Genomic DNA, 55589 nt, shown 5'->3' with positions numbered 1-55589 from the left:
ATTCCGGCCAGGGACTGCTGCACGGATTGGAAGGCGCTGAGCGGGCGACCGAACTGGACGCGCTCACGGGTGTGCCGCACCGACAGGTCGGCGGCGGCGTCCAGCGCCCCGACGATCTGCACGCAGCGCGACCAGGCACCGCGCCGGGCCAGCTCGGCCCCCAGCGCCGGGTCGACGGGTCGCAACTGATTTGCGGGCACATCGAACTCCAGCGAATCACGGGGTTCGCCTGCCAGGTTGTGACCGGCGTGCAGCTTGTCGGACTCGACCAGGCCTACTCGCAGGCCGTCGTCCACCCGAACCGCCAGCAGCGTCGCCGCACATGCCCCGGCCCACGGCACCGAATGCGCCGTGCCGGTGATCCGGTCACCGGTTGTGTCAGCATCGGCGATGGCGACTGTCAATGGGCCATCGGGTAATTCAACACCAGCCCGCGCACCCAACCAGCCCGCCAGCGCGTCGGTTTCGGCCAGCGGCACCGCGCCAGCGTGGCGTGCCAGACCGTACAGTGCGATCGCCAGTTCGTGTGGTCCGGCTCCTGAGTCGGGGGTGCTGGTCAGCCGTGCCAGCCCGGTGTCATCGAGGTTGCGCCACAGCTCGGCATCGAGCCGGTCCGGGATGCCGCGCCTACCGAGACCGCCCTCGTAAGACCGCCGCCCCAGTTCATCGACGAGCTGGCGCAATTCGGCGTCGTCGTCCTGGCGGTTCTCGGCGGTGAACACCCCGCCTGAGAGTGCGCTCGTCTGGCTCATCGCAACCCCATTCCGCGCGCGATCACGCCGCGCAACACCTCGTTAGTACCGCCGCGCAACGTGAACATGGGCTTGTGTAGCCAGGCCGTGTCCAGCATGTTCGTCAGCTCAGGGTTCACGGGCAAGGCCTCGATCAGATCGTCGATCAGTTCGACGGATTCGGCCTCGAAGCGGGTGCCGAGATCTTTGACCAGTGCGGCCTGGTTCGCCGCATCGCCACCGTCGGTGAGCGTGCGGGCGACCGTCAATGACAGCTGACGCAACGAGATCAATTGGGCCAGCAGGTCACCGACAGCGGCGGCAGTGCGGTCGTCGGTTGCCGACCCGGCTCCCAGAGCGCGGATCGTGGCCAACAGCAACGGGCCGGTGGACAGGATGCGCTCGGGCCCGCTGCGTTCGAACGACAACTCCGAAGTGACCTGATGCCAACCATTTCCGATCTCGCCGAGCACGTCGGCATCGGTGACGAAGACCTCGTCGAGGATGACCTCGTTGAAGTGGTGTGCGCCCGACATCAGGATGATCGGTTCGATCCGAACGCCCGGGGTGGCGCACTGCACCAAGAACTGGCTGAAGCCGGCGTGGCGGTGTTTGGGGTCCGGGGGACTGGTGCGTGCCAGCACCACGACCTGGTGCGCATGGTGGGCGCCGCTGGTCCACACCTTGGTGCCGGACAGTAGCCAGCCTCCGTCGGTACGGGTCGCCTTGGTGGTCACCGCGGCCAGGTCCGACCCGGCACCGTGCTCGCTCATGCCGATCGACGAATACAGTCGGCCTGCAACGATCTTCGGGAGCAGCCGTACGCGCTGTTCCTCGGTGCCGTAGGTCAACAGGCTCGGTGCGACCTGTCGGTCAGCGCTCCAGTGCGCTGCGACCGGTGCGCCCGACGCGATAAGTTCCTCCGTCACGACATATCGGTGGAGGTGGCCGAGCTCGTGGCCGCCGTAACGGCGCGGGATGGTCAGGCCGACGAACCCCGCGGCACCCAATCGTGCCGAGAATCCCTCGTCCCAGCCGGCCAGCCAGGCGTCGACGGCGGGCTGCCAGCCGAATTCTGCGCGGTCGGCCCGAAGGAAGTCGCGTACGGCGAGACGCAACTTGGCCAGTTCGGCATCGTCGGCCGCGCTCACCGGGCGGCTGCCAGATAGAAGTTGGGGGTCAGGTCCTGCTCATGTGCCGCCAGTCGGTAGTCCGACAGGTCGTCTCGGCCCTCTTCGCGCAAGATGTCCTCGTCGGTGTAGAAGTGACCGCTGCAGGTTGCGGCAGGGCGGGAGACCAATGCGTGCACCGCATCGGCCATGATCTGCGGGCTCCGGGCCTGGGCGCGTACCGACTCCTCGCCCATCGCGACCATCATGCCGGTGCTGGCGACGGTGGTGGCCGGCCACACGGAGTTCACCGCGATCGGCACCTGTGCGAACTCGTCAGCCCAGCCGAGGGTGAGCAGGCTTTCGGCGTACTTGCCGACGGTGTGCCCGACGTGAGCGCCCACCCATCGGGGTTCCAGGTTCAGCGGGGGCGAGATATTGACCACGTGCGCGTTTGCGGAGCGACGGAGGTGCGGCAGGGCGGCCTGGACCACCGCGAACGGACCTTCGACGTTGATTTCGAGCAGCTTGCGCAGACTCTTGGGAGGCAACTTCTCGGTCGGTCGCAAGTCGAGCGCTCCGGCGTTGTTGATCACGACATCGATGCCGCCGAATGCTTCGGCGACCGTGGCAATGGCCGCTTCTACCGCGGCGGCGTCACGTACGTCGCAGCCCACTGCCAGCGCCCGTCCTCCTGCACTTTCCACAGCGGCCGCGGTTTCGGGCAGGGTCCCGGCGATTTTCGGATTGGGTGTCTGCGTCTTGGCAAGCAGCGCCACTGCCGCGCCGTCCTGCGCCGCGCGCACCGCGATCGCGGCGCCGATGCCGCGACTGGCGCCGGTCACCACGACCACACGGTCCTTCAGAGTCTCAGGAGAGGTGATGCTCACAATCCAGTTGTCCTTCCGCCGTCATTGGTCGTAGCGTCGAATGCTATAACTATATAGCTCATTAGTCGGCCGCTGTAGCGCGCCACTGACCCAAGCGAGGTTCCAATGACACAGGTCGCCGCGATCGGCACCTACCTGCCGCCATGGACGGTGCGTGAGCGCCGGGTGAACGGGCCTGACGAGGATGCGCTGACCATGGCAGTCGCCGCAGGTCGGGCCGCTGACCCCGATGCGACCGCGCGCCGCGTGGTGCTGGTGTCACGCGACTTCCCACTGTTGGAGGGCGGTAACAGCGCCGTGCTTCTGGCCGGGCTGTCCCTGCCTGCTGGTGTGGCGGTCAGCGAAGTGCTCGGTGGCGCGCCGGCAGTGCTCGATGAGCTCGTCGAGGCGACTGAGGGCACCCTCGTCATCGCTGCGGACCACTCGACGACGGCAGCCTCGGCGGCCGCGGCCCTCATCGGTGCCGACGGCGTCGGATTGACGCCGGTCGCACGGCAGACCCGCAGCCTGCCAGTCACCATCCGGAGTGCCGACGGCAGCCGGCGCGAGTATGGCGACCCCCGGTTGCAGCGTGAGATCGGGGTCAAGTCGACGGTCGCGCGGTTGGGCCTGGACGCCTCGCAGACGGTGGCGGCAGTCGTCGGAGCGAAGGGCAAGGAACTCGGCGGTGACCTCGATGCGAAGGGTGCGATCGAACATCCGATCTCGTCGGCATCCGGAGTGATCCGGGCACTCGCCGAATGCGTGGAAAACGGTCAGACGAGCGGCCTGTTGGTGGCTGTTGAACAGTCCAGCGTGACGGCCGCCGAAATCGGCGGGTCCGCCAAGTCCACCACGATCACCCGCAATGAGGCCCCGTCGCGGGAGCTGCCCAAATTCCGCACCGCTGACGGCAACGGCATCCCGATCTCCCTGCCCGCCTACGCCCGCGCGTTCGAAGCCAAGCTGCGCTGGGAGGCCGCGGTGTTCGACGAGCGGCCCGGTATCGACACCGCGCCCCAGTTCCCGCCACGTGCCCGCGTCGACGATGCCGGCGGGCTGGTCACCGCCTGCCGCCTGGAACCGTTGCCCCGCACCGGGACCATCTATACCCAGACCACCATCCGGATTCCGGTGCCCGACCTACCGGGGCCGTATTCGATCGCCGTCGTGCAACTGGACGGCAGCTCGGTGCGGGTGCTGATGAAGGTCACTGGCGTCCCCGCCGGCGAAGCCACGATCGGGCAGTCGGGCTCGGTGGTCCTGCGCAAGATCGCCGACCGGGCCGGCGTACCTGACTACGGCTATGCATTCTGGCCGACGACCGCGGAAGGAACACAGGCATGAGGAACGTCGCAATCGTCGGGGCGGGGATGACCCCCTTCGCCGAGCATTTCGACCTCGGCATCAAAGACCTGATCCCCATGGCGTACGCCGAGGCGGCCGCCCACGTCGACAAAGGCATCAAGAAATCGGACATCCAGGCCGCGTGGTTCGGTGAGCTGTCCACCACCGACGGCTTCCCGTCGGGTGTTCTGGCGGACACCCTGGACCTCACCGATATCCCGGTCACCCGCGTCGAAAACGCCTGCGCCACGGGCAATGACGCAATCCGCAACGGTGCCATGGCCATCGCGTCCGGGCTCTACGACGTGGTTCTGGTCGTCGGCGCGGACAAAGTCCGCGAGACCGCGTCCAACACCACCTTTTGGGATTGGGCGGCGATGACCCGTGACAACGCCTGGGATTATCCGCTGGGACTCGTCGCGCCTGCCAACTTCGCGCTGCACGTCGTGCGCTATCTGCATGAGTCTCCGGCGACCAAGGAGCACATGGCGATGGTGGCGGTGAAGAACCACTTCCACGCGCTGAAGAATCCAAAAGCCCAACTGCGTTACGAGATCACCGTCGAGCAGGCGTTGGCCGCGCCGATGGTGGTCGAGCCGTTTGGGCTCTATGACTGCACGCCGCAGAGCGACGGTTCGGCCGCGGTGATCCTCGCTGCGGAGGAGGTCGTCGACCGGTACACGGATCGGCCGGTCTGGGTGCGCGGCGTCGGGTTGGGCATGGACCGGGTGATGCACCAGCACAAGGGTGATATGACGACGTTCCCGCCGACGGTGCGGGCAGCCAAATCTGCGATGAAGATGGCCGGTCTGACACCCAGCGACATCGACGTCGCCGAGGTCCATGACTGCTTCACCGGCGTCGAGCTGATCAGCTACGAAGACCTCGGGTTCGCCGAGCGGTTCGAAGCCTACAAACTGGTCGAGGGCCGCGAACACTATGTCGGCGGTTCTATCCCGATTAATCCGAGCGGTGGATTGAAGGCCAAGGGGCATCCGCCGGGCGCCACCGGTGTCGCGCAGTGCTACGAATTGTTCAACCAGCTGCGCGGCGAGGCCGAGAATCAGGTTGACGGCGCGCGAGTCGCGTTGGCCCACAACATCGGTGGCCCGACCGCGGTCTCCGCGGTCACCATCCTTTCCAACGAGAAAAGCTGACAGGACATCACATGACGACTTCCGAGATCGCGACGCTTGCCGGTTACGAGCAGTTTGCTCCGTGGTTACTTGTGGAGAAGCGCGGCAACGTCCACGTCGTGAGCATCAACCGGCCCGAGGCGCTCAACGCTGTCACCGAAGAGGTGCACCACGCGTTCGCCACGATCTGGAAGGTGCTCGATGCCGACGACGACGTGAAGGCGGTCGTCACCACCGGTGTGGGCAAGGCCTTCTCGGCAGGCGGGGACATGGTGATGTTCGGCCGGCTTATCGAGGATCAGGTGGCGCGCACGTTCCAGATCCACGAAGCCCGCACGGTGTTCCTCGAGGTGATCAACTTCCCCAAGCCACTGGTGTCAGCGGTCAAGGGGCCCGCCGTCGGTCTCGGGTGCTCGATCGCGCTGCTCAGTGACCTGCTGGTGATGGGGGAGAACAGCTATCTGGCGGATCCGCACGTCGCGATCGGGCTGACCGCGGGCGACGGCGGCACTGCCATGCTGCCGCTGCTGATCGGCATGATGAAGGCCAAAGAGTATGTGCTGCTGGGTGATCGGATCACCCCGGCCGTCGCCGAGAAGCTCAATCTCGTGACGAAGGTGGTCGGTGACGACGCGGTCCTGGATGAGGCGCTGGCCCTCGGTGAGCGCCTCGCCGCACTTCCGCCACAGGCCTTGCGCTCGTCGAAGGTGGCCCTGAACATGCACCTGGCGCGCGCTGCGCAGGGTGTCCTGGAGTACGCGCTGGCCGAGGAACTGACCTCGTTCTCGACGCCCGAGTTCAAGGAGCGGGTGGCGGCCTTCCGGGCCCGCTCCAAGAAGTGATCTCAGCGGCTCAGCGAGGGATCTTGCTTCCGGCGGCCAGGAGTGCTTCCAGTGCGGTGCGCTCATCGGCGCTCCAGGGCCGTGTACGGGAGCGGTCCTCGCGTAGAACGACCTGAACGGTCCGCACCGTCGCACACTTGTGCGTCGCGGTGGCGATGATGTTGATGGTTGTGAACGACGACGTGCCGATCGCCTCGACCGCGGACGAGACTTCCACCTCATCGGTCTGCACAACCGGGTGGTGGTAGTCGATTTCGTTGTGCACCACTACTATCGGGCCCCACGACGTCGGTAACGCGGTGTGCAGAAAGCGGGCCCTCGCTTCCTCGGCATACACGAGGAAGACGCTGTTGTTCACATGTCCGACCGGATCGAGGTCAGTCCAACGGGGTTCGATGCGAAGCGCGGCGCTCACGAAGCTCCTCAGTCAGATCGGTGGTTTCCCGTGATCGGCTCAGCGGTAGGCGGTGATACGCGCAATGACCGCGACCTTGCCGTCGTCACCGATGGCATGCGCGTCACCGACCGCCGTGCTGCGGCCGATCCGCAGGGCCTTGCCTTCGTAGCGGGAATCGGTACCGGCGAAGAACGGACGCAGAAAGTTCACCCGCAGGGAGGCGGTCTGGAGCAGGTCGTCAGAATTGCCGCGGTTGACCGCCGCTGACGACGTCGTTTCCAGTCCAGCCGCAGCGACCCCGCCGTGCACGATGTGGATGTCGTTGTTCAGATTCTCGTCGGCATTCTGCGACAAAACGTAGGCGCCGGAATCTGGGCGGATGCGCGCCGCCATCAGATCGGCGAATGTGGTCTCGGCAGTTCGTCGCAGCGTCTCCGGGCGGCGTTGGGACACAACGTCATCGGCGTTGATGAAAAACGACCGCACCGTGCCGCTGCCGATCATGGCTCCGCGGTAGGTCAGCGTGCAGGTCCCCAGCGATGCGACGCCCCGCGGCCCCACTGCATGTGCGGTCGCCGTCACCGGCCCATCGAGATCGTCGAGGCCGTCCATGCTGAGCTCCATCGACAACTCACTGGACACCGTCCACTGCCCCGGGCCTCGGCGGTAGTGGTTCACGATTCCGGCCGCCGCATCGACGAGGACCGCCAACGGACCAACTGTCGGCGCACCTGTGAACGGATTACGGAAGCGCTCCATCGGCATCGACATGACCGCCGTCGCCGCGGCGGGATCCCGTAGCAGGTATTCGATGCCAAAACGAACCTGAATGGAATCGGGCGTCTCGAGGTCGTGCCGGTCCGAATCTCGGTCTACGTAGGTCATTCGAGAAGGTCGACGACAGTGGACATTTCGGCCCCGGAGAGGACGAACTCCTCAGCCTTCAGCAGATGCTTCTTCCAGAGTTCGCCGGCCTTCTCGGCGTCTCCGGCCCTGATCATGTCGAGCACCATCCGGTGGGTCTTGGCGGACCGGCGGACCGCTTGCTCGGCACGGTCACCCCTGGTGGGCTGCAACGAGCGGTTGGCCTTCTCGATGATGTGGTGCAGCATGTCGCTGACGATCTGGATGGTAGCATTGCCCGACAACCGAGAGACCGCGGCGTGGAAGTCGGTGAGCTGGTCGACGGCCTCGCTGCCCGGTTCCAACAGTGCTTCGCGTTCGACGATCTGCTCGAGTTCGGCGATCACCCTGGGGTCGCGGTCCTTGGCCAATTGCTCGACCATCGGGACCTCGAGGGCAACCCGCGCATCATACACGTCCTTGACGGTGACGCCCTCGTACTCGAGGATCAGGCCAGCGTAGCGCGCGAGTGTTTCGCGCTGGGGCCGGGTGACCCGGGCACCGCCGCGCACCCCTCGCTGGACCTGGATGAGGGACTCGGATTCGAGCACCCGGAACGCTTCGCGCAGCGTAGGCCGCGATACCCCGAAACGCTCCATCAGTTCGGATTCCGGTGGAAGCATTGTTCCTTCGGTGATCTCGCCGCGGATGAACATGCGGCGCAACACCGTGGCCACCCGATCGGCCATCTTCGGCTCCCGAAGATTGATGACCTCCATTACAACCTCCACCGTTTAGTGCAACGCCCAAACCCATCAACTATTTCGCAGGTTAACTGAATCCCGGAGTCGGTTCGGACATATGCGGCCGGTCAGTGACCAAAATCATCGGTAAATCTCTAATACCCCATAGCGCGTCCCATGAGGTCTTTCATGATCTCGGTGGTGCCGGCGTAGAGGCGCTGGACCCGCGAGTCCCGCCACAGCCGGGCCACTTCGTATTCATTGATGTAGCCATAGCCGCCGTACATCTGCAGGCAGCGGTCGATGATTTCCCACTGGACCTCTGAGGTCCACCATTTCAGGCCGGCGGCGTCCTGGTCGCTCAATGTTCCGTCATTGACAGAGAGCACACACTGATCCAGATAAGTCTGTGCGGCGTCCAGTTTCGTTTGCATCTCGGCGAGGAAGTGTCGGTTGACCTGGAACTTGCCGATCGGTTGGCCGAATGCGGTTCGTTCCAGGGCGTAGGCCTTGGTGAGGTCCAGCGCGCGACGGGCCGCAGGCAGTGCGTAACAGGCGACGCCGACCCGTTCGCTGGGCAAGTTGGAGACCAAGTGGTAAAAGCCACGGTTGAGTTCACCGACGAGGTTCTCCTTGGGCACCTTGACGTCTTCGAAGAACAACTCGGCGGTGTCGGCAGAGTACTGTCCGATCTTGTCGAGCTTGCGTCCGCGGGTGAACCCTTCCATCCCGTCCTCGATCATCAGCAGGCTGATGCCTTTGTGCCGTGCGGACGGGTCGGTCTTGACGGCGGTGAGCACCAGCTTGGACAGCAGCCCGTTGCTGATGAATGTCTTCTGGCCGTTGACCACCCAGTGGTCGCCCTCGTCGCGGGCGGTGGTCTTGATGCCGGCCAAATCCGAGCCCGCGGCTGGTTCGGACATCGCGATGGAGCCGATGTATTCGCCGGAGACGAACTTGGGGAGCCAGCGCGCCTTCTGTTCCTCGGTGGTGAGGTTGCTCAGGTAGGGCATCAGGATGTCGTTCTGCACGCCAAGGCCGATGCCGACCGAACCGGTGGCGAACATCTCCTCGGAGATGATCTGGTTGAAGCGGAAGTCCTTGACGCCGAGGCCACCATACTTCTCGTCGAACTCCCAGCCGATCAGCCCGTGCTCGCCTGCGGCCAGCCAGGCTTCCCGGCTGACCTTGCCATCTCGTTCCCACTTCTCCACGTTCGGCACGCATTCGCGTTCGAAGAACTCCCGCGCGGTGGCCCGGAAGTCGTCGTGGATCTCTTCGAAGATGTTGCGGCGCATATATTTCCTTTACTCTGTCCAATTGACGACCGCGGGCAGTGCTCGGCCCGGGACGTAGGTGTCGAAGAGCCGCTCACCCAGGAGTGACTCAAGGTGATCGTGCGAACCACCCAGCGCATCGAGCTGGAAACCGCGCGCGACATAGCGGTGCAATTCGTGCTCGGCGGTCAGGCCGATGGCGCCGCACACCTGCAGCGCGACGTCGCTGACCGCGCGGTGCGCCCGTCCGGCCGCTGCCTTGCTGGTCAAGGCCGACAGGTGGCCGCCGTAACGCCAAGACTCGCCGAGCAGAGCCCGCGCGCCGGCCAGCACAGCCGACGCATCGGCCAGCGCGTGCCGGGGCGATTGGAATGATCCGATTGGTCCGCCGAATTGCACGCGCACGCTGACGTGTTCGACGGCGAGACGCAAGGCCTGCTCGGCAAGCGCCACCAGCTCGGTGGCCAGCGCCCGCTGCGCGGCCGCGATGGCCTGGTTCCACTCGGTCGTCGCATCCACCAGCGGGATATCCAAGGGACCGCTCACCCAGGTCCAGAGGGTCGATGCGTCGAAGGTGTCGAGCCGCTCGCCGTGCAGGCGGGAGGCCTCGACGACACCGATCGACACGGTTCCCATCGGTCCGGGCACCGGCACCACCAACCGGCCCTCGAGCGGGCCCAGGACGATGCCCAAGACCTGGTGTTCGTCGGAACCGGGGAGATATCCGGGCGTCAGGCCGGGAAGGAGCACATGATCGGCGGGTTCTTTGAGCAGCCCGGCCAACTCGGCCAGCATGACCCTGTCGAGGCAGTTAGTCAGTGCCAGTGTCCGTCCCTGGGCGCGGAACAACAGCTCACACGCCTCCACGGGGTACTCGGCTTCGATGTCCGACCAGCCCAGTTCGGCCAGCCGCGGACCGATCGCCACATGCTCGGGTGTGCCCTCGCCGGCCAGTTCGTCGAACAGCCGGAACACGGCTTCTTCGACCATCGGCCAAGTTTCGTCGGTCATCGCCTCTCCTTGGGGAGTCCGAGCAGGTGGTCGGCGATGATACCGCGCTGTACCTCGGCGGTGCCGCCCATCACCGTGGCGGCACGCGAATACCACCATTCGGCCCGCGCAGTGTCGAGTTCTTCGCTGGTGTGAATTGGGTCCGAATCGGACGTCGGCACCCGGGCGGGCCCGATGAGCATCTGCTCGCGGGTGAGGTCCAGGATGAGGTCGTTGACCTCCTTCTCGGCCCGGCCGAACAACAGCTTGTCGATGCTGCTGTCCGCGCCGACCGCGTCCCCGGCGGCGAGCCGGCGCACGGTGGTGGCGGTACGGGCTTGCGCTGCCGCCACCTCGACATACACCCGGGCGAAGCGCTGGCGCTGCGCGGCGGTGGAACCCGCGGCGACCATGCGCTCCCGCAGCCGGCTCAGTTCGATCAGGACCTTATTGAGGACGGCGTAGCCGTACATGCCGCGCTCGTACTGCATGAGGTGCATAGCCACGGCCCAGCCGCCGTCGACGTCGCCCACCACCCGCTCAGCGCCCACTCGGGCGTCGTCGAAGAACACCTCGGCGAGTTCACGACGGCCACTGGCCAGCGCGATCGGGCGGATGGTCACACCGGGTGCGTCGGCGTCGATCATGATCATGGTCAGCCCGCGATGTCGACTCTCCGGTGCGCCGGTGCGCACCAGGGCCAACAGGCGCGCCGCCGTCGGCCCCTGACTGGTCCAGATCTTCTGGCCGTTGATGACGAACCCGCCGGCGCCGTCGTCGACCGCCCGAGTGCGCAGGGTGGCGAGGTCGCTGCCCGACTCCGGCTCGGAGAAGCACTGCCCCCACCATTCGGCGCCGCTCAGGTAGCCGGGCAGGTATTGCGCCGCCAGCTGCGGGGCGAACTTCAGCAGTGCGGGGCCCAGCGTCTCCAGCGTCCACTGCTGGGCCGGTATCGGCAGCATCGCGTGGCCGAGTTCCTCGTAGTACACGGCCCGGTGGATCTCGTCGCCGCCCAGGCCGCCCGCGGATTCCGGCCAGCCGTACCGGTTCCAGCCGTCGGCGTACAGGCGTGCCATCACCGCGGCGTCGTGGGCCAGCCCGTCCTCGGCGGTGGTGAACGCGGCCAAGCGCCATTGCTCGGCCAACTTTAGGTCGCGCAGGTACTGCCGGAATTCCTGGCGAAATACCGCGACTTGGGCGACATACTCATCGTGACGGCCGGTCACGGTGCTGTCGGCAGGGGCGGACAACCGGCTCCCCCTTCATTCGGGTCGGGGATCCAGCCGAGTGCCGAATCCGCTAAACAGTTATCTATAAACGGTTACAATAGCTCACGCCGACACTTCGACGAGAGGGACCGCCCATGACGGCTTCACCCATTGCTGCCGCCACCGTCAACTTCAACCCCGAAACTCGACTGTTCATCGACGGTCGGCTGCGCGACGCGACGAGCGGTCGGACCGCCGATAACCTCAGCCCCACCACCGAAGAGGTACTGGGCGTCGCTGCGGACGCCGACGCCGAGGACATGGACGCCGCGATCGCCGCGGCCCGGCACGCCTTCGACAGCACCGACTGGTCGACCAACCGGGAGTTCCGCCAGCACTGCCTGATGCAGTTGCACGAGGCGCTGCAGCAAGAAAAGGAAGACATCCGCGCCGAGCTGATCGCCGAGGTCGGCGCGACGGTAGGGATGACGTATATCGCGCAGATGGAGTGGCCGCTGGTCGACGCCATTCGCTACCCCGCGGAACTGATCTCGACCTTCCAGTGGGAGCGCATGCTCGATCAGGACGCCAAGATGGGTGTACCGTACAACCGGGTCGTGGTCAAGGAGGCCATGGGCGTGGTCGGCGCCATCACGCCGTGGAACTTTCCGTTCGAGATAATTAGCAACAAGGTCGGCCAGATTTTGGCCACCGGTAACACCATGGTGCTCAAGGGTGCCATCGAGACCCCGTGGAGCGCGCTGCGGTGGGGCCGGATCATCGCCGAAAAGACCGATATCCCGGCCGGTGTCGTCAACGTTGTTCCGACATCGGACAACGGCATAGCCCAGCGGCTGGTCACCGATCCGCGGGTCGACATGATCTCGTTTACCGGCTCGACGCCGGTCGGCCAGCTGATCCAGCGGCTGTCCGGGGACACGATGAAGCGCAACATGCTCGAGCTCGGCGGCAAATCGGTCTACCTCGTCCTTGACGACGCGGACATGAGCATGGCGCTGCCAGGCTGTATCGGCGCGCTGATGCACAGCGGGCAGGGCTGTGCGCTGGCAACCCGAATGTTGGTGCCGCGCAGTCATTATGACCAGGCCGTCGAGGTTGCGACCGCGACATTCGGCGCCCTTGCAGTGGGCGATCCGGCCGACCCGAACACCTTTTGCGGCCCCCTGGTATCGGCCAAGCAGCGCGACCGGGTGCTGAACTACATCGATATCGCGAAGCGAGAAGGCGGCCGGATCACCGTGGGCGGCGGCGTGCCAGAGGGCCTCGATCGCGGCTATTTCGTCGCGCCGACGGTTGTCGCGGACGTCGAGCCGGACCACACGATCTTCCAGGAAGAAGTCTTCGGTCCGGTGCTGTCGATCACCGCGTACGACGGCGGTGACGACGAAGCCGTCGAGCTGGCGAACAACTCGAAATATGGCCTGGCCGGGGCGATCATGGGCTCCAATGAGCGTGCGATGGCAGTGGCGCGTCGCATCCGCACCGGCTCGCTGATGATCAACAGCGGCATGTACTACGGCGCCGATGCGCCGTTCGGTGGCTATAAGATGAGCGGCATCGGTAGGCAGAACGGCATCGAGGGCTTCGAGCAGCATCTGCAGACCAAAACCATCGGCTATCCGATCAGCTGAACGTCGTCACACAGTGGGTCTGAACGTCCGCGAAAAGGCACACCTCCTCATCGGCGGTACGGCAGGCGCGGGTCTGGCCGGTTATCCGATCCCACTGACCAACCAACCCCTGATGTGAAGCGAGAGAGACAATGACAGACATTCTCAACGGCATCCGCGTCGTCGAACTGGCGGCGTGGACATTCGTGCCCGCGGCCGGTGCCGTCCTCGCGGATTGGGGCGCCGAGGTCATCAAGGTCGAACACCCTGAGACGGGCGATCCGCAGCGTGGCCTGATCAGCTCAGGAGTCGTCACGGGTGCTGGGGGAGTGAACCACTTCGTCGAACAGCCCAACCGCGGCAAGCGCAGCATCGGGCTGGACACCTCGACAGCCGAGGGTCTGGAACTGCTGATGAAGCTCATCGAGACGGCCGACGTGTTCGTCACGAATCTGCTGCCGGATTCGCGGCAGCGCATGGGCATCGACGTCGAGCAGGTACGGGCGCGTAACCCGAAGATCATCTACGCCCGGGGCCATGGTTACGGGACCAAGGGCGACCTGGCTTCGCAGGGCGGGTTCGATCTCGCGGCGTACTGGGCACGCGGCGGCATCGGCGACGCGTACTCCGATGGCACCGGATCCTACCCGCCGATCCAGCGGCCGGCGTTCGGGGACTCTTACGGTGGCCTGGCGATCGCGGGTGGTATCGCCGCGGCACTGGTGAAGCGCGAGCGCACCGGCGAACCGTCGGTGGTCGACGTATCGCTGCTCAATGCCGCCATCTGGCAACTGGGCCCGGATATCGTCGGCGCGGGCGTCACCGGCCAGGACATTCCGAAGTTTAACCTCGACGAGATGCCCAATCCGGTCGCCAGCATCTACAAGACCCGCGACAACCGGTTCATCGCCTTCGTGCTGCTGCAGGCCGACCGGTTTTGGTCGGACTTCTGCACTCGGCTCGGCAGGCCCGATTTGATCGCCGACGAGCGGTTCGCCAACGCGGTGGTGCGCTTCGGCAACCGCAAGGAGTGCATCGCCGAGTTGCGCCGCAGCTTCGAGTCCCAGGATTTGGCCCACTGGGAGAAGACATTTGCCGGCTTCGAGGGTGTCTGGGATGTCATGCACACCGCAGGAGAGGTGCACAGTGACCCACAGGCCATCGCCAATGGCTACCTACCCCGGGTCACCGACGCCAACAACAATGAATTCGCGCTGGCGGCCAGCCCGGTGCAGTTCGACGAGGTGCCGTTGAACCTGACCTGCGCGCCAGGACATGGCGAGCACACGGACGCGTTGCTCGCCGAGCTCGGTTTCAGCGATGACGAGATTATCGACTTCAAGATCAACTCGGTGGTGCTCTAGTGACTTCCGACGTTCTGGCCCGGCGGTTCCTGCACGTCAACCTCAACTGCGTCTCGCTGGACGCCACCGAGCGGATCTATGGCGACCTGCTCGGCCTGAAGCCGCGGATGCGCACCGATCCCAAGGTCGCCACCGATGGGACGATCCTTGGCCTGCAGGGCGAAACCTTCTGTGCCACTTCGTTTCTCTATGACGCCCGCGGCGGGCGCGGTGGCTGTGCGCTGGAGGCCATCGAGTACTACTCGCCGGCGTTGAATGTTGATCCCAGCACCGATCCGGTGCGCCCCGGGATTCGCGCAGCGCAACTCGGAGTGGCCAATCTTGACGATGCGGCGTCGGCCCTTCGCGGAGCGGGCCTGACGGTGGGCGATCCGGTGGACACGTTGCTCGGTGGTGGGAAGTCGGTGCTCGCCCAGGATTCCGACGGCGTGGTCATCGAATTGACCGAGCTGCCCGCCGGCGCGGACACGTCGAAGGGCGCCATGTTCAACGGGATTCGGATCGCGGCGATCGACGCGGCCGCAACCGGTGAGTTCCTGACCGCCATCGGCTTCACCGAGGTGGCCGCACCAACTACGGTGCCGGCTGCGGAGGCTCAACTGGCTCCCGCTGGTTCGGGCGAAACCGATTGCGTGGTGGCCCGGTACGCGTTGGCCGAGGATGGGCATCAGTTCACCCTGACCGTGGTGCAGCATCCCGACACTGCCCCCACGCCGGTGCCGTGGGGTGGCAATCGTCAGGGTCTCTACCGCTGCGCGTTACGGGTGGAGAGTGTGCGCGATGCTCTGGCTGCGGTGCCCGATTCCGTTGAGCGCATGGGTGATCCGGTGTGGTGCCCGCTGCCGGGAACCAAGATCGATGGGTTGTACATCGCATTCCTGCGCTCACCGGACGGCGTGGTGTTCGAGTTCGTCGAGCGACCGCTGGCTCACTTCAGCCGCTAGCCCGCCCGCTGCAGACCGATGAACGTAGCGGACCGGCCGGCATTCGTCTTCATCCACGGCGGGAGTTCGACAGCCGATGTTGGCAGCCGACGATCGCGGAGATGCACCGCCAGTCGCCGCACGTGCGGTATCTGGCGGTGAACCTTCCTGGTAGACAGGGCATACCAGCAGATGTGCGGAGATTGACGATCGCCGAGTGCGTCGACTCCGTTGTCGGACAGATCGAACAAGCCGGCTTCGACGAGGTGGTCCTCGTGGGGCATTCGCTCGCAGGTGTTGTCATTCCTGATGTGGCGGCTCGCCTCGGTGCCCGACGTGTCCGCCGGATCATTCTGCTGGCCTGCAACGTGCCGCTCGACGGTAAGAGTGTCGTCAGCACGTTGAAACCGCCGATTCGCTTGTTCGCGCGGATGAATGTCGATCGGCTACCGGTGTGGATGGCTCGATGGATGTTCTGTAACGGGATGACCGAGGAGCAACGAAATGATTCGTTGCGTCTTCTGGTTCCGGAGTCGCTCAGTATCGTTCACGAACCGGTGGATCGATCGCGGATGCCGGCGGAGGTTCCTCGAACCTGGATACTCACGTTTCGGGACCATGTGCTGCCGATCAGGGATCAGCGCCGTTTCATCGCCAACCTCGGCGGCGTAGGCGAGGTCGTCGAACTCGACAGCTGCCACAACGCCATGACGTCGGAACCGGCCGAGTTGGCCTCGATCCTCCTGCGTCGCGAGCCGTTGTATCGGCACCGAAGTGGGGTTCAATGACCAAAACGGCGAAATTGGCCGAATTCATGCACCAGAACCGCCGTGCCTTCCTCTTCTGCCGGGACGAGTCGGGGCGTCCGATCGGCTATGCGATGCAGTCCGTCCGGTACGAGCCGGGAAGCCTGTACTTCTCGACCTATGCCAGGAGCGCGAAGGTGCAGCATTTGCGTGCCGATCCTGCCGTCCTGCGTCGTCCTGGGGCAAAACGACGGTACGGACGCCTGGGTCTCGGTGCGCGGTACCGCAGAGGTTTATCGACCGTCGGTCGAGGAGACCGACCTCATGGTCGGCGCCGAATCCGCCGACGGACGGGTCCCGGACTGGGTGATGACCACGGTGCGGGAACGGATGATCAGCGGTAAGCGGTGCGTTATCCGGGTGGCACTCGATGAAGTATTCGCCGCCCGGCTCCCCGACGCCGATGACGATGTGAGGCCGGGCGATCATGCCACGTGAGCGCAGCGGTGGTCCGGTCTCGATGCCGGCGGATGAGCTCGCCGCGTTCCTCAGCGGGGAACCGACCGGGGCGATCTGTGTGACCGACGCCGAGGGCCGGCTGCTGGCCCTTCCCGCACGTGTCCTCGGTGTGGAAGGCGACGATATGAAGGTCGAGGTGGATGGTTTTCCCACCCTGCCCGCGCCAGGGACGCAAGCGTGCGTCGTCGCCGATCGTTTCGTCACCTATGAGGCGATACGTGGGGTGATCGCGCAAGGTGAAATTGCGTCCACTGAGCATTCTGATCCACCGAAAGAAGCTGTGACGTTGGCAGTTTCCCGAACCGTCTCATTTTCCTTCGCCAACGTCATCGAGCCCTAGGGTACGCCCTGCGGCAACTACCGATCCGGTTCAGCCCTGGTGCGCGCAAGGTCGTCGTCGGCGGAGGGGCGCCCTGATACCGCGTGACGCTGGTCTGGACCGAGCCGGAGATCCCGGCAGATATCGGCCAGGGCCGACCGGAGCTGCTCGAGTCGACGGGCGCCGATGATATCTGCGATCTCGGCGTCGAGCCGGTCGCCGACGGCGGCGGCGTCGGCCATCATGTCAGCCCCCTGTCGGGTGTACCGAACGACCTTGGCGCGCCGGTCGTGTGGGTCGGCGACCCGCTCGACATAGCCGAGCTGGACGAGTTCGTCGACGAGCTGTCCGATGGCGTTCTTGGAGACGTCCTGGGCGCGGGCGATATCGGAGATGCGGCTGCCCTCCCATCCGAGGAAGACCATCAACCGCGCATGCGCGGGCCGCAGGCCGGTATGGCCGAGTGCGTGCGCACGTTCGAGGCTGGCACGCATCATCCATTCACCGAACTCGATGGCGTGGCGCTGCAGTGAGCTGGTCTGGTACTGCAGGATGTCGCGCTCGGTGCGCGCCGCTTTCCTGGACGGTGCAGGGCTCAGATCGACCACCTTTCGACGGAATTCCTTGTCACGTGGTTGACATCACAAGCGAATATGGTGAAGCTATCTTCACTATATTCGGACCGGGAGGGCACTTTGTATTTCGCCTCGCAGGAACTGGTACCGCCGGCCACGCTGGATCCCAGCGGAGTCTGGGTGTTCAACTGGGTGATCCCGATCGTCGGCAGCATCTTCATCGTGCTGGCCGTCGTCGACGTCGCGCGCACGCGGCGGTTCACCTGGGGTTTCCTGTTCCTGTTCAACAGCATCGCCGTGTACTGGATGGAGACCGTCGGCGACTGGGGCCAACAGCTATTCTACAGCCCGGCCTTCGCCCAGCACCACCTGCTGGAGTGGTTGCCACTGAAAACCCCGAACGACCCGCTGTTCATGCCGTTCGCCTACGCGGTGTACTGGGGCGTGCATGCGCTGTTGGTGCTGTGGCTGAGCCAGTGGGTTTCGTCCAAATTCGGCTGGAGCATGCTGAGATCGATGCTGGTGCTGGCCATTCCGGTCAACTATGTGTGGGATTTCGCCGTCGAGGGCACCGCCACCGCGATGGGCTGGTGGACCTACGATCCCGGTATCGGCCCGGTGCTGGAGTGGGGTAACGGCGGTCGCATCACACTGCTTTGGACGATCGGCATCATGTGCACCTGGCCCAACCTGATCGCGTACTGGGCGGGCAAGCCGCCGATCCGTGGCCTCAATCACCTTGAGCGGTTCTGCGGGCTGGATCGGTTCACCAGGCCCAAGTCGGCACCGGGGACGTCGGCGGCCGCTGCCGGCCCGGCGCCGCAGGGTGGTGTCGCAGTCATGGAGGCGCCAGTTCTGCTGACCAAACAGCAGGAGTTCGACAGCTTCCTCAACTACGAGGTCACCATTGCGCGTTGGCGATTCGAGCTGATGCGCCTGGGCGCATGGTTCATCGGTTTCCAGGCGAGTTTCTTCGTGTTCCTGGTCCTGCCGCTGATCATCATGCGGTTGGCTACCGGCTCCGACAGCCCCTACATCCCGTGAACCGAGAGGGTGAGATGAGCACCGAACCGCGTACGCGCACCAGCATGAAGGACATGCCTGCCGAATTCTTCCTGCCGCCAGAGAGCAACGCCGCACTGTGGGACGAGACCATCAAGCTCGTCCTCGGGTGCCTGGCGTTTCTCCTGGTCCTCGGCATCATCGTGGCCCTCACTCAGGGCATCGTCATCTCAGTGTGATGGAAGCGGACCCGCCAGCCCCCGCGGTGAGGTGCCGTAGAGCCAGCTGACCGCCTGGCCGATCTCGGAAAACTCCAGCGACACACCGTCTTTGGCGTCATAGCGGCCGGGCGCCTCGGTGAAACCCTCGATCCGGCTCAACCGGTGGCCATTCACCCGCAGGATCTGGCCGGTCAGCCAGGACGACTCCGGCGACTGCAGCCAGGCCACGACCGCCGAGCTGCGGGCCGGGTCGAGCGCGGGGTCGGCTGCCTGCTCGCTGCCGAAGAAGCCCTCGCTGATCCGGGTGACGGCGAGAGGTGAAATCGCGTTCACCGCAACGCCGTAGCGGCGCGCTTCCATCGCCGTCACGACTGTCAGGTTCGCGATGGCCGCCTTGGCCGCACCGTAGGCGCTTTGGCCGACGTTGCCCCAGAGGCCGGCGCCCGAGACGGTATTGACGATGTGCGCATCGATCGGATTGCCCGCCTTGGACTGGGCACGCCAGTACTCGCAGGCGTGCCTGGTGACGGCAAAGGTCCCCTTGAGGTGGACGGCGATCACCGCGTCCCAGTCCGCCTCGGACACATTGGCGACCATGGCATCGCGCACGATGCCGGCATTGTTGACGACACCGGTCAGGGTGCCGAAGGTGTTGACGGCCGTCGAGATCATGTCGGCGACGTCATCCCACGACGCCACCGATCCGGTGTGCGCCACCGCCTTGCCGCCGGCCTGCTCGATCTCCGAAACGACCTGTGCGGCGGGGCCTGTGTCACCCGCGGTGCCATCACGGCTCACACCGGGATCGTTCACCACGACGGCCGCGCCCTGTGCCGCGATTTCCAGGCAATGTGCGCGGCCGATACCGCGTCCGCCGCCGGTGACGAGCACGACCTGTCCTGCAAGTGATGTCATGAGTTCCCTTTCTTCAGGCGAAGAGCCCGGTGATGAGCGTGCGGCGCTGAGACCAGTCCGCTTGGCGCAGATCGACGTATCCAGCCTCGGTGACAATCAGATCGACGTCGTGGGCCGGTGTGGATGCGGGCCTGGTGAGTCGCTCGACGAGCGGCGAGCGCCCGTTTACCTTCGACGGGACGGCGATGATGGAGAGCCCGCCGCAGCTCATCCTGGCGGCCGCGCAGTAGTCGGGGTGCCCGCCGATCCCGCCGAACACTTTCTGGCCCACCCCTTCGACATTGATCTGTCCGAACGGGTCGATTTCGATGGCGGTGTTCACCGCGATGAGAGGGGTGCCGCGCGAGAGCCGGGTGAGGTCGTGAGTGTGGTCGAACCCGCGCAGGATCGGCCGTCCGTCGGCCCAGTCGTAGAGCACCTCACTGCCGAGCAGATACGTCGCCGACGGGGTGCCGATCAACAGTCCGCGCCGGTCCAGGTCGACGACGGCGTCGGTGAGCAGGCCGGTGTCGATGTGCAGTGGTACCCGCGCCCATTGCAGCAGGGCAGTGCCGAGTTGCCCTGGCCCGTACTGCAATCGGGAGCCCTCCGGGACGAATCTCAACACCGCGTCGGCCAGCGCCTCGTGGACCGGCTCGGGCGTTCTCTCCGGCAGGAGGACCAGCCCGCCGTCGACCGTACCGAGCACCTCGACCCCGGACGGGTCGAGGGCGGGCAGGGCACTCGCCGCGGTGGCATTGGTATCGATGACGCCGAAGGTTCGCGTGCCGCCGTTGATCACCGCTTGCTGCCAGGACACCTCGGTACCGAACTGCAGTTCGCCGTTTCGGAGCACCATACGGGTGAGCAGCACATCGGGACGCAGCACGTCGGTCAGCAACGCCGGTATCGCGGCCAGCCGGGTAGGCAGAAACCGTGCCGACGGACTGCTCAGCACGTCGCGCACACCCCAGCCCGGCATCAACGCCACCACCTCGGCGAACGCTTCGGCATCCAGGCCGTCCACCGGGGCCGGCAGCCATCCCAGCACCAGCTGTACCGAACCCACCTCGCGGGCCGCTGTGCTCACCGCCGCGCCGACCGATGTGCCGTCGTCGAGGCATCGCAGCGCGCCCACGCCGTCGCCAAGGGCCAGCGTCATCCCGGGACGCAAGGCGTTGCGCAGCCCGTCCACGAGGGCGGCCGCGGTCAAAGGATCCGTCACCGTGCTGGTCTGCTCTTCGCGCAAGCGCTCATCGTGGCTCTTTGGGAAGCCCCAACACCCGCTCACCGAGTATGTTGCGCTGGATCTCGCTGGTCCCGCCCAGGATCGTCTGCGCCCGCCCGACCAGCATGTGGTGCACCAGATCTGCCGCGTCACCTGAGCCGGCCGGGTCGACGCAGGCATCGGTGCCGAGCACCTCGGTGGCCATGTCACCCAGATCCCGATCGGTCTCCGACGTCATCAGCTTGAGCACCGAGAAGGCGGGCGAAGCCAGGTCGCCCGCGTCGATCGCGCGCTGCCAGGTGAAGCGCAGCAACCACATCCGCGTCCACAACCGGGTCAATGACCGCGACAACACCGGGTCGAGCAGGTCGCGGCTGCGGGCGGCGGCGACCATCTGTTCGTGCAGTCGGAACATCGCCACCGCCTGGGTGCCCAGCGTCAGCCGCTCGCGGCCCAGCGTGACCATCGCGACTGCCCAGCCCTGACCGACCTCGCCGATCAGTGCTTCGTCGCCGAGTTCCACGCCGTCCAGGAAGACCTCGTTGAACTTGCTCTCGCCGTCCATCTGGGTCAGCGGGCGCACCGTGACGCCCGAAAGGCTCATCGGCACAATGAACATCGACAGATCACGGTGCTTGTCGGGGCCGGTGCGGGCGAGCAGCAGACCGTAGTCGGCGGACGCCGCTGCCGAACTCCACACCTTCTGGCCGTCGACCCGCCAGCCGCTCTCCGTGCGCTCGGCGCGGGTGCGTACGCCGGCCAGATCCGAACCCGCGCCGGGTTCGGAGAACAGCTGTGTCCAGACGTCGTCGCCGAGCCGGATGCCGTCCAGGTAGCGGGTTTTCTGCTCTGGGCTGCCGAACTTGATGAGCACCGGTCCGACCAGATCCGCCCCGGTGATGTTGAGCTGGCGCGGCACTCCCGCCCGCGCGCATTCCTCGGCGAAGACCGCCTGGTAGGCCACGGACGCGTCAGCACCGCCGAATTCGGGCGGCCAGTGCAGGCACGTGTAGCCGCGGTCGGCGAGATAACGGTGCCACTTCTGACCCGGCTCCACATCGGCCGCGGTGGGGGTGGGTCCGTAGTTGCGCAGACCCGGTGGTTTGGGGGCGCTCTCCAAAAATTCGCGGATCTGCGTGCGAATCGTGTCGATGTCCTCGACGACGTCAGCGGAAGCTGGCACACTCACTCCTTGGCCTCGGACCGGTCGCAGTCACGTCCCGCCCAGATAGTCGTTGTACTCGTTGCGGATTGATTCCATGGCGTTGAGCCGGCGCTCCAGCAGGGCGATCTCTGCTGAATCCCCGGTGCCCGCCCGGGCTTGGTCCAGTCGGACCCAGGTGCGAGCGATCTCCTCGACGAGGCGCTCACGGGCCTCGACCTTGGTGAGCAGATCCTGATCGGTCCAGTCAGACCGGGGCAGCTGCTCGATCGGCCCCGCGTCGTCGTCGGTCACGCGGCCCGTGGAAAGTTGTAGAACTCACGGGCATTCAGCTCGACGATGCGGTGCACCTCGTCGTCGGGCACTTTCTCCAGTGCCTGAGCGGCGCGCTCCCGGCTCTGCGGCCAGAACGAATCGGAATGCGGATAGTCGCACTCCCAGGTGATCTTGTCGACGCCGATCATGTGCCGCATCTCCACGCCGAAGTCGTCTTCGATGAAGCAGCCGTGGATGTGCTTCTTGAACAAGTAGCTCGGCGGGTGGTCCTGATTGATGTTGTTGTAGAAGCGGTGCTTGCGCCACACGCTGTCGCAGCGCTCCAGGATGTAGGGAATCCAGCCGATCCCGCCTTCGGACAACCCGATCTTCAGCTTCGGGTGCCGGTAGAGGGTGTTGGAGAACAGCCAGTCCGTCATTGCGGTCATCGACATGGTGCCCATCAGCGTGATGAAGACAGCGAACGGGGCGTCGGGGGCGATCGGCGGCGGAAAACCGCCGGACCCGAAGTGCTGGGCCAGCACCATATCGGTCTCTTCCAGGGCCGACAGCAGCGGATCCCAGTGGTCGGAGTGCACCGACGGCAGACCCAGCCGGTCCGGCAGATCGGGGAACGTCACGCACTTGGCGCCCTTCGCGGCGACGCGGTGAACCTCCTTCACGCTCGCCTCGAGGTCCCAGAACGGCAACATGGCGACCGGGATGAACCGGTCGGGCGCGGTGGCCGCCCACTCGTCGATGTGAAAGTCGTTCCATGCCGCCGAACAGAGCTTGGCCAACTCCTTGTCCTCACCTTCGGCGAACACCGCGCCGGCGAAGCGGGGGAAAGACGGGAAACAGGTCATCGCCTGCACACCGTCGATGTCCATATCGGCCACGCGTGCCTTGGGGTCGTAGCACCCGGGGATCATGTCGTCGTAGCGCACCGGCTCGATGCCGTACTCCTCGGGCTTCTTACCCGCGACGGCATTGAGCCCGATGTAGGGATAGATCCGGCCTTCGTACTGCCAGACCTGGCACATCGCACCGGTGTCGGGACGTTCCCACTCGATGATCTTCGGCCCGGCTTCCAGGTATTTCGACGGAAGCCGATCGCTCCACACCTTCGGGTGCTCGATCAGGTGATCGTCGACAGAGATCAGTTCCATCCAGGGCTGCAACGGCACTGGTGCCTCCTCGGGGTGGGTGCGAACACGGACAGAAATGGACAGAAACAGAAAAACATTTAGTTATTTATGTCGAGTCTAGTCGTCCGCGCAACGCCGGGGCAAGCCAAATGTGGACGTCAGCGGCGATGTGTCGGGGCGGGGCGGGCCGGCCGATCGCGAGGCCTACTGAAACGACACGGATGTGAGAGCCTGCTGGACGCGTTCGGGCAGGTTTCCGCCGTCGCGCAGCCAGTCGTCGAGCGCTATGCGGACGGAGGCCATGGTCAGTGCGCCGATCAGTCTCGGGCGTGGGTCATCGGGCCGCAGGTCTGGCAGCCGGGGAGCGACCAACGCGGCGATCGCCTCCTCGTAGCCGACGTACACCTGCAGGGTCCACGCGGCCAATACCGGTGAGGAGCGGGTCAATGCGGCCAATTCCCGGACCTGGTCGTGGATCTCGGTGAAGCCGATGGCGAGTTCTGCGAACCCCGCGAGCACGGCCTCGTGTGCCGACAAATCGGGACTCTGGTCGGCGATCGTCGTCGTGATGAGGTCCAGCCAGCGACGCGTCATACCCTCGGCCACCGCGTCCTCTTTGGAGCTGAAGTATCGGAAGAACGTGGCACGGCCGATCTCTGCGGTTGCCGCGATCTGTTCGACGGTGGTCTTGGTGAGGCCCTGTTCGCCGATGAGCTGCGCTGCCGCATCGGCTATCCGGTCGCGTGTGGCCTTTCGCTTCCGGACGCCGAGCGGAACCTGCTGATACATCGTCTCAATATAGGGCGGCGTCTCAACATAGGCGGTGAGGTCTTCCCGCGAGATGAGACGCTGTATACAGTGAGACTATGTCTCATTAACTGTGCGCTCGCGGATGGCCGCACACGGGCAGCCTCGCCTGCCGGGACCGAAAGGATGGCAACTATGGAAAGCGCCTGGGCGTCAAAGGCTTTGGAAAGCTGGGCGTTTGTCCAGAAAATTCTCGCCGATATCACCGAGTCCGTCAGGTCAGATGCCGAGAACGAGCGCGAACTGCTCGAGGGGTTGCGCGTCGTCGCGCGGGTCACCGCGTTGTGCTCGGAATTGTCGGTAGACGCCGATCCCGACGCGCCGTGGTTCTTCGACATGTGCACCCCGGCGCGCATGATCGGTGGCCCCAACCCAGATGGCGGCTACTACCTGGCCATGATCCGCGGCGACCGGGCCTACCGGGTGAGCGGGCGTCGGGGCACCACCGCATACCTCGGTCTGCAGGTACTCGCAGGGATCGGTATGACGCCGCGGCGAATGGGCGCCTATGTGAGCGATCGCGATCTGGAGATCGACGAGGGAAGGTTCGACCTGGTCTTCTCCAGTGCCGAGCCGCCGGCCGAGGTACTCGACGGAGCACAGTGGATCCCGATGCCCGAGGATGCGTCATCGATCGTGGTGCGCGAGTATGTCGGCGACGCCGCCACCGAACAACCCGCGATCCTCGACATCCAGCCCCTCGGCGAGGTGGCCCCACCACCGCCGGTATCGGATGCCGAACTGGCAGAACAATTCACGTCCATGGCATGGACCATCGTCAAGCTCTCGACGCTGCACCGAACGATCAAACCCGAGCTGTTGACCGAGCTGAACACCATGGTCACCGCGGCGGCGGCCGACCTCGGCGCCGCCGACACCACACCGGACAACCTGTACATGATCGGCACCTTTGCGCTGGATCTCCACGAAACCCTCGTTCTCGAATTTGCGCCACCGGACACCCGGTACTGGAACGTCACCCTGGAGAACATCTGGCATGAATGCCTCGAACCGCGCCGTCGCCACAGTTCGGTGACGAACAGGGGGATCGAGCCGGGCGCGGATGGGTTGATCCGCATCGCCATCGGCGCCGACGACCTCGGCCACGGCCACTGGCTGGACACCGGCGGCCGCCACCGCGGCTTCGTGATTCTGCGGTGGCTCGACAATCCGGAGCCACCGGACGTGCAGGTCAGCGTGTGCGGCGCACAGAGTCCGGCCGACCGGTGAGTGCGGCTGATCGCCTGGTGCCCGACCGTCTCGTCGAGCAGGCCTGCGACCAGGCCGGTAGTGACGACTTCGGCAGCGATGACAGCTGGCGGGACGGGCTGGAACGGTTGACGCACGACTTCGTCAAGGAGGCACGCCTTTCGGACCTCGGAGTGGAGATCGCCGCCGCCGACGTGCTGAGGGCGCTGACGAATCGGCTGGAGATCACCCAGTGGCGCGTCGCCCATCCCGAGGTCGCCGAGCAGCAAATCACCCAACCCATCGTCATCGTGGGCCAACCGCGCACCGGGACGACCATCCTCTACGACCTGCTCGCCCAGGACCCTCAACTACGACCGCCCCTGACCTGGGAGGTCGACCGTCCCTTCCCGGTGCCCGACGTCCGGACCTACCACACCGATCCGCGTATCGCCGAGACACAGGCCAGCATCGACCTTGCCGAGCAGCTCATGCCGGGCTTCCAAGCATTTCACCCGATGGGGGCGCTCGTCGGCCAGGAGTGCGTCCGGATCACCGCCGGGCAATTCTGCAGCATGATCTTTTCGGTCCAGTACCGGCTGCCGAACTACTACCAATGGCTGCTGCACGAGGCCGATCACCGTGACGCGTACCGATACCATCGAAAGTTCCTGCAGCACTTACAATCCGGCGTACCGGGGCAGTGGCTGCTCAAGTCGCCCGCGCATCTCTGGCAACTCGACGTCCTGCTACAGGAGTACCCCGACGCCCTGATCGTTCAGACCCACCGCGACCCCCTCAACGTGATCTCGTCCGTCAGCGCGCTCACCGTGCATCTGCGCCGAATGGCATCGGAGCGCGCCGACATCCAGGAGGCCGCCGTCCAATGCCGCGAGGAGATCGTGGTCGGCCTGGAACGCGAGATGAGATTTCGCGACAGTGGCGTGCTGGCCCCGGACCGGGTCGTGGACGTGCACTTCGCCGACTTCATGCGAGACCCGTTCGCCACCATCGGAAACATCTATCGCAGCCTGGGCCGCGAGCTACCGGAGAGCACCGAGCAACGGATGCGGGACTACCTGGCGGCCCACCCCGGCGACGGCAGTGTCAGCCGGTACACCTGGGCCGACACCGGGCTCGACGCCGCAACGGTCCGCGACCAGGTCGCCGAGTACCAGCAGCGCTACGGCGTTCCCACCGAGACACTCAAGTGAGGTCAGGTCAACTTGATCAGCGTGGCCAGACGGTCCCAGTGTTGGGCCGGTGAGCCGAACACCACCTCGTCGGTCCGGGCCCGTCGCAGGTAGAGATGCGCGGAGTCTTCCCAGGTGAAGCCGATCCCGCCGTGAATCTGGACGTTGGCGTGCGCCGCGTTGCGCAGCGACTCCGAGCACACCGCCTTGGCCATGCTTGCGCGCCAGTCCGATTCGTCGGCGGCGCCCACGTTGCCGTCCAGTGCCTGCAGCGCCGCCTGCGAAGCCGAGCGCGCCCACTCGAGATCGACCAGCATGTCGGCGCACTTGTGTTTGATGGCCTGGAAGCTGCCGATGGGGCGGCCGAACTGCTCCCGGGTTCTGGCGTAGTCGGCCGCGATCTCAAGCACCCGCTCGCACGCCCCGACCTGTTCGGCCGACAGCACCGCCAGCGCCACACTGACATTGCGCTCGATGACGTCATCGACGGGACCGGCGGACAGCCGTATCGCGGGCGCGGTATTCAGCGTGATGGTGGCCATCGGACGGCTGCCGTCCAGCACGTCCTCGGGCTCGGTGACGACGGTGTCGCTCGACGGGTCGAGGAGGAAAACCGCGGGCTCACCGTCAGGGGCATTGGCGACCACGATGAGATCGTCGGCGACGGTGCCGCCGAGCACATGACGCACGGTACCGTCGACGTGCCATCCTTCGCCGGACTGAGTTGCCTTCAGCGTCACTGCATTCCGGTGCCACAGCCCGCCGTCCTCGGTGACGGCCGCCGCGGCGATCCGCCGGCCTTCGGCAAGCGCGGCGAGCCGCTTGTCCGCGTCGGGATCGTGCTCGGCCAAGTCGAGCAGCAGCCCTGTCGCCAGCACGGCGGAACTGATGAACGGCACCGGTGCCAGTGCTCGGCCCAATTCATGGGCGACCACCCCCAGCGCCGATGCGCCGTAGCCGGCGCCCCCTAGATGTTCGGGCAGCGCGATGGCCGCCACTCCCACCTGGTTGCACAACACGTCCCAGAGCGCAGGATCGAAACCGGAGCCGCCCTCGAGACTGTCCGTGCCCTCGCCGTAGGCGACGGCACGCACCCGCTCCTCGGAGGCCATCCGGTCGCAGGCAGCCCGTACTGACTGCGCGAGTTCCTGACGTTCGTCGTTCGCCAACGCTGTCATGGGTTTCCTCCTGTGATTCGCCGGGCCAGTTCGGATTTGGCCACCTTGCCCAATCCGGTCACCGGGAACTCGTCAACGATGACGAGGCGCTCCGGCCACTTCTGCTTCATCAGTCCGCGGTCGTCGAGGAACGCGCACAGTTCGTCGAGGGTGACATCACGATGGCGGGGCGATCGCCGCACCACCGCGCACACCAGCTCACCGCGCAGTTCGTCGGGCTGGCCCAGCACCGCGATGTCGTCGACGAGCGGATGAGCCAACAACTCGTTCTCGATCTCGTCGGGCGCGATGTTCTCGCCCTTACGGATGATCAGATCCTTGGTTCGTCCGGTGACCACGATGCGGCCGTCGGGCCGTAGGTGCCCGCGGTCCCCAGTGCGGAACCAGCCGTCGGCGGTCAGCGCTCGCTCCCACTGCTCGGTGTCGACATAGCCCGCTGCCAGATTGTCTCCGCGCACCTCGATCTCACCGCTCGGGGCGATCCGCACCTGTGAACCGGGGATCGGCCGCCCCGCGCTGCCCGCGAGTTGTTCGTCGGTGTCGGTCGCCTCGCTGACGCAGATCATCGGTGCCTCGGTCATGCCGTACGCGTGCACCACCCGAATGCCCAACCGTTGCCGTACCTGGTGGTGCACTTCGGGCGGGCAGGCGGCACCGCCACCGACCAGCATGCGCAGCGACGGCATCAGCATTTCGTCCGTGGCCGCGGCGATTTGAGCCGCCAATAGCATCTGGTAGAAGGCGGTGCTGGCGCCGGACACCGTCACCCGGTGTTCGGCGAGCAGCCCGGGCAGCTCCTCGACAGAGACCTTGGGGATCAGCAGCGCCGGAAAGTCGCCGAGCAGCGTGGCCACAACGTAGATGATTCCGCCGACGTGCGCGATCGGGAAGGCGATGTTGCCGACCTCGTCGGGATAGCTGCCCAGCCCCAGGTGGGAGACGAAGCCGCGGGAGGCATTGAGCAGGCTGGCATCTGTGTGCCTCACCCCCTTGGGACGACCGGTGGTACCCGAGGTGAAATACACCCAGTGCGGATCGGTCGTGGTGCGTGGCCCGTCCGGTTCGGCGTCGGGCCGCGGCGTTGTGCGCAGGAGGTCGAGCAGATCGTCCGGTATCACGACCGTCGGGATATCGGCGGGCGCGTTGCCTGCCGTCGACGGGTCGACCAACAGAATGTCGGCGCCCGCGACATCAAGTGTCGTGCGCACCTCGCGCTCGCGATAGAGGTGCAGTACCGGGGCCTGCGTGACGGACATGCGGGACAGTGCCAGCATCGTCACTGCCGCGTTGATGTGTGACGGCAACTGCCAGGCGACGGTCATGTCGGGTCGCACGCCGGCGTCCCGCAGCCACCGGGTGGCCGCCGAACTGAGGTCGGCGACCTGTGACACCGTCAGCGTCGCGCCCGCAACGTCCAGTAGCAGTGGCCGGTTCGGCCGTTCGGCCGCACAGTGGTCCAGAAGCCCTGCGATGGTCGAGATGGTCACGGGCAGAGGTCAACTGATCCGCGGGCCGGGCGTGAACTTGATCGGCAGCTTGCGTACGGCGTGCACCTCGCCAGCGTCCTCGAAACGCTCGTAGTCACCGGCCAGCTCGAAATCGGGCAGCCGCTCCAGTATCTGGGTGAGCATGACCTGGAACATCATCTTGGCGTAGTGCGAGCCGAGGCAGCGGTGGATACCCACGCCGAATGACATCTGCTTCTTGGCGTTCGCGCGGGCCAGATCCAGCTCGTCCGGATTCTCGAACATGGCCGGATCGCGGTTCGCCGCGGCCCACATCAGGATCGCCCGGTCACCCTGGGACAGCTGCTGGCCGTGGAATTCGGTGTCGCGCGACACCGTACGAGCCAGGCCGAGCGTCGGAGTGAACACCCGAAGCAGTTCGTCGGTGCCGGTCTTGATCAGGACCGGATCGGCGATCAGGCGGTCGCGCAATTCGCGGTCCTCGCAGAGTCGCAACAGCACGTTCCCAGTGAATCCGCTGGTCGTGTCCATACCGCCCAGCATCATCAGGAAGCCGTACATGGTGATCTGGATGTCGTCGAGCGGCTTGCCGTCGAGCGTGCCGCGCAGGATGTCGCTGAACAGATCGTCGCCCAGGCCCTCGGCGCGCCGCTGCTCCATCTGCTTGTTGATCTCGCCGAACAGTTCCATGCCCGCCATGGCGGCATTGTCCGGATCGTGTGCCCGGTCGTGCACGGTGGTGTGCACCCAGTGCACCCAGTCCAGGTACCGCGACTCGTCCCAGTTCAGCAGCCGCAGAATCAGCCGGGCCGGCATCGGGGTCGTCAACTCCCCGACGATGTCGCACTCACCGCGTTCGATGAATTCGTCGATGGCCGCGGTGGTCATCTCGACGGCTATCTCTCGTGCCTTCTCTGCCGACCCGGGGGAGAACTGCCGCAAGGTCACCTGGCGCAGCTCCAGGGTCTGCGGTGGATCGGATTCGATCGGCAGGATCGGGAACGGCATGCCGCTGGCCGGCACACCGACCGACGGATAGGAGTTGAACAGCTCGTCGTCGCGGGCCGCGTCGAACACCGATGAGTAGTCGGTCAGCGCCCAGAAACCGTCGTAGTGGTCGGAATGCGCGACAGGGCAACCCGATTCACGCAACTCACGGAACCGGCCGTACGGGTCTTCGCGGAACTCAGGAGAATGGTGATCCAGATCCACTTCGGCGCGCGGACAATGTTGAGTCCGGGTGTCGGACATCGGCACTTTCCTCCCGCTGGCGGTTACTTGGACAGAATCGCGACCGCGGCTGTCCCGGGCGCCCCGTACAGCTGAGCCAGGCCGACTCGCGGGTCATCGGGTACCTGACGATCGCCAGCGGTGCCGCGCAATTGCTGCACCAGCTCGTAGACCTGGCGCAGGCCCGATGCGCCGACCGGCTCGCCATTGGCCAGCAAGCCGCCGTCGGTGTTGACGGGCAGGCGACCGCCGATCTTGGTGGCACCGTCGGCCAGCAGAGCCTCCTGCTCGCCGTGCTTGCACAGGCCGGTCTCGGCCATGTGGATGATCTCCGAGCCGGAATCGGTGTCCTGCAGCTGTGCGACGTCGACGTCCTCGGGACCGATGCCGGCCAGTTCGTATGCCGCCGCGGCCGCCTCGGCCGTGGTGCCGGGCACGATGGGCAGTTCGATCGACGTCCGCAGCAGTTCGTACGCGCCTTCGCGCCGGCTGCGCAGTGCCGTCGAACGCAGGTAGATGGGAGTGTCGGTGTACTGCTTGGCCTTGTCCGCGCGGCACACCACCACTGCGGCGGCGCCCTCGTTGGGGTTGCAGTACATGTACTGGCGCAGTGGTGCATTCACGACCGGCGAATTGAGGATCGCCTCGATGCTCATCGGCTTGCGGCGCCACGCGTGCGGCGCCAGCGCACCGTTTTCGAAGTTCTTGGCGGCGACCCTGGCCAGCGTCTCCTCGCTGATGCCGTGATCGTGCATGTATCGCATGATCTTGGTGCCGAAGTAGTGCGTGGTCAGGAACATGCCCTGATCCCCGTACCACTGCGGCAGCCCGGACACCGAGGGGTCGGCGCCGAAGGCGCCTCGCGGATGCTTGTCCAAGCCGACGCCGACCGCGATATCGGCCTCGCCGAGTTGCACGTCGCGGGCGGCGAGGGTGAGCAGGGAGTTCCCGGTGGCGCAGCCGCTCAGCGTTGCCCGCGCCGGCAGCCCGGTCATGCCGGCCAGGCCGGTGACCGCCTCGGGGTTGTTCACCTCCAGGCTGCCCGCATATAGGCTGCCCACGTCGGACCAGGCCACACCGGCGTCCTGCAGCGCCCTGCTGATCGCGACGGCACCCATTTCCAGTGCCGAGCGATCCTCGTACCGCCCGAACGGGTGGAGTCCGACGCCGATGATGGCGATCTCGGGCGTGCTACTCATTGTTCTCCTGGGGTGTGCTTTGACTCAAGTGCGCTAACTCTATAACCATATAGCTGATTCTAGGGCTCGGGTCTAGAATCGCCTCACCGTTCCATTGCGGTGGACTGGCTGATGAAGTTGCGGGTGAAAGCTGAGGGCGTTGAGCATTTCGTTGTTGTTGGAAATGGCGGTGTCGGGCCATCCTGAGCGGATTGCGCTGGTAGATGGCCCTAACCGGTTGACCACCGCCGAACTCAGCGAGCTGGCCGACGGCGGCGCGGGTGTGATCGCCGCCTCGGATGCCGAGCACGTGGTGTATGTCGGGTCGGGCGGCGTCATGCAGCCGTTGCTGATTTTCGCGTCGGCGCGCGCGGGCAGGGCATACACGCCGATCAACTACCGGCTGAGTGCCGAAGGTGTCCAGGAGCTGATCGGGCGGCTGCCCGACCCGCTGGTGATCGTCGACGAGCGCTATCGCGAGATGATCGGTGACGCAGGCAAGCGCGTACTGAGTTCCGAGGAATTCCTGGCCGCGGCGCCCACCGCGGAACCGGCCGCGGAGTTCGCCGATCCCGAGGCCGTCGCGATCGTTCTGTTCACCTCGGGCACCACCTCGAAGCCGAAGGCCGTCGAGCTGTCCCACGCAAACCTGACCAGCTACATCACCGGAACGGTCGAATTCGATTCGGCTGACGACACCGACGCGGCGTTGATCTGTGTGCCGCCGTATCACATCGCCGGGGTCAATGCGGCGATGTCGAACCTGTACGCCGGTCGCAAGATGGTCTACCTGGCCAATTTCGACGCCCGCGACTGGGTGCGGCTGGTTGCCGACGAAAAAGTCACCACCGCGACCGTGGTGCCCACCATGCTCGACCGGATCGTCACGGCCCTTGAGCAGGAGCCGGTGGAACTGCCGACCCTGCGCAACCTGGCTTACGGCGGGTCGAAAGTCGGCCTTCCGTTGGTGCGCAAAGCGCTTCAGCTGCTGCCACACGTCGGCTTCGTCAACGCCTACGGTCTGACCGAGACCAGCTCCACTATCGCGGTTCTGACTCCCGAAGACCACCGCACCGCGCACGGCAATCCCGACGAAGCCGCGGCCAAGCGGCTGGGCTCGGTCGGCCAGCCGGTGCCGGGCATCGAGGTGCAGATCCGGGGCGATGACGGCAGTGTGCTCGGGCCGGGCGAGGTGGGCGAACTCTTCGTGCGGGGTGAGCAGGTTTCCGGCAAGTACACCGGCATCGGGTCGATGCTGGACGAGCAGGGCTGGTTTCCCACCAAGGACATCGCGATGCTCGACGACGCGGGCTACCTGTTCATCACCGGGCGCTCTGACGACACCATCATCCGTGGTGGGGAGAACATCGCGCCGGCCGAACTGGAGGATGTCCTCGTCGAGCATCCGCACGTGCACCAGGTTGCCGTGGTGGGGGTTGAGGATCCGCAGTGGGGCCAGGCTATTGTCGCCGTGGTCGTCCCGGCTGCAGGTGTCGATCCGGATGCCGACGAATTACGTGAACACGTCCGCAAGTTCTTGCGAGGATCACGCACGCCGGACCGCGTCGTCTTCTGCGACGAGTTGCCGACCAACGCCACCGGAAAGCTCCTGCGCCGCGAGATCATCGAAAACCTCCGCGACGCAAACGCCGATAAGTGAAGGGACACAACATGTTCAAGAACGGAACTCGACTGCAGAGCCAGGTGTGCGACACCCAGGTCATCGTCGTCAAGTCCAGTGAGAGTCTCGACGATCTGCGGTGCGGCGGTCAGCCGATGCTGCCGCTGGATGCCGCCCGCCCTGACGGTGCCACGCCGGACCCGGCGTTCGCCGACGGCAATGCGATGGGCAAGCGCTATGTCGACGCGACCGATGCCGAAGTCCTCGTCACCAAGGCGGGTGCGGGGACGCTGACTGTCGGGACCACGGCGCTGACGCTCAAGGAGGCCAAGCCGTTGCCCGCCAGCGACTGATCAGTTCAACCCTCAGCCGAATTGCTGGGTTCCGCCGAACCGGTGAAATGACCGTCGCGTCGTCGGTACCGTGATCCCACCTTCCCCAACGCCGAAGAGTGGCAGCATGGCATACCGATCCTTCGTCTGGCTGATCGCGGCAATGCTGGCCGTCGGAATGTGGCTAGTCGTGCTCGCGGGTGCCGGCGTCGCGGCGGCTGGCCCCGAGCCCGGTTCGGACTCGGGATCGAACACGCCGAAGTCCTCGGAGTCGTCTGAGTCGTCGAAGCTCTCGAAGCCCTCGGATACCGCCGAGAATTCCGACCCGGACAAGCTGCCGACGCCCGGGTCCGCGTCGGCTCACCAACTCGGCGACACGACGACGCCGGCGCAGGGTTCCGGAGCGGTCGAGTCCGAGCCGGAATCGGAGCCCGCCGACGAGGACGTGACCACCGAGGAACCGGTCGAGCCGGAGTCCGCCGACGAACCGTCGCAGCCCACGGTCGACCGTCCCGACAGGCGCTCAGCCGCTGTGGCCCGGACCGTCCGCGAGGAGCCCGAGGCCGTGCCAGCCTCGGGGGAACACCCGGCGGCCGTCACCAAGAACCCGTCGAGCGCTGACCCCGCTCAATCCGCGACCGAGCCCGCTGCTACCCTCACCGAGGAGCCGGCAGCCGTGTCGCTCGCGGTCGCCGAAGACCCTGTTCCAGAGCCCGGTGCGGCGCCGACCACGGCCACGATGATCGCGATGGCAGCCGCGCCGAACACTTCTGCGGCCTTTGCGAACCCGCCGTCGGTACTCGATCTGCTCGGCACGGTCTTCTTCAACATCTTCACGATCGGGTTCCATCTGTTCCAGGGTCCTCCGCAGCTGCCGCCTGGCAGCACGGTGACCCTGCGTACGTCCGCGCTGGAGATTGCGCCCGGCCGCGAGGTGCCTGCCGACTGGTACGTGCCCGAGAATGCCGACCTGGAGCGCTTGATCTACTTCCAGCACGGCTTCATCACCAACGCGAGGTCCTACAGCTACACCCTTGCGGCGCTGGCCGAGGAGACACACAGCATCGTCGTCGCCCCGTCGCTGACATCGAACTTCTTTGCGCCGGATGCGTTTTGGCTCGCCGGAGTCCCGATGCAGCAGGCCATCGCCCGATTGTTCGTCGGTGACCGGGACGCACTGACGGACAGCGCGAGCCAGGCCCTCAACTACGACGTGGCCCTGGGGCAGCGCGTCGTGCTGATGGGTCACTCCTACGGCGCCCAGGCCGTCGTCGGCGCGGCGGGTGCCATGGACGACGGCACGATCGCCGACGTGGCCGGCATCGTGCTGCTCGACGGAGTCTCCAACGACCGCGACTTCCTCGCGTTGGGCGACCTACCGGCGACGCTGCCGGTGTACAACTTGTCGTCGGCCGGCTCCTTCTTGAGCGGGTATGGTGCCGTCAGCGACGCGTTGGCGGCTCAGCGACCCCACGCATTCAACGGGTTCCAACTGGCCGGTGGTTCACACGTCGACACGATGCAGGGCGGGAATCCGATCGTCCAATTCATTGCCAACGTCGTCACGGGAAATCCGCTGACCGAGAATGTCGAGGCGGCCAAAAGTCTGATCGCGGGCTGGGCCAACGACATGTTCGCGGGAACCGACGAGGGCAGCTACGCTGCGGCGGGCGCAACCATCCAGATTCCGACTCGCGCGGGCAGCGCGACGGCGACCGCTGTGCCGGTACCGAGCACTCCACTGGGATTGTTCGACCAGATTCTGCTGGCCTTAGGCGACTTCGCCGTGTCGACGTTCTTCAACTTCGAACCGACCGAGGGTGGGCTAGTCCTGATTTGAGTCCTTGGTCGCGTTCCGTTCGAGAACGGCTCGAAGTTCGGCACGGACGATCTTGCCCGTGCTGCCGCGGGGCAGTTCGTTGAGTACCAGGAGTTCGCGGGGCACCTTGTAGTTCGCCAGGTTTTCCCGGACGTGCGCCTTGAGCGTGTCGGGCGTCGCGGACGCTGCATCGGTCAGGACGACGAACGCCGTGAGGCGCTGGCCGTACTGCGCGTCGTCGACGCCCAGCACCGCGGCCTCCGCGACGTCGGGGTGGGCAGCAAGCGTCTTCTCCACCTCGATCGGATAGACGTTCTCACCGCCGGAGACGATCATCTCATCGTCACGGCCGACCACGAACAACCGCCCGGCCGCATCGAGGTAGCCGACGTCGCCAGAGGACATGTAGCCGTCGTGAAAGTCCTTGGTGGCCCCGGAGGTGTAGCCGTCGAACTGAGTGGAGTTGCGCACATAGATCGTGCCGACTTCTCCGGTGGGTTGTCCGCGAAACTCGCTATCGAGGATGCGGATGTCGGTTCCCCCGGCGGGCCTGCCGGCGGTGTCGGGCGCCGAACGCAGGTCCTCAGGTGTTGCCGTCGCAATCATGCCCGCCTCGGTGGCGTTGTAGTTGTTGTAGATGACGTCACCGAACCGATCCATGAACTTGATGACGACGTCGGGGCGCATCCGTGAACCCGAGGCGGCCGCAAAGCGCAGTGAGCGGCCGCTATAGCGGGCGAGAACGTCATCGGGCAGGTCGACGATCCGGTCGAACATGACCGGCACGACGCACAGTCCGGTGGCGCGGTGTTCGTCGACGAGGGCCAGGGTGGCCTCGGGGTCGAACTTGCGGCGGGTCACGATGGTGCACGCCATCAGAGCCGCGAACGCCAATTGTCCGAAGCCCCAAGCGTGGAACATGGGCGCGACGATGACGGTGGTCTCCTCGGCCCGCCACGGAGTGCGGTCGAGAATCGACTTCAACGCGTCGGCACCGCCACCAGCATGCTTGGCGCCCTTGGGAGATCCGGTGGTACCCGAGGTCAGCAGGATGAGCTTCGAGGTGCGTTCGGACGGAGCGGGACGTTGACCGAGGTGCGCTTCGATCAGTCCGGCGACGTTGGTTGCGTGTGCGCCGGGATCGTCCGTCCATGCCACGATCTGGGCCGCCTGTGGGCGGTCCTTGAGTGCCCGGGAGATGGACGGAGCGAATTCCTCGTCGTAGATGACGACGTCCACTTCCTCGCGGGCCAGCACCTCGGCCAGTGCCGGCCCGGCGAACGACGTGTTCAGCAGCAGTACGTCCGCGCCGATCCTGTTGGCGGCGATGAGTGACTCGACGAACCCGCGGTGGTTGCGGGCCATGATCCCGATGACGTTGACATCGTCGGGCAGACCCTGCAACGCCGCGGCCAACGCGTCGCTGCGCTGATCGAGTTCACGCCAGGTCAGCGTTCCGAGTTCGTCGATCAGAGCGCAACGGTCGGGGCACCGTTGGGCGGCGATCGCGAACCCCGTTGCGGCGCTCATCCCCTCGCGCCGGACCGCCGCTGCCATGCGCACATAACGATCGGGCCGCATCGGGGCCAGCACACCCGCGCGAGCCAGGGTGACCAGCAGGCCGGCTGTCTGATTCAGTCGTTCGAGGAGGGTCATCGGCGGCTCAACCGATCACAGGGAAGCGACGTTCGGTGGCGAGCGCGTCGAGGGCTTGTTGCATGACGTGCCGGACGTGGGCGTCGACCTCGTCTACATCTGGGTCCTCGCCGAACTCTGCGACCACGTCGATGGGTGGCAGCACGTGCGTAACAATCTTGGTCGGCAGCGGCAGATTGACCGGAAGCACTGCGCTCACACCGAACGGGAAACCGAAGGAGATCGGCAGTATCTTGACCCGAAGAAGTTTGTCCAGCCGCGTCGCCTTCGCCAACCACTCGCCACGGGTGAGGAACAACTGGTTCTCCTGGCCGCCGGTCGATACCGACGGCACGATCGGCACGCGGGCATTCAGGGCAACGCGTACATAGCCGGTGCGGCCGCCGAAGTCGATCGTGTTCTCCGCTGTCGTCGGCCGGTAGACGTCGTAGTCGCCGCCGGGAAAGACCACGACGACACCACCGGCGCGTAAGGCCTCGTCGGCGTTCTGGTGGCTGGCCGGAATGAAACCGGTCCGCTTCAAGAAGTCGCCCGTCGGCCCCAAGAAGAGGATGTCGTGGCTGAGCGTGTAGACGCCCCGGCCGTAGCCGAACTTGGCGTAGAAATCGGTGGCGAAGACCGGCACGTCCATCGCGAACAACCCGCCCGAGTGGTTCGCGACCACCAGCGCGCCGCCGGGCGGGAAATCGTCGAGTCCACGCACCTCAGCGCGGTGCCAGCCCTTGATGATCGGCCGGATCAAACCCATCAGCCGTTCGGTCAGTTCTGGATCCCACTTGGTAATGGCCGACTGCTCGATGTCGGATGGATTCACCTGGCCCCCTGAATAGAAGTCGTTAGACATTTAGATGTTATCCAGCGCGCACGGTGGGTACCGGAATATCCTGATTCCGATGCGGATGCTGGAGGAGTGGTGAAGAGGCTTGGCGGCTGGGACGCGGTCCTGCTGTACAACGAGACTCCCAACTTGCACCAGCACACCCTCAAGGTGGCGGTGATCGACGCATCGGACTGTGAGGGGTTCGGATTCGACCGCTTCCGCCAGACGTTGGCACGGCGGCTTCACCTGCTCGAGCCGCTGCGGTATCAATTGGTCGAGATTCCAGGCCGGTTCCATCGCGCGATGTGGTTGGAGAACTGCGACGTCGACCTCGACTATCATGTCCGGCGCATGACGATCAGCCCGCCCGGTGGTCGCCGGGAACTCGATGCGGCGATCGGTGAGGTGGCAGGGACTCCGCTGGATCGCAGCCGGCCGCTGTGGGAGTTCCACTTCGTCGAGGGCATGGCGGACAATCGGTTCGCCATTATCGGCAAGGTCCACCACGCCCTGGCTGACGGCGTCGCCTCAGCGAATCTGTTGGCGCGTGGAACGGATCTTCCGAACGCCCCGCAATCCGAGCGAGACGACTATCGCGCGGACCCCATCCCCTCGGATGCGCAACTGATCCGGTACGCGATGCGCAATCACGTCGACCATCTCAAGGAGCTTCCTCGCCTAGTGTGGGACACGGCCAAAGGGGTACGGCGGGTGCGCCGCAAGTCCACGTCCACACCCGGGCTTGCTCGCAACTTTCACCCCCCGGCGACCTTTCTGAACCACGTCGTGTCACCTGGACGCACCTTCGCCAGCGCCACGCTCGAGCTCGACGACGTCAAGGCGACCGGCAAGCATCTAGGTGTCACGATCAACGACATGGTGCTTGCGATCAGCACGGGTGCCCTTCGCACTCTGCTGCTGAAGTACGACGGACATGCCGACGAGCCCCTGCTGTGTGGCGTGCCGATGAGCATCGATACGTCACCGGAGCGGATCTCGGGCAACGCGCTGGGAACGGTGCTGGTGTCGCTTCCGACGCACGTCTCCGATCCGCTCGAGTGGGTGCGCCTGTCCCGGATCGGCGCGATGATCGGCAAGGAGAACACTGCGCTGCTCGGTCCCGAACTTGTCAGCCGGTGGGCCAGCTACGCTCCACCTGCACTGACGGAGTGGATGTTTCGCCGCATCGCGATCAGTGATTCTCCCAACAGGCTGATCAATGTTCCGGTGTCGAACGTGCCGGGGCCGCAGCAACCGGCGCGGATCGATGGCGCGCCGATCGAGGAGTTCTTGTCAGTCGGGCCGCTCACCTTCGGCGTGGGAGTCAACATCACCGTCTGGAGCTATGTGGGCAAGCTCAACATCTCGGTACTCGCGGACGACGCGACGTTCGACGATCCACACGAGGTGACCCGCGCGATGGTCGACGCGTTCGCCCACATCCGTCAGGCGGCCGGGCTGCCTGCAGAGATGACGCCATAGGTAGATCGCGCTGTGTGTGCTCGCGCAGGTCACCGGGCGGTGGCTCCAACACAGCACTCTTCGAGGAGGTACTGCTGATGGACCTGGTGTGGCCGCTGCGGCCCTGTGCGTACTGGACGGCGCCATGACCGGACGACGACGGCGCGTAATCCACTGCGGAACAGGAACCATCGGTGAACACGGGCTCCGGTCGGTAATCGGACACCCCGACCTCGAGTTGGTCGGCCTGCTCGCCCATACGCCGGACAAACTTGGCCGTGACGCCGGGGAGCTTGTCGGTCTACCTCCGGTCGGGGTGCAGGCCACCGACGACCTCGCCGGACTCCTCGCGCTCGATGTGGACGCCCTGGGTTATTTCGCACCGACAATGGGTCGTGAAGATGAAGCCGTCCAACAGATTTCAGCGTTCCTCGAGCGGGGTGTGAACGTCTCCACGCTGGTGCTGAGTGGGCTCGTGGACCCGTCTTCGGTCAACCCGTCAGTGGTGACGACGGTGGAGCGTGCCGCCGAACGTGGCCAGGCCAGCTTCTTCACCACCGGCATCGAACCCGGCTTCATCACCACCCAGTTCCCGATCACGATGTTGTCCATCTGCTCGAACATCGAATCGGTCCTGACCACCGAGTACTTCAACTACGGGAATTACCCGGACCGTCGATTCATCTTCGACGTCATGGGGTTTGGCAAGCCCGCCGATTACGTGGGCGCGATGTTCGTTCCCGGTGGACCGGTTTCCTACGACACGCTGTGGGGTGCCGCCGTCCTCTGGCTTACCCGCCAGCTCGGGGCCGAACCTGAGCGACTGCAGCTGCAACGCGACGTCTGGGTCACGAACGAAGACTTCGAGATGGCCGCCGGCGTCGTACCTGCCGGAACCGTCGGCGCGATCCGGTTCCAGATCCAGGCGATCGTCGACGGCGCACCTCTCGTGGTCGCCGAGCACGTGAACTTCGGCCACGAAAGCGCTGCGCCGCAATGGGATCGTCCCCAACTCGGCGACAACGGCGTGTATCGGGTCATCGTCCGGGGCAAGCCCGACTTCGACGTCCAGATGGTGTTCGACGGCCGTCACGCCGGTGCCCTCGGCGGTCGCCTGGCCTGTGCCAATCACGTCGTCAACGCCATCCCCGCCGTCTGCGCGGCTCGGCCCGGCATCCTGTCGGTCGTCGACCTCGCCCCGTACACCGGCCGCGTAGCGACTCGCGGCCGGTGACGGTCCCCAGACCTAGCGCCGGAATTTTGCCTTAGGCGTTGGCCAGCGCGGGCGGCTTGATGGCGTCGGGGTCGGGGTTGGCGATCGGCAGGCCCATGAAGCGGCGCGCATTGTCACCCATGAAGTCATAGGTGCGGCGAACGTCCATGCCCTCGGCGTACTTGAAGTAACCCTTCGGAGTGGCCAGGCCCTCTGGGTGGGGCCAGTCGGAACCGAACATCACCTTGTCCCAGCCGACCGTCTCGACGACGTCGGCCACCGAGCCCTCCCAGAACGGACTGACCCAGCAGTTGCGGCGGAACACGTCGTGCGGGTGTTCCGGGAAGTTCTGCGGCATCTTGCCATAGGTCGACGCTAGATCGTCGAAGAGTGGCTTGATCCAAGCACTTCCGTTCTCGACGCTGGCGATCCGCAAGTTCGGGAACCGGGACAGGGTGCCGTGGCAGATTAGGCTGGTCAGCATGTCAGCAATCTCGCGGTGTCCGAGGGCGGTCCACTTGAACGCCGACATCTCGAATGCGCTGCTGGTATCGGCCGGTTCCCACATCTCGATGTATTCCTGCAGCGGCGGTTGGCTGGCGTGCAGCACGATCGGCAGACCAGCGGCCTCGACATCGCGCCAGAACGGATCGAACTCCGGCAGCGCCGGTGAGCGCCAACCCTTGTAGCCCTTGACCGGGGCCGGTTTGATCAGGGCGACCTTGGCCCCGTTCTCCAGGATGTAGTCGAGTTCGCGGCGAGCTTCGTCGAGGATGCCCAGGGTGAGGACGGGGGTGGAGTAGATCCGGTCGGCGTGGTTGAAGCCCCAGTGTTCGAGCATCCACTGGTTGAGGGCGTGGATGATCGCGGCGGTCAACTCGGGATCCTCGGCTGAGGAGTGCTCGACCAGATTGGCCAGGGTGGGGTAGTTCAAGCACGCGTCGACGCCTTGGCCGTTGAGCTCGGCGATGCGGTCCTCGGGGTTGCGCGCACCCGGCGGGCAGTCGATGCCACGCCCAGACATCTCGCGCATCGACAGTCCCTCGGGGTTCTGGCCGGAGTAGAACTTCTCGTGCGCTCCCGGAGCGGCGACCCGCTCGAACGTCGGATTCGGCATGTAGTCGGTGATCTTGTTCAGGATCGCGATCCGGGTGTGTCGGCCGATCTTGACGAACTGCACCTTCGACTTGTACTTCTCCGGCAGGAACTTCAGCAGCGCGTCGGGTGTCTCGTACATGTGCTGGTCGGCATCGAAGATCGGCGCGTCTGTGAACTGATCGGTGGACTGTGTCATCGCTGTGCCTCTCACTGCTTGCTTCTTGGGCTTGAACCGAGCTTTGCGCAACTTGACGTATATGTCAAGTGTGCTTGTTAAATGGGCGTCAAACTGCTCTTGCCAGCGGTGATTGCACTTGACGGTGGTGTCATATAGATTCCTGGCATGACGGTGATATCCGATGCCCGATCGAATGATCTGACCGACAGCAGTCGTGGAGAGCGGACGCGTTCGGCAATCCTGGACGCCAGCCGCCGGCTGTTCCTGGAACGCGGCTACTCGGGTACGCCGATCAACGCGATCACCGAGGCCTGTGGCATATCGCGGGCCGGTTTCTACACCTACTTCAAGGACAAGCGCGAGATCTTCAACGTCCTCGGCCAGAACAGCTACCGAGAGGTCCTCGCGGTCGTCGCCGAGTGGTCCGAGGCCGCCGCGCCGTTCGGTCCGGCTGACGTCCGCGAGTGGGTCGGCCACTACTTCGACTTCATGGATCGGCACGGCGCGTTCGTGATGGCCTCGGCCTACTCGGCGCCCGACGACGATGAGTTCCGCGCCTCGCGCAACCGGATGGTGACGCGGGTGTCCTGGAAGCTGGGCCAGGCCATCGCCGGGGACGGCGCACACTCACCGGAGGTCATCGGCGTCGCCGTCACCGGGCTCCTGGACCAGGCCTGGTACACCCTGCACCGGCAGACGGTTGCCGTCGATCGCGACGAGATGATCGCAGTGGTCGCCGAGATGATCGTGCCGATGGTTCGTCGCTGAGGGGTTGCGGCGGCGTGGCCCTGTAGCTCGGATCCTGTCCTGTCAGTTGCGATTCGGTGGCCCAGGCGGCGGCGCGATCACGGACGCGATCAGGAAGTTGCGCAGCACACCTTCATCGCCGCCGTCGTGCGGTGCACCGGGCTCGGTCGCCAGGCTGAAGCTGACCCGCCATATCCACCGCAGGATCGCCTCGATCGGCACGTCGGCGCGCACGTGACCGTCGGCCACGGCCTGGGCCAACGGTGGGCCCAGGGTCTCCCCGGCCAAGGCGTGCCATTCCTCTGATGCCATCGCGGCGTGCATGGTCAGTCCGGCCGACTCACCGGGGCGCAGCAGCAACGCCATCGCCGGCGAGTTTCGGGTCCCCTGTAGTCCGTGCAGCGTGGCCTTGATCAGTTGCTCGGTGAATGGCTCGTCGGTGTGGAAGTTGGCCTTCGCCGCGGTGAGGACCGAGCGGGCCGATCGCACGAACGATGCCGAAATGATCGCGCTCTTCGACGGGAAATAGGAGTACACCGTCGTCCGGTGCACGCCGGCCACCTGGGCAATGTGGTCGATCCGAGTCCGCGCCACACCTCGTTCGGCGTAGCAGGCGTCGGCGGCGTCCAGCAATCTCTCGCGTGCTTCATCGTCGCTGGTCGGCACATTGGTGCCCCAGTGTGTGTTCCGCTCGCCGGCATCCTGCCGCTCTGCACTCACCATTGACGAGAACACTACAAGATCTCTAGCCTATAGTCCGAACAACAGAATTTGAAAATTGTTGTCTTCGTGAAAGGCTGAATCGCGTGGATCAGAGCCCACCCCTTGTTCGGATGGCTCTTCGAAGTGGTGGGTCCGATCCGGCTGGCCTTCCTACCGCCGAAATCCCTGGTCCCCTGACCGTCGCCCACCCGCCGCACCGGTGTCACAAGAATCGAGGCTCGATATGACAAGCGAAGCAGTACAGCGGATTTCGATCGAAGAATTGCCCATGCCCGAGGCTCGGGACGACGCGTGGCGAACGCTGAGTGAGTGCCCGTTGGCGCTGGTGGACGACGGGTACGCCGCCACCGGGCGCGACATCGTCGAGACAGTCCTGAAGAACCCGTCGATCTTTTCGTCGCAGAAGGCCTTCGACGTCCTGGGAAGTCCGGTTCCGTTGGTGCCCATTGCTTTCGACCCACCGGAGCAGACACGCTATCGCCGCATACTGCAGCCCTTCTTCAGCCCGCGGGTGATCAAGCCGCTGGAGGACGAACTTCGCCAGCAGGTCATCGACCTCGTCGAGCCCATCGCCGCCAAGGGTCAGTGCGATTTCATCGCCGAAGTCGCCGGGGTCTATCCGGTTCAGGTGTTCCTGACGTTGTTCGGGCTTCCGCTGGACATGCGCGATCAGTTCGTGGAGTGGAAGAACGCCGTGCTGGGGTTGACGGCCGCCGGCGGGGCAACCGCGGTGGACGAGGCTGCGCAGGAGGGCATGCAGAAGGCAGCCGAGCTGTTCATGTACCTGTCCGAGCTCATCCAGAAACGCCGTGGCGTACCGGGAGATGACGTGTTGAGCCAGGTCCTCAACATCGGACCTCCCGACGCACTCAGCGATGAGGAGGCCATCGGTCTGTGCTTCCTGTTCGTCCTCGCGGGCCTCGACACGGTCATGGACGCACTGGGATTCGGCATTCAGCGGCTCGCCCAGAACCCAGACCGGCGCCGTGAGTTGGCCGGGGACCTCTCGCTGGTTCCCGCGGCCACCGAGGAACTGCTGCGGCTGGACCCGCCGGCTCCGTTCCTGCCGCGGGTCACGGCCGAAGAAACCACGCTGGGCGGCCAGACGCTGCCGGAGGGAACGCGGATCAGTGGCTACCTCGCGACAGCCAACCGGGACGAGGAGCTGTTCAAGGATGCGTGGAACATCGACTTCCACCGGCCCGAGAACCGGCATATCAGCTTCGGCATGGGTGTGCACCGCTGCCTCGGCTCGCACCTGGCCCGGCTGGAGATGAACCTCGTCTACGAGGAGTGGCACAAGCGCATCCCGGAGTACCACATCACGCCCGGCACCACGCCGCGTGTGCACTGGCCGCGCGGCACCACCGGTCTCGACTCCCTGCACCTGACCGTCGGGAATCCGGGTGCCTGATGAAGGTGTCCATTAATCCGGATGTCTGCACGGGTCATGGCCTGTGCTATGTCGATGCGCCCGACATCTTCGTCGATGACGACCAGGGCTACGGCCAGGTCATCGGCGACGGCACCGTGCCCGAGGGGGCAGAAGAATCGGCTCGCCACGCAGAGCGGAACTGCCCCGAAGGCGCCATCTCCATCGAGGAGTGAGGCTCACAACCGCGTCATCAGCGCCTCGGCGTCGGCCACGCTGCGCAGCAGATCGTTGAGGTGCGTGCAGGTGCTGGTCCCGAACAACTCCTGGCGCACCCGGAAGTGCAGTTCGGACAACGTCATTCCGGTGATCCGCTCGGTACTGGCGACCGCGCCGGGACATTCCTGCCAGGGCAGCACGCGCGGTGTGGCGTGTGAGTCGATGATCACCCGGGTCTTGGCGTCGACGGTGGCGGCGAGTGTGTATTCGTGGATGATCGTTTCGACGTCGTCACCGCGCACATAGGTGTCGCGGAATATCGCGTCAATTCCGATCTGCTCGGGCGTCTCCTCGAATACGTCGATGCGGCGCCGCCGGCGCATGCCATACCGCGGCAACTGTGAAACCTCGTGCCAGGCATGAGGATCGTCGCCGTGATCGAGGTCGGGAGCTTCCGGACCGGTCACCACGGCGGGATCGCCGGCCTCGAACGAGGTCATCAGCAGTCCGCCGGTGGCGAACCCCGCGCACTGGTCGGCCACCGGTAGATACCCGGACTTCCCGACGTCGCCGAGCAGGCCGGACGCGGACAATGCGTGGCCCGAGATCAGCGTGGCGACCGGAACGTCGTCGAGCAGCGTGTAGCGCAGGTCGCGGGACTGTCTCAGCTCCGGGGCGGCCTTGTCGGCGGCTGCGCGGAATCCACTCATCGCCGGTGCACCCGACAGGTGGGCCACGGCGGCCACCGCAGGTGTCACCTCGACATGCCGCACGACGCGGGCCACCAATTCGATGGTGGCCGTCAAACCGGCCCTACCGAGTTCGGTGACCGTGCCGTCGGTGCCGGTCAAGATATCGCGGGCCCGCCCGCTCAGGTACACCGGATCCAGCGAGCCTTCGTCGCGCGTCATGTCGATCGACGTCGTACGACGCACGGACCGGCGGCGACGCGGCGGGTTGCCGGTCGTGGGCTCGTGTACGCCGTGCAGGGGGTGAAGCCCGAACGCCGGCCCGAACGTCGGGGTGCCCAGGTCCGTCACCTAGGCGACCTTAGTCCTCCCTGGCCGGGCGGAAGGCGAAGGTCACCAGCGATTGTCCGTCGGCCGTCTCCAGGGTGGTGGTCGTCGACACCAGGCGCTGCCCGATCCGTACGTCAGCCGGCTGCACGCCGACGATGAGCGTCTCCACCAGCACGCCCTCGGCCAGTTCGACGAAACCCACCACGTACGGCTTGAACACGTCGGGGGACCGGTTGCCCTTGTACGGCAGCGGTGGCACGAACTCCTGTGTGGTGTAGGTGTACAGCGTTCCCTCGGTGGACAACTCGATGGGTTCGATGTCCTCCTGGATCTCAGGGGCGCCGTCGAAGAGCTCGGGCCGCTCGGCGGGGAACTTCACCACTCCGGTCGAACGCCGACGCGATGCCAACAACACCGCGCGGTCGCCGTCGACCCGGAACAGTCCTTCGGTGATCAGTGTCGTCACGTCAGCTCACCTCGATAACCATGGCAGCACCCATGCCGCCGCCTGCACACATGGACAGCACGCCGATACCTCCGCCGCGCCTGCGCAGCTCGTAGATCGCCGAGGTCACCATCCGGGCCCCGGTCGCCGCGATCGGGTGGCCCAGGCTGATGCCCGACCCGTACACGTTGACGATCTCCTCATCGAGGCGGAGCTCGCGGGCGCATGCCACCGCCTGCGCGGCGAACGCCTCGTTGATCTCGAACAGCGCCACGTCCTCCAGCTTGCGGCCGGCCAGTTCGAGCGCCTTGGGGATGGCGGTGATCGGTCCACTGCCGGTGCGGTTCGGCGCCACGCCGACCGCCGACCAGGACAGCACGTGCGCCAGCACTTCGCCCGAGGTATCGGGACTGGTCAGCGCGACCGCCGCGGCAGCGTCGTTGACGCCCGAAGAATTACCCGCGGTCACGGTGAAGCCGGCGATCTCCGGATGCAGCACCTTCAGGCCCGCGAGCGTCTCCAGGGAGCTGTCACGGCGCGGATGCTCGTCTTCGGCGAAGGTGATGGAGGTGCCGTCGGCCTGCGGCACCCGGATCGGCACGATCTCGTCGACGAAGGACCCGGAATCGATGGCCTTCACCGCACGTTGGTGACTGCGCAGAGCCCACTCGTCCTGTGCCTCACGGGTGATGCCGTACTGCACGGCGCAGTTGTGCGCGACCGTGATCGACATGTCCAGGGCGGGGGCGTCCTCGGTGGGCGGATGCGAGAACGGGAACCACGGGTCCTCGTAATCCTCCGCGGACTTGCCGGTGGTGAACGGCTTGCGCTTGCGCAACATCGGTGTGGTGGAACAAGATTCCATTCCGCCGGCCAGGATCGCCCGGCTCATGCCCGCCGCGATCTGCCCGGCTCCGACGGCGATGGCCGACAAGCTGGACGCGCACTGGCGGTTGACGGCGAGGCCGGGAATGTTGGTCAGGCCCAGATCCACCGCGACGTAGCGGGCACTGTCGCCGCCGCCCTGCAGGCTTTCGGCAAGCACCAGGTCGTCGAAGTCCGCGGCGTACAACCCGGACCGTTCCACGACCGCGGCGATCACCGGCTTGGCGAGTTCGATCGCGGGCATGTTGGCCAGCGTGCCTCTGCGTGACGTTCCGATCGGTGTGCGGGCAGCGGCCACGATCGCTGCGCGGGAGGTCGTTGCGGCCATGTGTCTCCCAATATGGTCGGTCGAGCGGGCGGATTGCCCGGTGTACGGGGTCAGTCTATACCGTTAAATAAATATCGGTATATGGGGTCAGGTATTCACGTGGTGTAGTCAGCACTTCGAGGTGATGCCGAGCAACGTCTCGGCCGGTGAGCCCGGAACACACCCCTCGACGAACGCGCGGCGCCGGGTGAAACGCCAGGTGCCGTCGTCGAGGGCCACCTCGTCGGTGTAGGTGCCCCAGTGGTCGAGGCCTCTGGTGCCGACGAACTGGAAGCAGGCATAGGTGGTTGCCGTGCGGGCCGAGGTCGGCTCGACGTAGATCGAGCTGAGATAGTGGCGTGCCGGCGTGAAGCCGGCCGCGATGAACGTGTCCTTGACGCTGGCGAAGAAGCCGCGGATCCCGTCAGGCCCGACGTAGGTGCCGTTGTTGGTCTCCATGACCGCATCGGCGGCGAACAGCTGGGACAGCTGATTGATCCGGCCCGAGTCGGCCAGGAACTGGTAGCGGGCCATCAAGTGGGCGACGGAGACTCGTGTCTCGAGTTCGCTGGTGTCCATGGGGTTTTCAACCTTTCTGTGCCACATCTGCGGCCGTGCCGAGTAACGGGGCGAGCTTCGTGCAGATGGTCTGTAGATGACGTAGCGCCAAGTCTTCGCCCATCCCGCCGAGTGACACCCAGAAGAAGACCGTCTCGGTGGGTGAGTCGCCGATCATCGACCGCACCCGCGCCGCCATCGATTCGGGTGTCTCGCACCAGAAGTAGTTCTGCCGCTTGGCGTCGCGGCCACGGAGCCGCTCCGGGTCGACCGGGTCGGGGGTCGGGCGCCCGGTGCCCTCAACAGCATGCTTGTTGTACGAATCAAGCTGGTGGGAAAGGTGTTTGGACACCGTCGGCCAGTCACTCTCCGGGTCGTCACTGACCCAGCCCTGGATGCCCCCGGCCATGCGTCCGATCGCCGGGTCGTGGCCGCCCTCGATCAGGCCGGCCCGGTAAGGCTCCCACAGGCGGTATTCGGCAGACAGCAGACTCTCACCCAACAGCCCGGCCCGGCGGGCGCCCTGTGGACCCTGATACCCCATCCAGATCGGCGGCCGCTGCTGCACGGGCCGAGGGGTCACCCCGCCGGGTCCCCACAGCCGGCGGATCTCCCGCACACTGTCGTCGGTCTGCCCGTATTTGCGTTCGATGCTCCGGCCGAACAGCTCATACTCGGGAACGCGGTAGCCGGCGCCCAGGCCGAGGTCGAGCCTGCCGCCGGAGATCAGGTCCACCATCGCTGCCTGTTCGGCGATCTCGGCGGGGTGGTGCAGGGGCGCGATCACGATCGCGGTGCCGATGCGGACGCGTGTGGTGCGGGCGGCCACCGCGGCGGCGAAGGTCAGTGGTGACGCCATGTATTCGTCATCGAACAGATGGTGCTCGGTCAGCCAGATCGAATGGGCGCCAAGATGTTCGGCTTCCTCGCACATCTCCAGAGCGAATGAGTGCACGCGGGCGGGGTCGCGCCGCCACTGCGGGGGATTGCGCAGGTCGAAATACAGGCCGACGTTGACCGGTGATTGTGCTTGCACTCAGGACACGCATCCTTGGTCGAAGAAGGTCCGCAGCGAGGTGATCAGTCCGTCGGGGTTGAACACGAAGTGCAGGAACAGGTGCAGGTGTGCCGGCTCGGAATCGCCTTCCTGTACCCGGACATTGGCGATCTGCAGCGCCTCGTCGCCGGTGACGATCAGTTGCTCGTGGGTGAAGGTGATGGTGAAACCCTCGGCGATGGCGGTGAAGAACCCCTTGAGTTCGACCGCGTTGCCGGCGAACCGTAGCCCGGCCGGATCCTCGAAGACGGCGTCGTCGGCGAACAGCGAGATGCGGGTGTCGACGTCGCGGACGGCATAGGTCGCCATGAACCTTGTCGTGACGTCTTCGATATGGCTACGCGCGATGGTGGTGGGCACGGCGCCGAGTTGCTGATCTATCCGATCACGGGTTGACATCGGTGTTCGCTCCTTGTGGTTGGTAGACACTGCCGGGGCCGTCCCAGCCGGGCAGCAGACCGCGCTTCTGTGTGAGACCGGGCAGGTAGATCCGCTTGTCGCGCAACTGCCGGGCCTGCGGTGTCGTGGCCAGCCAGGCGATCGCCGCACCTATTGCCTCGGGCGGTGACACCGGCGCCTCGGGGTAGTTGCGACGCTGCTCGTCGAGTGCTGCACCGTAACTGACGAAACCCGGGTCGACCGTCAACACCGTGATCCCACGTTCGCCCAGTTCGACGTTGAGGACGCTGCCGAACCGGTCGATCCCGGCTTTGGCGGCGGCGTAGGCCACGCTCCAGCCGTGCACGGGGCCGGCCGCCACCGGATCATTGACCACCACATAGGACGTCATGTTCATCACGGTGCCGCCGCCCTGCGCGAGCATGACGGGCAGGAACTTCTGCAGCAGAATCGCCGGCGCCACCACGTCGGCCTGCAGGCTACGGTCGAAGAGCTCGATCGGCGTGTCCAGGAAGTAGTCCATCGCGCCGGGGCCTTGATAGACACCGATGTTGACGAGCAGGTCGATTCGGCCGAAGGTGTCCAGCGTCAGATCGGCGGCATTGCCGACGGCATCACGATCGAGGAGATCCATCGCCACCGGAAGTGCTTGTGCTCCGGACTTCTCGACGCGCAGCGCGACCTGCTCCAGACTCCCCGGCAGTACCCGGTTGTCGACGGTCCCGGCCCACGGCGCTTCCTGCCGCCCGTCTCCCTCGCGGACGGTCCTGGCCGTGATGGCCACATCGAATCCGGCCTCGGCCAGGGCGATCGCGGTTGCTGCCCCCATGCCGCGGCTGGCACCGGTGATGAAGGCCACCGGCCTTTCGGAAGATCGCGGTGTGCCCGTCATCGGTCAGCTCCTGTCAACGCGCGGCGCATGTCGCCGTGATGGTGGTGGCATTCGTGCCAGGCGCTGCGGGCGATGAGCGCCACCGTGATTTGCCGCTCGCCCAGGGTCAGCGTCTGCTTCGCCGCGGCGTCGTCCAGCCCGGCAAGCAATGCGGCAAGGCGCCCGATCCGCCGATCGAACTGGGCCAGCAGCTCGGCGGTGTCGTCGTCGTTGTAGTGCGCGTTGGCCACGGATGCGTCGGGGTCGACCATCGGAATGAGCGGGTCGGGCTCGGCGAGTGCCTGTTCGATCAGCCAGCGGTGAAAGGCCATCGACTCCCGCAGATGACCCAGATACTCCTGCGGGGACCACACCCCGGGAGCGGGGCGGCGTCGGAGCGCGTCGTGGGGGGTGGCTCCGATCGTGTCACCGATGGTGTCCGTCTGCGCCATCAACGCCGCCGCGACTGCTCGAGGCGGCGTCGCAGATTCGTCGAACCCGCATTCGCCGCATATCTCCTCCACGGTGGTTCTCCTGGATCTTGTGGGAGTTGTTGCACAGCAACGGTTCAGGAGGGTCAGTGCGCCGCCGCGCTGCCGGTGCGGGCCGTCCACTTGCCGTACGGGATGTGGTCGGGGATCTCCCAGAAGCTGCGTACAGCGCTGCTGCCGTCGGGGTTCAGCCGCCAGACGTCCACGCTGGGGATGATCAGGGTCTCACCCCGATACGTGCCCTCGTTGTGGCAGACCACCACGGCCTCGGCGCCGCCGAGGATCAGCTGTTCGATGCGGACCGCGGGATGGTTCGGTCCGGTGCGGTCCCACAACTCCTCGGCCAGATCCCAGCCCCGCTTGACGGGCGTGCCGACGGGGTCCTCCAGGGTGGGTTCGCCCGGCGCGGTGGCCTTCCAGTGCGCCAGCCAGCCGTGTTTGTCCTGTTGGTTCCACAGGTCGTACCAGCCGCGGATGAACTGTTCGTAGGCGTCACCGGAGATCGTCATCGTCGAGCGACCTTTCGTTGTAGGTGGGTCATTCGGGTTGATTGCCGTCCCATGCCGCGGCCAGATCGGCGATGTCGACCACGCGGGCGAGCATCGCGATGGTGTTGCGCAGCACGAGTTGGCCGTACTCGGCCGGAGTGCCGACGACGGCTTCGCGGGCGACCACGACATGGAACCCTTCGTGTGCCGCCTGTCCCACCGCTAGGGGAATGGCGACGTTGAGTGACACCCCGGCGAAGATCAGCGTGTCGATGTTCCTGGTGTGCAGGATCGGCAGCAGTTCGGTGCCCCAGGTGGGTGATGCGCCGTGGTGGCGCCCCACGATCAGATCGGTGGGATCGAGCAGGGACGGCAAGATCTCTGTCGCGGGATGGCCGGGTGTCCAGTCGGCGGTCGCCCGCGCAGTGGAACGCATCAGGGGAGTGGTCCCGGGCCCGCCGAGGCTGCCCAGGTAGGGGGCGTGCACGACGAGGACGCCCGCCGAGCGGGCAAGTGTCAGCAGCTGTTCGATCCCGGCCAGCGTGGGCGCGGCGTCCGCCGCCAGCGCCGGCAGGATCGAATCGGCTCCCAATACACCATTCTGGCACTCGATGCAGACCACCGCGGTGCGTGCGGGCGCCAACCGTTGTGGTGACGTTGTAGTAGATGTCATGAGCTCCCCGTCGAAATCAGTGCCGGCTCTGGATAGAACTGGCGTGTCCAGGTGCGAAATGCGCGGGTGTACCGGGCTTCGTAGCCCACCGCCAATGGGTGCTCGCGGTAGCGCTGGTGTTCCCATACGCGGCGGTCGGCGTCGGGCCCGAACAGTTCCCGCGTATTGGCTGCGGCGATACCGCGTGCCAAGCCGTCGGGTTCGGTGGAGTCCTTGTCGCGCTTGGCCACCCACACGGTGATGAAGCCCTCGCTGCGGGTCTGGTCGATGGGGGTGAAGGCCCCCAGCGTCGTAGATCGCAGGCCGTGCAGCACACGATTGACGTTGAGTCCGACGCCGTAGGCGGTATTGGCGGTGGCGACCCGAACCGGACCTTTCGGTGTGGTGACCAGGCCGTCGTAGTCGACCTGCAGTACCGGGCCATCTTCCTGCCAGAGTGAGATCTCGGGGATTTCCGCCCAGCGATGGACATACCGCATGTGGGCCAGATCCGGGAAGTTCTCGGCGGCGAACTGGGGATGCATGTGCATCGGCTCCCGGTGAGTTGCCCACGGGTACGGCCGATAGAAGTCGGCCGCGTCGGCCTCCGGCATTCGCGGAGGATCCCAACTCGGTGCCGACCCGTCGGCTGCGTGCCAGAGGAACACGATCCCGCTCACCTCACGCACCGGCCAACTGCGCGTACTCGCGTTGACCGATCCTCGTTCGCCATAGGGAATCTCGGCGTTCCGACCCGCGTCATCCCACGACCATCCGTGGTACGGACACCGCAGGCAGTCGCCTTCCACCGAGCCGCCATAGGCGAGGTGCGCTCCCATATGAGGGCAGTAGGCGTCCAGGGCGACGATCCGACCGGCGGCGTTGGCGTCGTCGGGATCTGTGCGGTACAGGACGAGGTCCTGCCCGAAATAGGTTTCGGCGACGACCTGGCCTCGGGCGAATGCGTCAGACCACCCCACCTGGAACCACCCGGTGGGGTAGTCCGCGTGGGGGAATCCGCGCTCCTGGAACGTCTGGAGGTGGGGATTGGATCTGTCCATCGAGATCCTCACGTCGAGGGTTTTGCGCCGAGCTGTGCCGTGACCACGGCGTTGACGCCGCGCCATTGAGAATAGTGTTCCCAGGAAACGCGCCCTTGTCCGGGAACGCCATTCCCTATACGGTCCGACAGTAGCGCTCAAAGCAGCCGATAGCCAGCGATTCGGCGACCTGATGAGCGGGGCGAGAGGATGTCAATGGATCTGGGACTACAGGGTGCGACGGTCGCGATCACCGGCGGCACGGCAGGAATGGGCCGTGCGACGGCCGAGTGCTACGCGCGCGACGGCGCCCGGGTGGCCGTGCTGGCGCGTACGCGCAGCGCGTTCGACGAAGTGGTGGCGTCATTGCGCGACGCCGGTAGTCCCGATGCTCTCGGAATCGTGACCGACGTGTCGGACCCCGACAGTGTCACCGCCGCTTTCGGTGATCTCGCCGACCGCTGGGGATCGTTGAACGTGCTGGTGAACACCGTCGGCGCTGGCGCGACGATCGTCGGCGAGTTCGATGCGCTCGACGATTGGAAATGGGATGAGGCGTTCGATCTGATAACCATGGGTGCGGTCCGCGCGTGCCGGGCAGCGCTGCCGTTGCTGCGCAAAGCCGAATGGGCGCGGATCGTCAACGTCTCCGCGCACTCGGTCCAGCGCCAGTCGCCTCGATTGATCGCCTACACGGCAGGTAAGGCCGCGTTGACCAGCTTGACGAAAAACCTCTCGCAGACCCTGGCCAAGGAAGAGATCCTGGTCAACACGGTGTCGCCGGGCACCTTCCTGACCGCGCAGATTCGTGATTATGTCGCCACGGAAATTGCCGCGCGCGGTCTGGATCCGGCGGACCCCGTGGATGTCGCCACGATTCTGGAGGAGATGTTCGGCGATGCGCTGGGCCAGCTCGGCCGGGCGGGTCTGCCCGAGGAGATCGCGCCGATGATCACGATGCTGGGATCGCAGCGGAACACCTATACGACGGGCGCTGATCTGAATGTGGACGGCGGTTCCGACTTCAGGTAGTAAGCGGGTGCGGCCAGGCCCGTCAGCACCAGGCCCACCACCGCGTCCCGGACCTCGGTGAAGTCCGAGTCGAGGCGGCCACGGATGCGGGTCTCGAGATGGCGTACGGCCACGGCGTGAATGGTGAAGGCGTCCAGTTCGGGGCGTGCGTTGGGCAGAGTCCCGTCGGCGAGACCGGCGGCCAGCGCCTCGGCCAGTGGCTCGCGGTGCCGCGCGTACGTGGCTTCCAGCGCGGCCGCGATCCCCGGAGTGCTGGCGACGTCCGCGGACAGGAAGGCCAGCGCATCGCGAAATTGTGCCTCGTCCCACCCGATGCTCAGGTATTGGTCGATCCATGCAGCCACCGCGGCCGCCGGACTCTCCGCGGCGTTGATGGCGTCGTGCAACCGCTCCAGGACCAGCTCGCCGGACCACGCCTGCATGGCGATGATCAGGTCGTCTTTCGACGCGAAGTGCCGATAGAACGTGCGCCGGTTGACGCGTGCCGCTTTCAGGATGTTTTCGATCGACGTCGTCGTGCTCGCATTGTGACCGATCAACCGGTATGCGGCGCGCATGATGGCGTCTCGTTCCGATTGGCGTCCATCGTCGATCATGCGACCGCTCCGATCTGGTGGGAATTCTGTTCCCAGATTATCATCCATATTGTTTGGGAACGCTATTCCCGCTATCCTGTGAAGAACATCAAAAAGCCGTTGTCATTTCGTCTACTAACCCGTCGTCTGTTGAAGTCAGCCCCGGCGTCAATCGGTCCGACGAGTCCGTCATACGACATGTCGAAGGAGTGAACGTGAACGTGAAAGGCTTGCCCAGCATGCAGCCGACCGGTTGGTTTCAGGTCGGCTGGGGCGCTGATATCGCCCAGGGCGATGTGATCGGCCTGCACTATTTCGGGGTCGACCTCGTCGCCTTCCGGGACCTGCAGGGTGCGGTGCACGTGCTCGATGCGCACTGCCAGCATCTCGGCGCGAACCTGTCCAAGGGCGGTTGCGTCGTCGAGGACGGCATCCAATGCCCATTCCACGGTTGGGTGTGGAACGGCCAGGGCCGCAACGTCCGGATTCCCTACGAGAATCGGCCCAACCGGGGGCGCAAGGTGCGTTCGTGGCCGGTGGTCGAGAAGAATGAAGCGATCTATGTCTGGCACGATGCCGCCGGCCGCGCGCCGCTATGGGAGATGCCCGACGGGCTGCAGGTTCTCGGCAGCCACATCCACGATCGCGACTACTTCCCGGTCGGCCCGGAAGCCCGGCAGAAATTCGCAGGCATCCACGTGCACCCGCAGATCATCGCCGAGAACGCCGTGGATCCACACCATTTCCGGTTCGTGCACAAGACGCCGATCAGCCCGACGGTGCTGCGCGAAG

Annotated in this window: 59 protein-coding genes (2 of these 59 cut by a window edge); 23 read left to right on the top strand and 36 right to left on the bottom strand. The window is 65.7% G+C overall.

Going from position 1 to position 55589, the window contains the following annotated elements:
* The 3 genes in view from G6N31_RS10095 to G6N31_RS10085 are tightly spaced (each overlapping or abutting the next) and all read right to left on the bottom strand, a layout consistent with a single transcriptional unit that may run on beyond the window.
* On the bottom strand, positions 1 to 752 hold the 5' portion of the coding sequence (locus tag G6N31_RS10095) for an acyl-CoA dehydrogenase family protein (RefSeq protein WP_098003004.1). Its footprint begins 322 nt before the window's first position; only the first 752 of its 1074 coding nucleotides appear in the window; its start codon is at positions 750 to 752; the stop codon falls past the left edge of the window.
* Entirely contained in the window at positions 749 to 1882 is a 1134-nt protein-coding gene (locus G6N31_RS10090) for an acyl-CoA dehydrogenase family protein (protein ID WP_098003005.1), read from the bottom strand. Before G6N31_RS10090 ends, G6N31_RS10095 begins: the two co-directional genes overlap by 4 nt.
* Positions 1879 to 2694, bottom strand: a complete 816-nt coding sequence (locus tag G6N31_RS10085; RefSeq protein ID WP_179964331.1) for an SDR family oxidoreductase — start codon at positions 2692 to 2694, stop codon at positions 1879 to 1881. Before G6N31_RS10085 ends, G6N31_RS10090 begins: the two co-directional genes overlap by 4 nt.
* Positions 2695 to 2835: 141 nt before the next feature.
* On the opposite strand from G6N31_RS10085, the gene G6N31_RS10080 reads away from it, so the two are divergent.
* Genes G6N31_RS10080 through G6N31_RS10070 form a run of 3 tightly spaced genes read left to right on the top strand, consistent with a single transcriptional unit; the run spans position 2836 to position 6034 of the window.
* Complete coding sequence (locus G6N31_RS10080; protein WP_098003006.1) at positions 2836 to 4056, top strand: Zn-ribbon domain-containing OB-fold protein; 1221 nt, start codon at positions 2836 to 2838, stop codon at positions 4054 to 4056.
* Positions 4053 to 5213, top strand: coding sequence for a thiolase C-terminal domain-containing protein (locus G6N31_RS10075; protein ID WP_098003007.1), 1161 nt, complete (start codon positions 4053 to 4055; stop codon positions 5211 to 5213). Before G6N31_RS10080 ends, G6N31_RS10075 begins: the two co-directional genes overlap by 4 nt.
* A gap of 11 nt (positions 5214 to 5224) precedes the next feature.
* On the top strand, positions 5225 to 6034 hold the full coding sequence (locus G6N31_RS10070) for an enoyl-CoA hydratase/isomerase family protein (RefSeq protein WP_098003008.1): 810 nt from the start codon (positions 5225 to 5227) through the stop codon (positions 6032 to 6034).
* A gap of 10 nt (positions 6035 to 6044) precedes the next feature.
* On the opposite strand, the gene G6N31_RS10065 is transcribed toward G6N31_RS10070, so the two are convergent.
* The 6 genes from G6N31_RS10065 to G6N31_RS10040 all read right to left on the bottom strand — a co-directional run bounded on the left by G6N31_RS10065 (position 6045) and on the right by G6N31_RS10040 (position 11534).
* Positions 6045 to 6449, bottom strand: a complete 405-nt coding sequence (locus tag G6N31_RS10065; RefSeq protein ID WP_098003009.1) for an acyl-CoA thioesterase — start codon at positions 6447 to 6449, stop codon at positions 6045 to 6047.
* 39 nt (positions 6450 to 6488) lie between these two features.
* Complete coding sequence (locus tag G6N31_RS10060) at positions 6489 to 7316, bottom strand: PaaI family thioesterase (protein ID WP_098003010.1); 828 nt, start codon at positions 7314 to 7316, stop codon at positions 6489 to 6491.
* Positions 7313 to 8053, bottom strand: coding sequence for a FadR/GntR family transcriptional regulator (locus tag G6N31_RS10055; RefSeq protein ID WP_098003011.1), 741 nt, complete (start codon positions 8051 to 8053; stop codon positions 7313 to 7315). The genes G6N31_RS10060 and G6N31_RS10055 overlap by 4 nt, the downstream gene beginning before the upstream one ends.
* A gap of 119 nt (positions 8054 to 8172) precedes the next feature.
* Positions 8173 to 9315, bottom strand: a complete 1143-nt coding sequence (locus tag G6N31_RS10050; protein ID WP_098003012.1) for an acyl-CoA dehydrogenase family protein — start codon at positions 9313 to 9315, stop codon at positions 8173 to 8175.
* 9 nt (positions 9316 to 9324) lie between these two features.
* Entirely contained in the window at positions 9325 to 10305 is a 981-nt protein-coding gene (locus G6N31_RS10045) for an acyl-CoA dehydrogenase family protein (RefSeq protein ID WP_098003013.1), read from the bottom strand.
* Positions 10302 to 11534, bottom strand: a complete 1233-nt coding sequence (locus G6N31_RS10040; RefSeq protein WP_098003015.1) for an acyl-CoA dehydrogenase family protein — start codon at positions 11532 to 11534, stop codon at positions 10302 to 10304. The genes G6N31_RS10045 and G6N31_RS10040 overlap by 4 nt, the downstream gene beginning before the upstream one ends.
* A 113-nt stretch (positions 11535 to 11647) precedes the next feature.
* Here G6N31_RS10040 and G6N31_RS10035 point away from each other — a divergent pair, with 113 nt between their 5' ends.
* From G6N31_RS10035 to G6N31_RS10010, 6 genes are all read left to right on the top strand, one after another.
* Entirely contained in the window at positions 11648 to 13144 is a 1497-nt protein-coding gene (locus G6N31_RS10035; RefSeq protein WP_098003016.1) for an aldehyde dehydrogenase family protein, read from the top strand.
* A 131-nt stretch (positions 13145 to 13275) separates the two neighbouring features.
* Complete coding sequence (locus tag G6N31_RS10030; protein WP_098003017.1) at positions 13276 to 14487, top strand: CaiB/BaiF CoA transferase family protein; 1212 nt, start codon at positions 13276 to 13278, stop codon at positions 14485 to 14487.
* Positions 14487 to 15431, top strand: coding sequence for a VOC family protein (locus G6N31_RS10025; protein ID WP_098003018.1), 945 nt, complete (start codon positions 14487 to 14489; stop codon positions 15429 to 15431). Before G6N31_RS10030 ends, G6N31_RS10025 begins: the two co-directional genes overlap by 1 nt.
* A 101-nt stretch (positions 15432 to 15532) precedes the next feature.
* Positions 15533 to 16198: an alpha/beta fold hydrolase gene (locus G6N31_RS10020; RefSeq protein ID WP_163722130.1), complete on the top strand. Its 666-nt coding sequence runs from the start codon at positions 15533 to 15535 to the stop codon at positions 16196 to 16198.
* A gap of 168 nt (positions 16199 to 16366) precedes the next feature.
* Positions 16367 to 16654 carry a hypothetical protein gene (locus G6N31_RS27415; RefSeq protein ID WP_234815259.1) on the top strand — a complete coding sequence of 96 codons (288 nt, stop codon included), beginning with the start codon at positions 16367 to 16369 and terminating at the stop codon, positions 16652 to 16654.
* A 22-nt stretch (positions 16655 to 16676) separates the two neighbouring features.
* Positions 16677 to 17015 carry a hypothetical protein gene (locus tag G6N31_RS10010; RefSeq protein WP_098003126.1) on the top strand — a complete coding sequence of 113 codons (339 nt, stop codon included), beginning with the start codon at positions 16677 to 16679 and terminating at the stop codon, positions 17013 to 17015.
* Positions 17016 to 17032: 17 nt separating this feature from the next.
* Here G6N31_RS10010 and G6N31_RS10005 read toward each other — a convergent pair whose 3' ends face one another.
* The gene (locus G6N31_RS10005) at positions 17033 to 17602 is read right to left on the bottom strand and encodes a MarR family winged helix-turn-helix transcriptional regulator (RefSeq protein ID WP_244962261.1); all 570 of its coding nucleotides are present in this window, start codon (positions 17600 to 17602) and stop codon (positions 17033 to 17035) included.
* Between the two features lie 45 nt (positions 17603 to 17647).
* Here G6N31_RS10005 and G6N31_RS10000 point away from each other — a divergent pair, with 45 nt between their 5' ends.
* Together G6N31_RS10000 and G6N31_RS09995 are read left to right on the top strand one after the other, a co-directional pair.
* Positions 17648 to 18613, top strand: coding sequence for a hypothetical protein (locus G6N31_RS10000; RefSeq protein ID WP_244962260.1), 966 nt, complete (start codon positions 17648 to 17650; stop codon positions 18611 to 18613).
* Between the two features lie 14 nt (positions 18614 to 18627).
* Entirely contained in the window at positions 18628 to 18810 is a 183-nt protein-coding gene (locus tag G6N31_RS09995; protein WP_098003019.1) for a DUF7156 family protein, read from the top strand.
* On the opposite strand, the gene G6N31_RS09990 is transcribed toward G6N31_RS09995, so the two are convergent.
* The 6 genes from G6N31_RS09990 to G6N31_RS09965 form a co-directional block, all read right to left on the bottom strand.
* Positions 18802 to 19707, bottom strand: a complete 906-nt coding sequence (locus tag G6N31_RS09990) for an SDR family NAD(P)-dependent oxidoreductase (protein ID WP_098003020.1) — start codon at positions 19705 to 19707, stop codon at positions 18802 to 18804. The genes G6N31_RS09995 and G6N31_RS09990 overlap by 9 nt on opposite strands.
* Positions 19708 to 19720: 13 nt before the next feature.
* Positions 19721 to 20911, bottom strand: coding sequence for an acetyl-CoA hydrolase/transferase C-terminal domain-containing protein (locus tag G6N31_RS09985; protein ID WP_420090493.1), 1191 nt, complete (start codon positions 20909 to 20911; stop codon positions 19721 to 19723).
* Positions 20912 to 20939: 28 nt separating this feature from the next.
* The gene (locus tag G6N31_RS09980) at positions 20940 to 22097 is read right to left on the bottom strand and encodes an acyl-CoA dehydrogenase family protein (protein ID WP_098003021.1); all 1158 of its coding nucleotides are present in this window, start codon (positions 22095 to 22097) and stop codon (positions 20940 to 20942) included.
* Between the two features lie 30 nt (positions 22098 to 22127).
* Positions 22128 to 22370, bottom strand: coding sequence for a hypothetical protein (locus tag G6N31_RS09975; RefSeq protein WP_098003022.1), 243 nt, complete (start codon positions 22368 to 22370; stop codon positions 22128 to 22130).
* Positions 22367 to 23518, bottom strand: a complete 1152-nt coding sequence (locus G6N31_RS09970; protein ID WP_197747168.1) for an amidohydrolase family protein — start codon at positions 23516 to 23518, stop codon at positions 22367 to 22369. Before G6N31_RS09970 ends, G6N31_RS09975 begins: the two co-directional genes overlap by 4 nt.
* Positions 23519 to 23683: 165 nt before the next feature.
* The gene (locus tag G6N31_RS09965) at positions 23684 to 24268 is read right to left on the bottom strand and encodes a TetR family transcriptional regulator (RefSeq protein WP_098003025.1); all 585 of its coding nucleotides are present in this window, start codon (positions 24266 to 24268) and stop codon (positions 23684 to 23686) included.
* A gap of 144 nt (positions 24269 to 24412) precedes the next feature.
* On the opposite strand from G6N31_RS09965, the gene G6N31_RS09960 reads away from it, so the two are divergent.
* Both G6N31_RS09960 and G6N31_RS09955 read left to right on the top strand, forming a co-directional pair.
* Complete coding sequence (locus G6N31_RS09960; RefSeq protein WP_098003026.1) at positions 24413 to 25516, top strand: DUF1214 domain-containing protein; 1104 nt, start codon at positions 24413 to 24415, stop codon at positions 25514 to 25516.
* A complete protein-coding gene (locus G6N31_RS09955; RefSeq protein WP_098003130.1) occupies positions 25513 to 26688 on the top strand; it encodes a sulfotransferase family protein in 1176 nt (391 codons plus the stop codon). Before G6N31_RS09960 ends, G6N31_RS09955 begins: the two co-directional genes overlap by 4 nt.
* A 2-nt stretch (positions 26689 to 26690) precedes the next feature.
* On the opposite strand, the gene G6N31_RS09950 is transcribed toward G6N31_RS09955, so the two are convergent.
* From G6N31_RS09950 to G6N31_RS09935, 4 genes are read right to left on the bottom strand one after another with little or no spacing between them, the layout of a single operon-like run.
* A complete protein-coding gene (locus G6N31_RS09950; protein WP_098003027.1) occupies positions 26691 to 27845 on the bottom strand; it encodes an acyl-CoA dehydrogenase family protein in 1155 nt (384 codons plus the stop codon).
* A complete protein-coding gene (locus tag G6N31_RS09945; RefSeq protein ID WP_098003028.1) occupies positions 27842 to 29332 on the bottom strand; it encodes a class I adenylate-forming enzyme family protein in 1491 nt (496 codons plus the stop codon). The genes G6N31_RS09950 and G6N31_RS09945 overlap by 4 nt, the downstream gene beginning before the upstream one ends.
* Positions 29333 to 29341: 9 nt before the next feature.
* Positions 29342 to 30562 carry a cytochrome P450 gene (locus G6N31_RS09940; protein ID WP_098003029.1) on the bottom strand — a complete coding sequence of 407 codons (1221 nt, stop codon included), beginning with the start codon at positions 30560 to 30562 and terminating at the stop codon, positions 29342 to 29344.
* Between the two features lie 23 nt (positions 30563 to 30585).
* Positions 30586 to 31740: a thiolase family protein gene (locus G6N31_RS09935; protein WP_098003030.1), complete on the bottom strand. Its 1155-nt coding sequence runs from the start codon at positions 31738 to 31740 to the stop codon at positions 30586 to 30588.
* A gap of 139 nt (positions 31741 to 31879) precedes the next feature.
* Between G6N31_RS09935 and G6N31_RS09930 the strand changes: the two genes are divergently transcribed.
* The 3 genes from G6N31_RS09930 to G6N31_RS09920 all read left to right on the top strand — a co-directional run bounded on the left by G6N31_RS09930 (position 31880) and on the right by G6N31_RS09920 (position 35512).
* Complete coding sequence (locus G6N31_RS09930) at positions 31880 to 33379, top strand: class I adenylate-forming enzyme family protein (RefSeq protein ID WP_098003032.1); 1500 nt, start codon at positions 31880 to 31882, stop codon at positions 33377 to 33379.
* Between the two features lie 11 nt (positions 33380 to 33390).
* On the top strand, positions 33391 to 33693 hold the full coding sequence (locus tag G6N31_RS09925) for a hypothetical protein (protein WP_098003131.1): 303 nt from the start codon (positions 33391 to 33393) through the stop codon (positions 33691 to 33693).
* A 106-nt stretch (positions 33694 to 33799) separates the two neighbouring features.
* Positions 33800 to 35512, top strand: a complete 1713-nt coding sequence (locus G6N31_RS09920; protein ID WP_098003033.1) for an alpha/beta fold hydrolase — start codon at positions 33800 to 33802, stop codon at positions 35510 to 35512.
* Here the strand turns inward: G6N31_RS09920 and fadD12 are convergent.
* Positions 35498 to 37147, bottom strand: a complete 1650-nt coding sequence (gene fadD12, locus G6N31_RS09915) for an acyl-CoA ligase FadD12 (RefSeq protein WP_098003034.1) — start codon at positions 37145 to 37147, stop codon at positions 35498 to 35500. The genes G6N31_RS09920 and fadD12 overlap by 15 nt on opposite strands.
* A gap of 7 nt (positions 37148 to 37154) precedes the next feature.
* A complete protein-coding gene (locus G6N31_RS09910) occupies positions 37155 to 37991 on the bottom strand; it encodes a 1-acyl-sn-glycerol-3-phosphate acyltransferase (protein WP_098003035.1) in 837 nt (278 codons plus the stop codon).
* 69 nt (positions 37992 to 38060) lie between these two features.
* On the opposite strand from G6N31_RS09910, the gene G6N31_RS09905 reads away from it, so the two are divergent.
* Together G6N31_RS09905 and G6N31_RS09900 are read left to right on the top strand one after the other, a co-directional pair.
* Positions 38061 to 39449, top strand: a complete 1389-nt coding sequence (locus tag G6N31_RS09905) for a WS/DGAT/MGAT family O-acyltransferase (protein ID WP_098003132.1) — start codon at positions 38061 to 38063, stop codon at positions 39447 to 39449.
* Between the two features lie 88 nt (positions 39450 to 39537).
* On the top strand, positions 39538 to 40662 hold the full coding sequence (locus G6N31_RS09900) for an NAD(P)H-dependent amine dehydrogenase family protein (protein WP_133117677.1): 1125 nt from the start codon (positions 39538 to 39540) through the stop codon (positions 40660 to 40662).
* Between the two features lie 31 nt (positions 40663 to 40693).
* Here G6N31_RS09900 and G6N31_RS09895 read toward each other — a convergent pair whose 3' ends face one another.
* Positions 40694 to 41935: an amidohydrolase family protein gene (locus G6N31_RS09895; RefSeq protein ID WP_098003037.1), complete on the bottom strand. Its 1242-nt coding sequence runs from the start codon at positions 41933 to 41935 to the stop codon at positions 40694 to 40696.
* A gap of 147 nt (positions 41936 to 42082) precedes the next feature.
* On the opposite strand from G6N31_RS09895, the gene G6N31_RS09890 reads away from it, so the two are divergent.
* Positions 42083 to 42685, top strand: a complete 603-nt coding sequence (locus G6N31_RS09890) for a TetR/AcrR family transcriptional regulator (RefSeq protein ID WP_098003038.1) — start codon at positions 42083 to 42085, stop codon at positions 42683 to 42685.
* Between the two features lie 42 nt (positions 42686 to 42727).
* On the opposite strand, the gene G6N31_RS09885 is transcribed toward G6N31_RS09890, so the two are convergent.
* Positions 42728 to 43387 carry a TetR/AcrR family transcriptional regulator gene (locus G6N31_RS09885; RefSeq protein ID WP_098003039.1) on the bottom strand — a complete coding sequence of 220 codons (660 nt, stop codon included), beginning with the start codon at positions 43385 to 43387 and terminating at the stop codon, positions 42728 to 42730.
* A gap of 268 nt (positions 43388 to 43655) precedes the next feature.
* On the opposite strand from G6N31_RS09885, the gene G6N31_RS09880 reads away from it, so the two are divergent.
* Together G6N31_RS09880 and G6N31_RS09875 are read left to right on the top strand one after the other, a co-directional pair.
* Entirely contained in the window at positions 43656 to 44801 is a 1146-nt protein-coding gene (locus G6N31_RS09880) for a cytochrome P450 (RefSeq protein ID WP_234815261.1), read from the top strand.
* Positions 44801 to 44995, top strand: a complete 195-nt coding sequence (locus tag G6N31_RS09875) for a ferredoxin (protein WP_098003041.1) — start codon at positions 44801 to 44803, stop codon at positions 44993 to 44995. Before G6N31_RS09880 ends, G6N31_RS09875 begins: the two co-directional genes overlap by 1 nt.
* A 3-nt stretch (positions 44996 to 44998) precedes the next feature.
* Here G6N31_RS09875 and G6N31_RS09870 read toward each other — a convergent pair whose 3' ends face one another.
* The 11 genes from G6N31_RS09870 to G6N31_RS09820 form a co-directional block, all read right to left on the bottom strand.
* On the bottom strand, positions 44999 to 46018 hold the full coding sequence (locus G6N31_RS09870) for a DUF2889 domain-containing protein (protein ID WP_098003043.1): 1020 nt from the start codon (positions 46016 to 46018) through the stop codon (positions 44999 to 45001).
* Positions 46019 to 46028: 10 nt separating this feature from the next.
* On the bottom strand, positions 46029 to 46463 hold the full coding sequence (locus tag G6N31_RS09865) for a Zn-ribbon domain-containing OB-fold protein (RefSeq protein ID WP_098003044.1): 435 nt from the start codon (positions 46461 to 46463) through the stop codon (positions 46029 to 46031).
* A gap of 1 nt (position 46464) precedes the next feature.
* Positions 46465 to 47655 carry a thiolase family protein gene (locus tag G6N31_RS09860; RefSeq protein ID WP_098003045.1) on the bottom strand — a complete coding sequence of 397 codons (1191 nt, stop codon included), beginning with the start codon at positions 47653 to 47655 and terminating at the stop codon, positions 46465 to 46467.
* A gap of 108 nt (positions 47656 to 47763) precedes the next feature.
* Positions 47764 to 48213 (bottom strand): nuclear transport factor 2 family protein, encoded by a 450-nt coding sequence (locus tag G6N31_RS09855; RefSeq protein ID WP_098003046.1) that lies wholly within the window; start codon positions 48211 to 48213, stop codon positions 47764 to 47766.
* A gap of 7 nt (positions 48214 to 48220) precedes the next feature.
* Positions 48221 to 49228 carry an LLM class flavin-dependent oxidoreductase gene (locus G6N31_RS09850; RefSeq protein WP_234815262.1) on the bottom strand — a complete coding sequence of 336 codons (1008 nt, stop codon included), beginning with the start codon at positions 49226 to 49228 and terminating at the stop codon, positions 48221 to 48223.
* A complete protein-coding gene (locus G6N31_RS09845; RefSeq protein WP_098003047.1) occupies positions 49229 to 49648 on the bottom strand; it encodes a nuclear transport factor 2 family protein in 420 nt (139 codons plus the stop codon). It abuts the gene before it with no gap.
* On the bottom strand, positions 49635 to 50540 hold the full coding sequence (locus tag G6N31_RS09840) for an SDR family NAD(P)-dependent oxidoreductase (protein ID WP_098003048.1): 906 nt from the start codon (positions 50538 to 50540) through the stop codon (positions 49635 to 49637). The genes G6N31_RS09845 and G6N31_RS09840 overlap by 14 nt, the downstream gene beginning before the upstream one ends.
* Positions 50537 to 51043 carry a DinB family protein gene (locus G6N31_RS09835; protein WP_098003049.1) on the bottom strand — a complete coding sequence of 169 codons (507 nt, stop codon included), beginning with the start codon at positions 51041 to 51043 and terminating at the stop codon, positions 50537 to 50539. Before G6N31_RS09835 ends, G6N31_RS09840 begins: the two co-directional genes overlap by 4 nt.
* Before the next feature lie 53 nt (positions 51044 to 51096).
* Positions 51097 to 51519, bottom strand: a complete 423-nt coding sequence (locus G6N31_RS09830) for a nuclear transport factor 2 family protein (protein WP_098003050.1) — start codon at positions 51517 to 51519, stop codon at positions 51097 to 51099.
* A 28-nt stretch (positions 51520 to 51547) separates the two neighbouring features.
* Positions 51548 to 52090: an isochorismatase family protein gene (locus tag G6N31_RS09825; RefSeq protein ID WP_234815263.1), complete on the bottom strand. Its 543-nt coding sequence runs from the start codon at positions 52088 to 52090 to the stop codon at positions 51548 to 51550.
* A 77-nt stretch (positions 52091 to 52167) separates the two neighbouring features.
* Positions 52168 to 53211, bottom strand: coding sequence for a Rieske 2Fe-2S domain-containing protein (locus G6N31_RS09820; RefSeq protein ID WP_163722127.1), 1044 nt, complete (start codon positions 53209 to 53211; stop codon positions 52168 to 52170).
* A gap of 195 nt (positions 53212 to 53406) precedes the next feature.
* Between G6N31_RS09820 and G6N31_RS09815 the strand changes: the two genes are divergently transcribed.
* Entirely contained in the window at positions 53407 to 54222 is an 816-nt protein-coding gene (locus G6N31_RS09815; RefSeq protein ID WP_098003054.1) for an SDR family NAD(P)-dependent oxidoreductase, read from the top strand.
* Here G6N31_RS09815 and G6N31_RS09810 read toward each other — a convergent pair.
* Positions 54171 to 54818 (bottom strand): TetR/AcrR family transcriptional regulator, encoded by a 648-nt coding sequence (locus G6N31_RS09810; RefSeq protein WP_098003055.1) that lies wholly within the window; start codon positions 54816 to 54818, stop codon positions 54171 to 54173. The genes G6N31_RS09815 and G6N31_RS09810 overlap by 52 nt on opposite strands.
* Positions 54819 to 55018: 200 nt before the next feature.
* On the opposite strand from G6N31_RS09810, the gene G6N31_RS09805 reads away from it, so the two are divergent.
* On the top strand, positions 55019 to 55589 hold the 5' portion of the coding sequence (locus tag G6N31_RS09805) for an aromatic ring-hydroxylating dioxygenase subunit alpha (protein ID WP_098003134.1). Its footprint extends 437 nt past the window's final position; the window shows 571 of its 1008 coding nt (coding positions 1-571); it begins with the start codon at positions 55019 to 55021; the stop codon falls past the right edge of the window.

Source organism: Mycolicibacterium duvalii, assembly GCF_010726645.1.
In the GTDB taxonomy this organism is placed as follows: domain Bacteria; phylum Actinomycetota; class Actinomycetes; order Mycobacteriales; family Mycobacteriaceae; genus Mycobacterium; species Mycobacterium duvalii.
This window is presented reverse-complemented; position numbering and strand designations above follow the sequence as displayed.

Coding starts and splice junctions, on each gene's coding strand:
- G6N31_RS10080 (WP_098003006.1), top strand. CDS start 2,836: ATGACACAGGTCGCCGCGATCGGCACCTACCTGCCGCCATGGACGGTG.
- G6N31_RS10075 (WP_098003007.1), top strand. CDS start 4,053: ATGAGGAACGTCGCAATCGTCGGGGCGGGGATGACCCCCTTCGCCGAG.
- G6N31_RS10070 (WP_098003008.1), top strand. CDS start 5,225: ATGACGACTTCCGAGATCGCGACGCTTGCCGGTTACGAGCAGTTTGCT.
- G6N31_RS10060 (WP_098003010.1), bottom strand. CDS start 7,316: ATGACCTACGTAGACCGAGATTCGGACCGGCACGACCTCGAGACGCCC.
- G6N31_RS10055 (WP_098003011.1), bottom strand. CDS start 8,053: ATGGAGGTCATCAATCTTCGGGAGCCGAAGATGGCCGATCGGGTGGCC.
- G6N31_RS10050 (WP_098003012.1), bottom strand. CDS start 9,315: ATGCGCCGCAACATCTTCGAAGAGATCCACGACGACTTCCGGGCCACC.
- G6N31_RS10045 (WP_098003013.1), bottom strand. CDS start 10,305: ATGACCGACGAAACTTGGCCGATGGTCGAAGAAGCCGTGTTCCGGCTG.
- G6N31_RS10035 (WP_098003016.1), top strand. CDS start 11,648: ATGACGGCTTCACCCATTGCTGCCGCCACCGTCAACTTCAACCCCGAA.
- G6N31_RS10030 (WP_098003017.1), top strand. CDS start 13,276: ATGACAGACATTCTCAACGGCATCCGCGTCGTCGAACTGGCGGCGTGG.
- G6N31_RS10020 (WP_163722130.1), top strand. CDS start 15,533: ATGCACCGCCAGTCGCCGCACGTGCGGTATCTGGCGGTGAACCTTCCT.
- G6N31_RS10010 (WP_098003126.1), top strand. CDS start 16,677: ATGCCGGCGGATGAGCTCGCCGCGTTCCTCAGCGGGGAACCGACCGGG.
- G6N31_RS10000 (WP_244962260.1), top strand. CDS start 17,648: ATGGTGAAGCTATCTTCACTATATTCGGACCGGGAGGGCACTTTGTAT.
- G6N31_RS09995 (WP_098003019.1), top strand. CDS start 18,628: ATGAGCACCGAACCGCGTACGCGCACCAGCATGAAGGACATGCCTGCC.
- G6N31_RS09990 (WP_098003020.1), bottom strand. CDS start 19,707: ATGACATCACTTGCAGGACAGGTCGTGCTCGTCACCGGCGGCGGACGC.
- G6N31_RS09965 (WP_098003025.1), bottom strand. CDS start 24,268: ATGTATCAGCAGGTTCCGCTCGGCGTCCGGAAGCGAAAGGCCACACGC.
- G6N31_RS09960 (WP_098003026.1), top strand. CDS start 24,413: ATGGCAACTATGGAAAGCGCCTGGGCGTCAAAGGCTTTGGAAAGCTGG.
- G6N31_RS09950 (WP_098003027.1), bottom strand. CDS start 27,845: ATGACAGCGTTGGCGAACGACGAACGTCAGGAACTCGCGCAGTCAGTA.
- G6N31_RS09940 (WP_098003029.1), bottom strand. CDS start 30,562: ATGTCCGACACCCGGACTCAACATTGTCCGCGCGCCGAAGTGGATCTG.
- G6N31_RS09935 (WP_098003030.1), bottom strand. CDS start 31,740: ATGAGTAGCACGCCCGAGATCGCCATCATCGGCGTCGGACTCCACCCG.
- G6N31_RS09925 (WP_098003131.1), top strand. CDS start 33,391: ATGTTCAAGAACGGAACTCGACTGCAGAGCCAGGTGTGCGACACCCAG.
- G6N31_RS09920 (WP_098003033.1), top strand. CDS start 33,800: ATGGCATACCGATCCTTCGTCTGGCTGATCGCGGCAATGCTGGCCGTC.
- fadD12 (WP_098003034.1), bottom strand. CDS start 37,147: ATGACCCTCCTCGAACGACTGAATCAGACAGCCGGCCTGCTGGTCACC.
- G6N31_RS09910 (WP_098003035.1), bottom strand. CDS start 37,991: ATGTCTAACGACTTCTATTCAGGGGGCCAGGTGAATCCATCCGACATC.
- G6N31_RS09895 (WP_098003037.1), bottom strand. CDS start 41,935: ATGACACAGTCCACCGATCAGTTCACAGACGCGCCGATCTTCGATGCC.
- G6N31_RS09890 (WP_098003038.1), top strand. CDS start 42,083: ATGACGGTGATATCCGATGCCCGATCGAATGATCTGACCGACAGCAGT.
- G6N31_RS09885 (WP_098003039.1), bottom strand. CDS start 43,387: ATGGTGAGTGCAGAGCGGCAGGATGCCGGCGAGCGGAACACACACTGG.
- G6N31_RS09880 (WP_234815261.1), top strand. CDS start 43,656: ATGCCCGAGGCTCGGGACGACGCGTGGCGAACGCTGAGTGAGTGCCCG.
- G6N31_RS09875 (WP_098003041.1), top strand. CDS start 44,801: ATGAAGGTGTCCATTAATCCGGATGTCTGCACGGGTCATGGCCTGTGC.
- G6N31_RS09860 (WP_098003045.1), bottom strand. CDS start 47,655: ATGGCCGCAACGACCTCCCGCGCAGCGATCGTGGCCGCTGCCCGCACA.
- G6N31_RS09855 (WP_098003046.1), bottom strand. CDS start 48,213: ATGGACACCAGCGAACTCGAGACACGAGTCTCCGTCGCCCACTTGATG.
- G6N31_RS09845 (WP_098003047.1), bottom strand. CDS start 49,648: ATGTCAACCCGTGATCGGATAGATCAGCAACTCGGCGCCGTGCCCACC.
- G6N31_RS09840 (WP_098003048.1), bottom strand. CDS start 50,540: ATGACGGGCACACCGCGATCTTCCGAAAGGCCGGTGGCCTTCATCACC.
- G6N31_RS09830 (WP_098003050.1), bottom strand. CDS start 51,519: ATGACGATCTCCGGTGACGCCTACGAACAGTTCATCCGCGGCTGGTAC.
- G6N31_RS09820 (WP_163722127.1), bottom strand. CDS start 53,211: ATGGACAGATCCAATCCCCACCTCCAGACGTTCCAGGAGCGCGGATTC.
- G6N31_RS09815 (WP_098003054.1), top strand. CDS start 53,407: ATGGATCTGGGACTACAGGGTGCGACGGTCGCGATCACCGGCGGCACG.
- G6N31_RS09810 (WP_098003055.1), bottom strand. CDS start 54,818: ATGATCGACGATGGACGCCAATCGGAACGAGACGCCATCATGCGCGCC.